Here is a 57,671-nt window from a genome sequence, read left to right on the forward strand (position 1 = left end):
TTGAAGGGAAGAACCCCCTTTCCCGGGGGGGGGTCCCCTCCCCCCCCCCCCACGACAAGTTATAAGCCTTAAGTGAACAGCGTCAGGAACAGCGTCCGGGTTTATTCACTGCCCTAGGTCAATCAATGCAGGATCTGGCTCAGGAACAGCTTGGTGCGATCGTTCTGCGGGTTGTCGAAGAAGTCGTTCGGCGCAGCCTGCTCGACGATTTCGCCCTTGTCCATGAAGATCACGCGGTTGGCCACGGTGCGAGCGAAGCCCATTTCGTGGGTCACGCACAACATGGTCATGCCGTCTTCGGCCAAGCCGATCATGGTGTCGAGCACTTCCTTTACCATTTCCGGGTCCAGTGCCGAGGTCGGTTCATCGAACAGCATGATCTTCGGCTTCATGCACAAGGCACGGGCGATGGCTACACGCTGCTGCTGACCGCCGGAGAGCTGGCCCGGGTACTTGTGCGCCTGCTCTGGAATGCGTACGCGCTCCAGGTAGTGCATGGCAATTTCCTCGGCCTTGCGCTTGGGCATCTTGCGTACCCACATTGGCGCCAGGGTGCAGTTCTGCAGGATGGTCAGGTGCGGGAACAGGTTGAAGTGCTGGAATACCATGCCGACTTCACGACGGATCGCTTCGATCTGCTTGAGGTCGTTGGTCAGCTCCACGCCATCGACCACGATACGGCCCTGCTGGTGCTCTTCCAGACGGTTGAGGCAGCGAATGGTGGTGGATTTGCCGGAACCTGACGGACCGCACAACACAATGCGCTCGCCCTGCTTGACGTTCAGGTTGATGTCTTTCAACACGTGGAACTGGCCGTACCACTTGTTGACGCCCTGCATCTGAATAATGCCTTCAGGGCTCACAGGCTTTTTGATTGCTTCACTCATGAGTCAACTCCTAACGCTTGTGGCCTGTGTCGAGCTTGCGTTCCAGATGCATGGAATAGCGCGACATACCAAAACAGAAAATCCAGAACACCAGGGCGGCGAACACATAGCCTTCGGTGGCCATGCCCAGCCATTTCGGGTCGGCGGCAGCTTGTTTCACGCTGTTGAGCAGGTCGAACAGGCCGATGATGATCACCAGGCTGGTGTCCTTGAACAAGGCGATGAAGGTGTTGACGATCCCCGGGATCACCAGCTTCAGGGCTTGCGGCAGGATCACCAGGCCCATGCTGCGCCAGTAGCCCAGGCCCATCGCCGCGGCCGCTTCGTACTGGCCCTTGGGAATGGCTTGCAGGCCGCCGCGCACCACTTCGGCCACGTAGGCCGACTGGAACAGGATCACCCCGATCAGCGCCCGCAGCAGCTTGTCGAAGTTCATGCCTTCGGGCAGGAACAGCGGCAGCATCACCGACGACATGAACAGCACCGTGATCAACGGCACGCCGCGCCAGAACTCGATGAACGTCACGCAGACCACACGGATCGCCGGCAGGTTGGAACGCCGACCCAGCGCCAGGACGATGCCCAGCGGCAATGCACCGGCAATACCGACGGTGGCGATCACCAGGGTCAGCATCAGGCCGCCCCATTGGCTGGTCGTCACGGTGTCCAGGCCGAACACGCCACCGTGCAGCAGGCACCAGGCGATGATCGGGTACAGCACCAAAAAGCTCAGGCCGTAGATCGCCTTGCGCGGGAAGCGCGAGATGAACAACGGCGCCACGCCGATCACTGCCAGCCACACGGTCAGGTCCACGCGCCAGCGCAGCTCTGTCGGGTAGTAGCCGTACATGAACTGCCCGAAACGCTGCTGGATGAACACCCAGCAAGCGCCTTCCTTGGTGCAGTCGGCGCGGGTAGTACCGACCCAGTTCGCATCCAGGATCGCCCAATGCAGCAGCGGCGGGATAATCAGGTAGATCAGGTAGAACGCAAACAGGGTCAGCAGCGTGTTGATCCAGCTGGAGAACATGTTGGCGCGCATCCATGCCACCACGCCGATGCTACTGCTCGGTGGGGGCATGTCAGGTTTGAAAGTATGGGATGTCATGCGCGTTTCCTCACCGCTCGATCAGCGCAATGCGCTTGTTGTACCAGTTCATCAGCAGGGAAATGCTGATACTGATCGCCAGGTACACGCTCATGGTGATTGCAATCACCTCGATCGCCTGGCCGGTCTGGTTCAACACCGTGCCGGCGAACAGCGACACCATCTCCGGATAACCGATACCGGCCGCCAGGGAGGAGTTTTTCGCCAGGTTCAGGTATTGGCTTGTCAGCGGTGGGATGATTACACGCAGGGCCTGCGGGATAATCACCTTGCGCAATGTCGGACCGTTGCGCAGCCCCAGGGAGCGGGCGGCTTCGGTCTGGCCGTGGCTCACCGACTTGATCCCCGAACGCACGATCTCGGCGATGAACGCCGCGGTGTACACAGTCAGCGCCAGGGTCAAGGCCAGCAGTTCAGGAATCAGCACCCAGCCGCCAACGAAGTTGAAGCCCTTGAGCTGCGGCATTTCCCAGTGCACCGGGGCGCCGAACAACAGGACACACACTGCCGGGATGACCAGGAACAGCGCCAGGCCCACCCAGAACTTGTGGAACGGCTCGCCAGTTGCCTCGAAGCGTTTGGTGGCCCAACGGCTCATCAGCACGATGGCGACGATCGCCAGCACGACACTGATCACGAATGGCCAGAACGCGTCGGTCATCAGCGCCGCGGGCATGTTCAGGCCCCGGCTGCTGACGAAGAAGGTGTCGCCGATATTGTGGGCGGCACGCGGTCCCGGCATGCTCAAAAATACCGCGAAATACCAGAACAGGATTTGCAGCAGCGGCGGGATGTTACGAAATACCTCCACATAGACGGTCGCCAGCTTGGAGATGATCCAGTTCTGCGACAAGCGCGCGACGCCGATGATGAACCCGAGGATGGTTGCCAGGATCACGCCGATGAAGGTCACCAGCAACGTGTTGAGCAACCCGATGACAAAGACGCGGGCATAGCTGTCCGCCTCGGTGTAATCGATCAGGTGTTGGGCAATGCCGAACCCGGCACTGCGTTCCAGAAAGCCGAAACCGGAAGTGATGCCCCGGTGCTGAAGGTTGGTTTGTGTGTTATCGAACAGATACCAGCCAAACGCGATAACCGCCACGACCGTGACGATCTGAAATACCCACGCACGCACTCGTGGATCGCTGAGGCTTAGCCTCTGCTTAGGTGCGCCGATTGAATTTTGCATGAAGTGCCCCGCAAGAAATGGAACAGAACATCACCCGGTGGTTGGCCCACCGGGTGATAGAACCATCAGCGCACTGGTGGTGCGTATTGGATGCCGCCGGCGTTCCACAGCGCGTTCAGGCCGCGGTCGATTTCCAGCGGAGTGCTCTTGCCGAGGTTGCGTTCGAACATTTCACCGTAGTTGCCGACTTGCTTGACGATCTGGACGACCCAGTCTTTCGGCAGTTTCAGGTCGTTACCGTATTCACCGTCGGCGCCCAGCATACGAGCGACGTCAGGGTTCTTGGTGGACTTGGCTTCAGCTTCGACGTTCTTCGAGGTCACGCCGGCTTCTTCAGCGTTGAGCAAGGCGTAGCCGGTCCAACGGACGATGGCCAGCCACTCGTCATCGCCATTACGCACGACCGGGCCCAGTGGCTCCTTGGAAATGGTTTCCGGCAGGACCACGTAGTCCTTCGGCGAAGCCAGCTTGCTGCGCTGGGCGAACAGCTGGGACTTGTCGGAGGTCAGCACGTCGCAACGACCCGATTCCAGCGACTTGGCGCTTTCGTCGGAGGTGTCGAAGGTGATCGGGGTGTACTTCAGGCCGTTGGCGCGGAAGTAGTCGGAAACGTTCAGCTCGGTGGTGGTACCGGCCTGGATGCAGATGGTTGCACCGTCCAGTTCCTTGGCGCTCTTGACGCCCAGCTTGTTGTTCGCCAGGAAACCGATGCCATCGTAGTAGGTGATGAAGCCCGGGAATTTCAAGCCCATGCCCGCGTCACGGGAACTGGTCATGGTGGAGTTGCGCGAGAGCACATCGATTTCGCCCGATTGCAGCGCGGTGAAGCGCTCCTTGGCGTTCAATTGGCTGAACTTGACCTTGTTTGCATCGCCGAATACGGCAGCGGCCACGGCACGGCAGAAGTCGGCGTCGATACCGACGATCTTGCCGGTCGAATCAGGCACCGAGAAACCCGGCAGGCCATCACTCACACCGCAGCGCACTTCGCCTCTCTTTTTCACGGCGTCCAGGGTCGCACCCGCGTGTGCAAACCCGCTCACACCGAGCACAGCCGCTGCGGTCATGACAGCCAGGGTGGATTTCAGTAACTTCATTCAAACCTCCAGTTTTGCTCTTGTTGTGTCGGAGCTTGAGCCCTGTCGCACCCTTTTGAGGCATTGCCGACCCTTGTTGGCTTTTTTTAGGGTCAACCGACGTCTGGACCTTCGCTATGAGTCTATTAATGAGAACGCGCCTTGGCGGCTGCCCTCACTTCTCACCAATCGGCCGAACGGGCTGTAGCCCTTCACGTTCGCGAAGCCCGTAGCGGCTATTGGCGAACATCCATCACCGGATTTCTGATATCCCATGCGTCGCGTCGAACTGATAGTGTTACCGCGCAGCGTAAGAATCATCACTCGGTTACCCCATAGCAAAGCCCGTACCAGAGCGCTGCGCTTGGCCGATGTAAAACACGTCAAGACAAAAACTTTCAACTTTGCGACATCTAATTAACTGAGGCACCGGGCATGCACCGCAATCACGCACTGATTGGGCGCACCCGCACAGATTTGGAGCACGACCATGACCGACCCCTTGATTCTCGAGCCCAGCAGCGCTGTCGACGCGTGCGTTATCTGGCTCCACGGCCTGGGTGCCGATCGTTATGATTTCCTGCCCGTAGCCGAAATCCTGCAGCAAACCCTGCTCACTACACGCTTCGTTCTACCCCAGGCGCCGACGCAACCAGTAACGATAAACGGCGGTTACGCCATGCCCAGCTGGTACGACATTCGTGCCCTGAGCCCCGCCCGAGCCATCGATGAACAGCAACTGGAGGCCTCGGCACAGCGGGTCATGGATCTGATCGAAACCCAGCGAGCCAGCGGAATAGACGCTTCGCGGATTTTCCTGGCGGGCTTCTCCCAGGGCGGCGCGGTGGTGTATCACACGGCCTTCGTGAAATGGCAGGGCCCGTTGGGAGGCGTGATTGCACTGTCCACCTACGCGCCGACTTTCAGTGATGAACTGCAATTGTCGGCCAGCCAGCAACGCATCCCGGTGCTGGCACTGCATGGGCAGTACGACGAAGTGGTGCTCAACCCCATGGGCCGGACCGCGAAGGAGTATCTGAAGCAGCATGGTGTCACCGTGACATGGCAGGAATACCCAATGGGCCACGAAGTGTTACCCGAGGAGATTGGCGACATCGGCACCTGGTTGACGGAACGTTTGCATTGAAAGGCGATTCGCCGCGTACCCGCTGTCGATGAACACACTACGCCGCGCCCGTTTCTTGCATTACACTGGCCGGCGTACATTCCTTAACCAATCGATGAGATGACCGTGCTCAAAGCACTCAAGAAGATGTTCGGTAAAAGCGAGGCCGAGCAGCTCGCGCCCGGCGCCAACGCTCCCGTCCCAGGTCCGAGCCACACCGAAGCGCCCCATCAGTCGCGCCGCCCTGCACCCGTTGCAGAAGCCAGGAAAGAGGCCACTGCCGAGCCAGTCGCGGCGCCAGCGCCGAAAAAGCCACGCAACGATGCCCCACGGCCACGCCGCGAACGCGCCGCGAAACCGCCGGTGGTCGCCTGGAAGCCGGAGGACTTCGTCGTCGAGCCCCAGGAGGGCAAGACCCGCTTCCACGATTTCAAACTCGCGCCTGAACTGATGCATGCCATCCACGACCTGGGCTTCCCGTACTGCACGCCGATCCAGGCGCAGGTGCTGGGCTACACCCTGGCCGGCAAGGACGCCATCGGCCGCGCACAAACCGGCACCGGCAAGACCGCCGCGTTCCTGATTTCCATCATCACCCAGTTGCTGCAGACCCCGCCGCCCAAGGAACGCTACATGGGCGAGCCGCGGGCGCTGATCATCGCGCCGACTCGCGAACTGGTGGTGCAGATCGCCAAGGATGCCGCCGACCTGACCAAGTACACCGGCCTGAACGTCATGACCTTCGTCGGCGGCATGGACTTCGACAAGCAGCTCAAACACCTCGAAGCGCGCCACTGCGACATTCTGGTGGCCACGCCGGGCCGCCTGCTGGACTTCAACCAGCGCGGCGACGTCCATCTGGACATGGTCGAAGTGATGGTGCTGGACGAAGCCGACCGCATGCTCGACATGGGCTTCATCCCCCAGGTGCGCCAGATCATTCGCCAGACCCCACCGAAAAGCGAACGCCAGACCCTGCTGTTTTCCGCGACCTTCACCGACGATGTGATGAACCTCGCAAAGCAGTGGACCACCGACCCGGCCATCGTCGAGATCGAAGCCGAGAACGTCGCCAGCGAAAACGTCGAACAGCACATCTACGCGGTGGCCAGCGCCGACAAGTACAAGCTGCTCTACAACCTGGTCAACGACAACGGCTGGGAGCGGGTGATGGTGTTCGCCAACCGCAAGGACGAAGTGCGGCGCATCGAAGAACGCCTGGTGCGCGATGGCGTCAATGCCGCGCAACTGTCCGGCGACGTGCCGCAGCACAAGCGCATCAAGACCCTGGAAGGCTTTCGCGAGGGCAAGATCCGCGTACTGGTGGCTACCGATGTGGCCGGGCGCGGCATTCACATCGACGGTATCAGCCATGTGATCAACTTCACCCTGCCGGAAGTCCCGGACGACTATGTGCACCGCATCGGCCGTACCGGTCGCGCCGGCGCCGAGGGCGTATCCATCAGCTTCGCTGGCGAGGATGATTCCTATCAGCTGCCCTCCATCGAGGCGCTGCTGGGGCGCAAGATCAGTTGCGAAATGCCGCCCACCCATCTGCTGCGGCCGGTCGAGCGCAAACGCTCCTGACGTTCGTCGCAAATCAGCAAGCGCAGCCCTGATGGCTGCGCTTTTTTTTGCCTGGGATATTGCTCGAATAAACAAAAAGTCCATAATGGACAAATAAGTTTATCCGCATCACCCGGAGTCCACGATGTCCAGCACGCCCTCTGTCATGACCCATGCCCAAGCCCGAGGACTCCTCGCACAAGTCGACGTGCCACAGATCCTGCGCAAGCTGTTTCGCGACCTCGCCGCCGGGCAAGCGGTGCAACCACCCCAGCAATGGGTGGTGTTCCCCCACGGCGCCGGGGACTTCATCAATTACCTGGGGGTGCTGGCTGAAGAACAGGTATACGGAGTCAAGACCTCGCCGTATATCGTCGCCGAGCGAGGCCCGCTGGTCACCGCCTGGACCTTGCTGATGTCGATGCAGACCGGCCAGCCGCTGCTGCTGTGCGACGCCGCCGAGCTGACGACCGCCCGCACCGCCGCAACCACCGCCGTTGCCGTCGATGCCCTTGCCCCGTCCAAGGCCCAGCGCCTGGCCGTCATCGGCAGTGGCGCAGTGGCGCGGGCCCACGTGCAATACGTCAAGGGCTTGCGGGACTGGCAATGCATCAGCCTCTACTCTCCCGGGCTGAAGGATAAATCTGCCGGGGAACTGGCATCACTCAACGACCTCGACCCACGCCTGCAATTGGCCGAAAGCCTGGAAGCTGCGGTAAGCGACGCCGATGTGGTCATGCTCTGCACCTCGTCCGCCAAAGCGGTGCTCGATCCTCTGGTCCTTGGCAAACCGGCACTGATCACTTCCATCAGCACCAACGCACCGCGCGCCCACGAAGTGCCGCCGCAGAGCCTGAACGACATGGACGTGTTCTGCGATTATCGTCAGACCACGCCGGGTTCGGCCGGAGAAATGCTGATTGCCGGCGAGCAGCATGGCTGGGATGCGTCGCACATCGTCGGCGACTTGCCGGAGCTGCTCAGCGAACAGGTCGCGCGTCCTGGCTATGAACGCCATGTGTTCTTCCGCTCCATCGGCCTGGGGCTGGAGGACGTTGCGCTGGCGAATGCGCTTTACCACCTCCGCGACTGATACACCACATTCCCCTGTGGGAGCGAGCCTGCTCGCGATGAGGCCGGCACATTCAAAACAATGTCGCCGGTCAGGCCGTCATCGCGAGCAGGCTCGCTCCCACAAGGAACCAGCGACATTCCCAGGATCGCGCTCCACAGGAGAGCTACATGAACTCAGCAGATTTCATCATCATCGGCGGTGGCATCGCCGGTGCTTCCACCGGTTACTGGCTGGCGTCCCATGGCCGGGTCATTGTGCTTGAGCGCGAATCCCATCCGGGCTATCACTCCACCGGGCGTTCGGCGGCGCTGTACACAGCCGCCTACGGCACTGCGCAGGTACGGGCGCTGACCCAGGCCAGCCGGGATTTTTTCGACGCGCCGCCAGCGGGTTTCTGCGAGCATCCATTGCTGACCCCTCGGGGCGAAATGACCGTCGATTTCACCGGCGACCCGGTGGAGCTGAACAATCAATACCTCAGCGCCAAGGCCACCGTGCCGCAAATGCAACTGCTCAGCGCCGAAGAGGCGTGTGTGCGACTGCCGATCCTGCGACGGGAAAAGGTCCACGGCGCCATTTACGATCCCACGGCTGCGGACATCGACACCGATGCACTGCATCAGGGTTACCTGCGAGGTATTCGCCGCAGCGGCGGTGAGGTGCATACCGACAGCGAGGTGCTAGACCTGTGTCGCGACGACCAGGGGATGTGGCAGGTACGGACCGCGAACCGGACCTTCACGACGCCTGTGCTGATCAACGCGGCCGGGGCCTGGGCCGATGAGATCGGGCAGATGGCCGGCGCGCCGAAACTGGGCCTGCAACCCAAGCGTCGCGCGGCCTTCATCTTCGCCGGCCCCGAGGGCGTGGACATTCATGATTGGCCGATGCTGGTAAGTCTGGATGAATCGTTCTACATGAAGCCCGACGCCGGCATGTTCCTCGGCTCGCCGGCGAACGCCGACCCGGTGGAACCTCATGACGTGCAACCGGAAGAACTGGACATCGCCATGGGCATCTACCAGATCGAAGAAGCCACCACGCTCACCATCCGCCGTCCGACCCGCACGTGGGCCGGGTTGCGCAGCTTCGTGCACGACGGGGACTTGATCAGCGGTTTCGATCCGCAGGTTCCCGGCCTTTTCTGGGTCGCGGCGCAGGGCGGCTACGGCATCCAGACCTCTCCCGCCATGGGCCAGGCCAGTGCGGCACTGGTGCGTGGCGAACCGCTGCCCGAGGCGCTGGCCCGTTTTGGCCTGAACAGCGCAATGCTCTCCCCCGAACGTCTGGGTTGACGCACCGGGTAAAAGCTACGTAGGTGACGCATCGCCACGATTGCGGCACACTCCCCCGCGCCCCTGTTCCACGGGGCGCTGACGCTGCCTGGAGCCCTGTCATGAACGCCCCGCAACCCGATCCGGCGCTGGAAAACTTCCACACCATCGCCGACGCCATCGCCACGCTGTTCTACCCCCACGCTGAGGTGGTGCTGCATGATCTGCGCACGCAGAAAGTCGACTACATCGCCAATAACCTCTCCAAACGTGAGATCGGCGACGACTCGTCCCTGGACGACATGCTCAGCGAAGACGTGAGTGAACGGAACATCGGGCCCTATGAAAAACTCAACTGGGACGGGCAGAAGATCCGCAGCCTCAGCAGCGTCCTGCGTGATGCCGACGGTCGCCCACTGGCGGTGTTGTGCATCAACCTGAACATTTCGCTGTTCGAGAATGCCAAGGCCGCCCTCGACCTGTTCCTGTCGCCGGGCAAATTGATTCCCCAGCCGGAGTCATTGTTTCGCGATGACTGGCAGGAACGGATCAACACCTTCCTGCACGCCTGGATGCGCGAACGTCAGCTGAGCCTGAATCTGTTGACCCGCGATCACAAACGCGAGCTGGTGCTGGCGTTGCACGCTGAAGGCGCCTTCAAAGGCAAGAGCGCCTCCAACTATGTGGCCAATGTACTGAACATGGGGCGGGCGACGGTCTACAAGCATTTGAAGGAGTTGAAGGGCTAGGCGTTGTGTTGCCTGGCTTGACGCCATCGCGAGCAGGCTCGCTCCCACAAGGGATCTGCGTCGAACACAGGCCTTATGTTCGACGCGTTCCACTGTGGGAGCGAGCCTGCTCGCGATAGCGGTCAGTCAGTCGCCATAGATATCGGATTTGAAATACTTGGCCTGGATCCGCTGATACTCCCCACTGGCCCGAATCCCATCGATGGCCTTGTTCAAGTCCGCCACCAATTGGGTATTGCCCTTGCGCACCGCAATGCCCGCGCCTTCACCGACGTATTTCGGGTCCTTGAGTTCCGGACCGACAAAGGCATAGCCCTTGCCGCGAGGCATCGAGAGGAAGTCTTCCAGTGGAATGGTGTCGGCGAAGATCGCGTCCAGGCGACCGGACGCCAGGTCCATGTAGATCTCTTCATTGTTGCTGTAGCGCTTGATGATCACGCCCTTGGGCTCGAGGACTTCCGTGGCGTAGCGATCGGTCGTGGTGGCCCGTTGCACACCCACGGTCTTGCCCTTGAGGCTGGCGTACTGATCATCGACCACCGCGCCCTCCTTCATCACCAGGCGCGACGAAGTGAAGTAATACTTGTGGGTGAAGTCCACCGACTTCTTGCGCTCTTCGGTGATGGTCATGGAGGACAATGCCAGGTCGATCTTCTTCACCTTCAGCGCCGGAATCAGCCCATCGAACTCACCCTCGACCCATTTGCACTCGACCTTCATCTGCGCACACAAGGCGTTGCCGATGTCGTAGTCGAACCCCACGATATTCCCTTCCGAATTCTTGGACGCAAACGGCGGATAAGCCGCCTCGATACCGATCCGCAGCGTCTTGTCGGCGGCGAACAGATGGCTGGAGGCCAACAGGCTCAAGGCCAGGCCGGTGATGAGGGGAAATTTGTTCATGACGTTCTCTCGCGGGTTGTTGTTGGTTTGGCAGAGAAAAAAGCGTGCAAGGGTGTGTTGTACTTATAAATCCATACTGGACTTTAATGTACAAATCGTCAATTGGTCAGGCAGGGAATTGGATGGGAGGCTGATGACCTCATCGCGAGCAGGCTCGCTCCCACAGGGGCCCGTGTATTAACTCAGCTTTATTGTGGGAGCGAGCCTGCTCGCGATAGGGGACTGACATCCGCCGAAGAAACAGCAGAAGGGTTACTTTTTCCAGCGATCCGCGGCCACATGATCACTGTCCCGCCCTTCCACCCAGCGCGGGCCGTCGGCGGTGTTTTCCTTTTTCCAGAACGGGGCGCGGGTCTTGAGGTAGTCCATGACAAAGGCGCAAGCATCGAATGCGGCCTGGCGATGGGCGCTGGCAGCGGCCACGAAGACAATCGGTTCGCCCGGTTCCAGGGCGCCGATGCGGTGCAGCACTTGCAGCTTGAGCAGCGGCCAGCGCTGCCCGGCCTCGGTGGCGATCTTGGCCAAGGCCTTTTCAGTCATGCCCGGGTAATGCTCCAGGAACATCCCGGACACATCGAGGCCATCGTTGAAGTCACGCACATAGCCGACAAAACTCACCACCGCCCCCACACCGACGTTGGCCGCCTGCATCGCGTTGACTTCAGCGCCCGGATCGAACGGCTCGGCCTGCACACGAATGGCCATGGCTCAGCCTCCGGTCACGGTGGGGAAGAACGCGACTTCGTCGCCGTCGACCAGAGGCTCATCGAGCTGGCACAAGTCTTCGTTGCGGGCACACATCAGGTTCTGCTCCCTGAGCACCTCGGCCCCCTCGCGCCTGGCAAGCAGTGCACGCACGTCATCGACGGTGGCGAAGTCGCCTTCGACCACCACCGAATCCACCCCCAGCGCTTCACGGTACCGGGCAAAGAATTTCACGGTAATTTTCATGGCTTTCATGACGCATCCGCCTGGAAATGGCCGCTCTTGCCGCCCAGTTTCTCCAACACCCGCACACCTTCGATGGTCATGCCCCGGTCGACGGCCTTGCACATGTCATAGATCGTCAGCGCCGCGACACTGGCGGCGGTCAATGCTTCCATCTCCACCCCGGTCTGCCCCGACAGTTTGCAACGAGCAACGATACGCACCAGGTCGTCGCCCTGGGCATCGAGTTCGACCTTGACGCTGGTGAGCATCAGCGGATGACAGAGTGGAATCAGGTCGCTGGTTTTCTTCGCCGCCTGGATACCGGCAATGCGTGCCACGGCGAACACATCACCCTTGGGATGACCGCCGCTGACGATCATCTGCAGGGTGTCGGGCAACATGCGCACGAAGGCTTCGGCCGTGGCTTCACGGAACGTCACGGCCTTGTCGGTCACGTCGACCATGTTGGCGCGACCTTGGGAATCGAGATGAGTCAGCACAGGGTTACTCCTGATCGGGAGTGTCGATTGTAAACCCGTGGGTCAGATTCAGGCACGCCTGATTGTCGCACCTGGGGTGCGCTGTAATGCCCCAGACACCGCACATCCCCTTTTGGGAGCGGGCTTGCTCGCGAATGCTGTGGGTCAATTGCTCAATAGGCGTCTGACACAGCGCTTTCGCGAGCAAGCCCGCTCCCACAGGTTTTTGTACAGCCGTAAAAAACCGGGCGGCCTGGAGGCCGTCCGGTCTGGTTGGGTTACAGGTGGGATTCGGCGTATTCGGCCAGTATCGAGCGCGGTACGCCTTGCAGGGTGATGTGGACCCCGTTGGGGAAGTCCTTGAAGCGTTCGGTCAGGTAGGTCAGCCCGGAGCTGGTCGCGGACAGGTAAGGGGTGTCGATCTGCGCCAGGTTACCCAGGCACACGACTTTGGAACCGGCACCTGCACGGGTGATGATGGTTTTCATCTGGTGCGGCGTAAGGTTCTGGCACTCGTCGATCAGGATCAGGCTCTGCTGGAAGCTACGGCCACGGATGTAGTTGAGGGATTTGAACTGCAACGGCACTTTGCTGAGGATGTAGTCGACGCTGCCATGGGTGCTTTCGTCATCCATGTGCAAGGCTTCGAGGTTGTCGGTGATGGCCCCCAGCCAAGGCTCCATTTTTTCCGCCTCGGTGCCGGGCAGGAAACCGATCTCCTGGTCCAGGCCCTGCACGCTGCGAGTGGCGATGATGCGCCGGTAGCGCTTGCTGACCATGGTCTGCTCGATGGCCGCGGCCAGGGCCAGGATGGTCTTGCCCGAGCCTGCGGCGCCGGAGAGGTTGACCAGGTGGATATCCGGATCGAGCAGGGCGAACAGCGCCAGGCTCTGATAGATGTCACGAGGCTTGAGACCCCAGGCTTCCTGGTGCAGCAGGGGTTCCTGGTGCAGGTCGAGGATCAGCAACTTGTCGTCCTGGATTTCCTTGATCCAGCCGACGAATCCTTGTTCGTCGATGATGAATTCGTTGATGTGCACGGCCGGCAGGTTGTCGATCAGTTGTACCTGATGCCAGGTGCGGCCATGGTCCTGGCGGGTTTCGACCTTGCTCACGCGGTCCCAGAACGAGCCGGTCATGGTGTGGTAGCCGTTGGGTAACAGCGAGACGTCGTCGACCAGCTGGTCGGTGCTGTAGTCTTCTGCCGCGATCCCGCAGGCGCGGGCCTTGAGGCGCATGTTGATGTCTTTGGTCACCAGCACCACGGCTTGATCCTTGTTGCGCGCGTGCAGGTCGATCAACTGGTTGATGATGATGTTGTCGTTCAGGTGTTCAGGCAGTACCAGGTTGGGTTCGGTGCGCTTGCTCATCAGGATCGAGAGCAGGCCCTTGGGACCGCTCTTGCCCCGCTGGATCGGTACCCCCAGCTCGACGTCCTCGGGGGAGGCATCGCCCAGGGTCTTGTCGATCAGGCGGATCGCCTGGCGGCATTCGGCCGCAACGCTATGGTGGCCGCTCTTGAGTTTGTCCAGCTCCTCAAGGACGGTCATCGGGATGGCAACGTGGTGTTCTTCGAAGTTCAGGAGCGCGTTTGGATCGTGGATCAATACGTTGGTATCGAGTACATAGAGGATTGGCTGGTTGGAGGAAGGGCTACGTCCGTGGTCATCCATACTCGGTCACCTATGTGGGGGCCATTCGACGCAATACCGTGACAGTGCTGCGCCTCGAAGTAGCCACCGAATTCACCTGCGGGGATGAGGTGAACTGCACACAATCTGGGTCTTGGAAGACGCCACCTGTGTTGCAGGTTTCGGCGGTCTGACCTCTTGATACTCCAAAAACCATGACAGGAAAAAGCACTTTGACGCTTTTTTGAAGTTTATTTTGCAGAGTGACGAATAACCCTTGGCGTACCGCCGTCGCGCCGTTAAAGTCGGAAGTCCGGTCGTCATGAATGTGCGCCGCAATTTTCCCCTTCCCCAATGTTTCCGGGCCCTTCGGGCGTTCAGCGAAACGCTTCCTGACAGTCTTCCCAACCGATCCCGCTTTGCGCCGTCTGTGTCATGAGCCAGGGCAATGCCGTTTTCACGCCATCCTGCCTGGCGTTGAAATTGATCACGCCATGGCGCCACAACAGCATCAGGGTCAGCGCACGCTGGGCGCTTTGCTCAGGCTTGAGCCGGCCGGTGCTGTCCAGAGGATCGATGTCCCACAGCGCCACTTGCAGGCCCTGGCTGCGGAAAAACCCTTCGGCATCGCCTCGGCGCTGGCCCTGGGGTGGCCGGAACAGCGGCACAAAATTTTCCGGCAGCTTGCCCTTGACCAACTCGACACTGCGCCGCACCGAATCCTGCCAGTCTTGCCAATAACTGTGGGAACGGAATTCCCAGCCCTGGACGCCCACGCACTGGCCTGAATACAACCCCTGGAGACTGTTGACCGAGCGCTGTGCCAGGCGCGCCTGGATGTCCTTGCCCAGCACGAAAAAAGTGCCATTCATATTCGACTTGCGCAGGTAATCGGCCAGCCACTGGGTATGGTCCGGTACGACGTTGGCGCCACTGTCGAAGGTCAGCAGGAACAGCCGGTCGTTCATTTCTTCGCCGTTGCGCTCGTAATCACCGAACCGGGCGATTTCGCTGCTCGATTGCGGAAACAGCGCGGCTTTGCGCAACAGTTCATCCCGGTATTGCGTGTGGAAGATCTGGCTCGGCCCGGCCCACTTGATGTAGTAGGAGTCGTCATCGAGATGGAATCGACGGGCTTCTTCACGCAGGGTGGCCATGTCCTCGACCAGGTAACAGAAAGACGCATCCTGGTCACAACTGCGCTGAGCGAAATTGTAGCTAGTCAGCAGCCGACGCCAAAGCCGTTCGCGAAGCGCGTCAATCGCGCCCATGTTGACCGTGCGCAGCCCCAAGTACTGTTTCAGCGCGGTCTCGTCCATGGCGTCGACGTCGAGCAGCACACGGGCGAACATTAGGATCTCGGCCCGCGAGGCCACGTCGAACAGGGTCGGGCTGGTGAGTTGTTCCGGCCAGGTGCTGCGATCCAGGGTGGCGACGTCGTTGGGCGCGGCAATGGCGCCCAGGCTCCACAGCCATGCCGATAACAGAAGAACGATACGCAAAAGGGATGTCTCCATAACGAAACCCGCGGCGGCATCATAGCCGATCCTGGAGCGAGAACTCGCCTGCGCCCCCCTTATCTGGCCCACCTGCTTTCGTGGCGAGGGAGCTTGCTCCCGCTGGGCTGCGAAGCAGTCCCAGGAGTGCCGTCGCGAAACAACCCCAAATGCCAGCGACCGCTTCGCGCTCGAGCGGGAACAAGCTCCCTCGCCACAAGAGCCTACGCATCCAGGTTACAGCTCGAATCGCACCACCCATCCCCTATCACCCCAATAGCTGGAGTCCACCCGGACAACCCCCTAGAATCGCCGCACCTTTAAAGGAGACGAACGCATGCTGATGGTGATTTCCCCCGCCAAGACCCTCGACTACGAAACACCGCCGGCCACCGAGCGTTTCACCCAACCGCAGTATCTGGACCACTCCCAGGAGCTGATCGAGCAGTTGCGCGAGTTGTCGCCGACGCAGATCAGCGAACTGATGCACGTGTCCGACAAGATCGGCGGCCTGAACGCTGCGCGCTTCGGCAGCTGGACCCCAGCGTTCACCCCGGCCAATGCCAGGCAGGCGCTGCTGGCCTTCAAGGGCGATGTCTATACCGGGTTGGATGCGCAAAGCCTGGGTGAAGCCGATTTCGACTACGCCCAGAAACACTTGCGCATGCTCTCGGGACTCTATGGCCTGCTGCGCCCCTTGGACCTGATGCAGCCCTACCGCCTGGAGATGGGAACGAAGCTGGCCAATGCCCGCGGCAAGGATCTCTATGCCTTCTGGGGCACGCGTATCAGCGAATGGCTCAACGAAGCCCTGGCTGATCAAGGCGACGATATCCTCTTGAACCTGGCTTCCAACGAATATTTTTCAGCGGTCAAGCGCAGTGCACTGAATGCGCGAGTCATTGATACCGAGTTCAGGGACCTGAAGAACGGCCAATACAAAATCATCAGTTTCTACGCCAAGAAAGCCCGAGGACTGATGAGTCGCTTTGTCATTGAGGAGCGGATCAACAATCCCCAGTCACTCAAGCAGTTCGACGCTCAGGGCTATCGGTTCGCCCCGGAGCAGTCGAGCCCGGACAAACTGGTTTTCCTGCGCGACCATGCACCTGAATAAGGCATAAACATATATGCCCCCTGATCGGGGGCTTCGATCACATCCGCACTTGTCATCTTACTTGCCCGCCTAGTTCGTCAGTTCCATGACGCCAATAAATCGTCCCACTCCATCGCTAACTTTTCTTTCACTCGACACTCGTCAGTTTTTTGCGTAGTGGCACCAAATTTTTTTACCAGTAGTGGCACAAAAATATCTACCCCGCCTAACTCCCCATCAATAAAGGGCAAAAGCGCAGGTGCCATCATATTGCGAGCAGTGCCATCTTCGAGAATATTTCGAAAAATTTCGAAAATCACGATGAGCGGATAGGAACTATGTCAATTTGCACGGCTCATACCACCCGTAACGATTCTCGCCGCGTCTGTAAGAGAAAACTTACATAGGGTATCGACCAGAGTAACCAAGTTGTCACGACAACTAAGTGAAACGGTCGTACAAATGGACCCAAGATGAAAGGACAGGAGATAACGCACCATTAGTATCCCCTACAAGGCCAAGGCTGCGCCCCTATAACGTGCTCACCCGAGCACACAAGCTTCTGATTTTGTGGGCTTTTTGCCAGAGATCGGAGGTAATGGATTTTTGCACGAACGCCCCCGATAACGGGGGTCTGGCTGCATAACAGGGCAGGTCATAACAACTAGGCCGCTTTGCGCACAACTTGAGTGCAATTATTTAGACACTCGGAACTTGTATGCCTGCACACGGCACTGTGGCGCCTGCATTCCACACTTCCGAGTGCGCGATGACCGCTGAACACTATTAACTCCGGCCATTTAATGGCGTGAAAAACAGAGGTAAATGCGATGCGCATTAGCATATTTGGTTTGGGTTACGTCGGTGCAGTATGTGCCGGTTGCCTGTCTGCACGGGGCCATGATGTAGTTGGCGTAGATGTCGCCAAAGACAAAATCGACATGATCAACGCCGGTAAATCGCCGATCGTTGAACCGGGTCTTGGCGAACTGCTGGCACAAGGTATTCAAACAGGTCGACTGCGCGGCACTACCAACTTCGCCGAAGCCATTCGTGATACCGACCTGTCGATGATTTGCGTTGGCACGCCGAGTAAAAAGAACGGTGACCTGGAACTCAACTACATCGAAGCGGTGTGCCGCGAGATCGGTTTTGTCCTGCGTGAAAAGACCACCCGCCACACCATCGTGGTTCGCAGCACCGTGTTACCGGGCACCGTCGCAAACGTTGTCATTCCGATCCTCGAAGACTGCTCCGGCAAGAAAGCCGGCGTTGATTTCGGCGTCGCGGTCAACCCCGAGTTCCTGCGCGAAAGCACCGCGATCAAGGACTACGATCAGCCACCAATGACCGTCATCGGCGAATTCGACAAAGCCTCCGGCGACGTCCTGCAATCGCTCTACGAAGAACTCGACGCGCCGATCATCCGCAAAGACATCGCCGTCGCGGAAATGATCAAGTACACCTGCAACGTCTGGCACGCCACCAAGGTGACCTTCGCCAACGAGATCGGCAACATCGCCAAGGCCGTCGGCGTCGATGGTCGTGAAGTGATGGACGTGGTCTGCCAGGACAAGGCCCTGAACCTGTCCCAGTACTACATGCGCCCTGGCTTCGCGTTCGGCGGCTCCTGCCTGCCCAAAGACGTTCGCGCCCTGACCTACCGCGCCAGTTCCCTGGACGTGGAGGCGCCACTGCTCAATTCGCTGATGCGCAGTAACGAGTCCCAGGTGCAGAACGCCTTCGACATCGTGTCCAGCCACGAGAAACGCAAAGTCGCCCTGCTGGGCCTGAGCTTCAAAGCCGGCACCGATGACCTGCGCGAGAGCCCGCTGGTTGAGCTGGCGGAAATGCTGATCGGCAAGGGCTATGACCTGCGCATCTACGACAGCAACGTCGAATACGCCCGCGTCCACGGTGCGAACAAGGACTACATCGAGTCGAAGATCCCTCACGTCTCGTCCTTGCTCAACTCCGACTTCGACTCCGTGATCGACAGCTCCGACATCATCATCCTGGGCAACCGCGACGAGAAGTTCCGCGCGCTGACCGAGAACGTACCGGAAGGCAAGCAGGTCATCGACCTGGTCGGCTTCATGTCCAAGACCACTCATGAGAGTGGCCGGGCCGAAGGCATCTGCTGGTAAGTCTGTTTGCCGGCCGGGGCTCGCCCCGGCCGGCCTTTCGCCTGCCTTAACCCATCGGGCCGCCCACAAGGCCCGCCCGAGATAGAGACGGATGCAGATTATGCACAGGCTAAAGCACGGCCTGCTTCAGGCCGCCGGTTGGCTGTTTTATTTGAGTTTATTGATGGGTATCGCCGCGGTGCTGCCCACGTCTACGTTCGACTCCGAATCCAAGGACTTCATCTTCCTGATCGGCGCCGTGGGCATCTGGCGTTACTCCATGGGCGCGACGCATTTCGTTCGCGGCATGATCTTTCTGTACATCGTCTACCCACACCTGCGTCGCAAGGTACGCAAGCTGGGCAAGGCAGCGGATCCGTCCCACGTGTTCCTGATGGTCACCAGCTTTCGAATCGATGCGCTGACCACCGCCCAGGTCTACGGTTCGGTGATTCGCGAGGCCATCGACTGCGGGCTGCCGACCACCGTGGTCTGCTCCATCGTCGAGATGTCCGATGAACTGCTGGTCAAGAGCCTCTGGGCCCGCATGAACCCGCCAGAGCGGGTCAAGCTGGACTTCGTGCGCATCCCCGGCACCGGCAAGCGTGACGGCCTGGCCTACGGTTTCCGCGCCATCTCCCGCCACCTGCCGGACGACCGTGCCGTGGTGGCGGTGATCGACGGCGACACCGTGCTCGCCGAAGGCGTCGTGCGCAAGACCGTGCCATGGTTCCAGCTGTTCGGCAATGTCGGCGGCCTGACCACCAACGAGTTCTGCGAAGTGCGCGGCGGCTACATCATGGCCGAGTGGCACAAGCTGCGTTTCGCCCAGCGTCACATCAACATGTGCTCCATGGCCCTGTCCAAGCGCGTGCTGACCATGACCGGGCGTATGTCGGTGTTCCGCGCCACCGTGGTGACCAACCCGGAATTCATCGCCGACGTGGAAAGCGACTCGCTGCAACACTGGCGCCTGGGCCGCTTCAAGTTCCTCACCGGTGACGACAAGTCGAGCTGGTTCAGCCTGATGCGCCTGGGCTACGACACCTTCTACGTGCCGGATGCGGCGATCAACACGGTCGAGCACCCACCCGAAAAGAGCTTCATCAAGGCCAGCCGCAAGCTGATGTTCCGCTGGTATGGCAACAACCTGCGGCAGAACTCCCGGGCGCTGGGCCTGGGTCTGCGGCGTCTGGGCCTGTTCACCTCGGTCGTGCTGCTCGACCAGCGCGTATCGATGTGGACTTCGTTGCTGGGCCTGACCGTGGCACTGATCGCCAGCTTCAAGTACGGCACCGCGTTCATCCTGGTGTACCTGCTGTGGATCGGCATCACCCGGTTGATCCTGACCTTGCTGCTGTCGTGCTCCGGGCACCGGATCGGTCCGGCCTACCCGATGATTCTCTATTACAACCAGATCGTCGGCGCGCTGGTGAAGATCTACGTGTTCTTCCGCCTCGACCAACAGTCCTGGACCCGCCAGCCCACTGCACTGACCCGTGATCTCGCCAGCTTTCAACGTTGGTTCAACACTTGGTCGTCTCGGACCATGACCTTCTCCGCCGGCAGCATTTTTGTCGCCGTGCTGCTGACGATGGTCTGACCGGACTTGAATGAATTAACCAGGAAATCGCCCCTATGAATACCGCCGTGAATGTCAACGTAGTGCATGAATCCGAAGCCCAGCGCCAACACGCCCGGGTGAAAATCCCGGCCAAGCTGCGCTTTTTCGGTCCCGACCGGACGCCAATGGAAGTCAAGGTCCTGGACCTGTCCGCTGGCGGCCTGTGCTTCAATGCCGGCCAGGCGCCGCTCAAGATTGGCGAAACCTACAAGGCGCGCCTGCAATTCGTGATCGACAACCTTGGCCTGGCCATGGACGTGGAACTGCAGATCCGTTCCCACGACCGCCAGACCGGCCGCACCGGTTGCCAGTTCCAGAACCTGGAACCGCGTGACATCGCGACGCTGCGCCACATCATTACCTCGCACCTGGCCGGCGACATCGTCGGTGTCGGCGACGTGCTGGCGACCTTGCAGCGCGACAACTTCACCAAGGCACGCAAGCAGAAAGACGAAAGCGGCGGCATGACGGCTTTCGGGCGCCTGCGCGCGGTGACCTTCAGCCTCGGGATCTTCATCGTCGGCCTGGCGGCGTTCGGCTTCATCTTCAAGTCGGTGTACGGCATGTACTTCGTCAGCCACGCCCAGGCGGGCCTGGTGAACGTACCGGGCATGGCGATCACCATGCCGCGCGACGGCACCGTGCAGAGCCTGGTCAAGGCCGATGGAGTGGCCGCCAAGGGCGCTCCTTTGGCGACTTTCAGCACCAGCATGCTCGACGTGCTCAAAGGCCACCTGGACGACAACCAGCTGCAGCCGGCCAAGGTCGAGGAACTGTTCGGCAAGCAAATGACCGGCACCCTGACCTCCCCTTGCGACTGCATCGTTTCCCAACAACTGGTTGCCAACGGTCAGTACGCCAGCAAAGGCGACGTGATTTTCCAACTGGTACCGCGCGGCACCGAGGCCAACGTCGAGGCACGCTTCTCCTATCGCCAGTTCGGCGACGTGCGCCCAGGCACCCCGGTCAACTTCCAGGTCGCCGGCGAAGACACCACCCGCACCGGCAAAATCGTCAGCAGCACCAGCCTGAAAAGCGAAGACCTGTCCTCCGATATCCGTGTCCTGATCAAGCCAGACGAGCCCCTGGACAGCGCGCTGGCCGGTCGCCCGGTCGAAGTCCACAGCGACCGAGGCCCAAGCCTGAACTGGCTGATCGACAAAGCCATGGCTGTTGGTAAGTAAGCAGAGGACATGCCCGTGACGACTCCACAAAACAACAATGCGCTGCACTCCCTGTGGGAGCGAGCATGCTCGCGATGGGATCAGCGAGGTGTGTCTGAAGGATCGCAGCGCCTGCTTGGCGAGCAGGGTCGCTCCCACAAAGGATTGCTTTCCCACGGCGGAACACTGTGTGCCGTTGCCCTGGCCGTCAGCCTTGCCGGTTGTGCCGGCCTGCCCGACCAGCGCCTGGCCAACGAAGCCCTCAAGCGCGGCGACACGGCGTTGGCGCAGCAGAACTATCAGCAACTGGCCGATCTGGGCTACAGCGAGGCCCAGGTGGGCCTGGCCGATATCCAGGTAGACAGTCGTGATCCGGAGCAGATGAGAAAAGCCGAGGCGACCTACCGCGCCGCGGCCGACATTTCGCCACGGGCCCAGGCACGCCTGGGTCGCCTGCTGGTAGCCAAGCCCGGCTCCACCGAGGCGGAAAAGCACGAGGCCGAAGGCCTGTTAAAAAAAGCCTTCGCCAATGGTGAAGGCAACACGCTGATCCCGCTGGCGATGCTGTACCTGCAATACCCGCACAGCTTCCCGAACGTCAACGCCCAGCAGCAGATCAGCCAATGGCGCAGCGCCGGCTACCCGGAAGCCGGCCTGGCGCAGATTCTGCTTTACCGCACCCAGGGCACCTACGACCAGCATCTGGACGAAGTGGAAAGAGTCTGCAAGGCCGCCCTCGCCGCCACCGATATCTGCTACGTCGAACTGGCCACGGTCTATCAGAAACGCGGCCAGGCGGAACAGCAGGCCGCGTTGATCCAGCAGATGCAGGCCGGTCACGCCCGTGGCGTGGTCTCGGCACAGCGCGTGGACAGCGTCGCCCGAGTCCTGGCCGACGCCAGCCTGGGCAAGACGGACGAAAAAACCGCCCAGTCGCTGCTCGAAGGCATCGCCCCCGGCTACCCTGCCGCCTGGGTCAGCCTGGCGCAGCTGCTCTACGATTTCCCCGAGCTGGGTGACGTCGACAAGATGATGCAGTACCTGGAAAACGGCCGCGCCGCCGACCAGCCGCGCGCCGAAGTGTTGCTGGGCAAGCTGTACTACGAAGGCAAGTGGGTGCCGGCCGACGCCAAGGTCGCCGAGGCGCATTTCCAGAAAGCCGTGGGCCGCGAAGTGTCTGCCGACTATTACCTGGGCCAGATCTATCGCCGTGGCTACCTGGGCCAGGTGTACCCGCAAAAAGCCCTGGACCACCTGCTCAAGGCCGCCCGCAGCGGCCAGAACAGCGCCGACTTCGCCATCGCCCAGTTGTTCTCCCAGGGCAAGGGCACCAAGCCCAACCCGGTCAACGCCTATGTGTTCAGCCAGTTGGCCAAGGCGCAGAACACCCCGCAAGCAATCGAGCTTGCCCAGACCCTCGAAGCACAGTTACCGCCGCAGCAGCTTGCACAAGCCCAACGCCTGCTACAACAAGAGCAGGCCATTCGTGGAGCGATGAGCCCCGATACGCTGGAACTGCAAGCCCTAAAAGAAGATGACGGCGAGGAAAAACCATGAAGCCATTGAAGCTCAATCCTTTTGTGCAGGCCGGCATTGGCCTGACCTGCGCCCTGCTGTGGTCCTGCCCGACCCTGGCGGCGCTGACTGAAACCAAGAACTTCGGCCTGGAAGTGAAGATCACCGGCCAATCCGAAGACGACCGCGACCTCGGCACCCAGAGCGGTGGCGACGTCAACGGTATCGGCTTGGACCTGCGTCCCTGGGTCTACGGCGAAAGCGGTAACTGGAGCGCCTATGCCATGGCCCAGGCCGTGACCTCCACCGATATCATCGAGACCGACACCCTGCAACAGTCCGATGGCGCGACCGAGCAGACCGACAGCGGCGACCGCGAAGCCAAGAAGAGCTACCTGGCGATGCGCGAATTCTGGATTGGCTACAGCGGACTGACCCCGTATCCGGGCGAGCAGTTGAAGTTCGGTCGCCAGCGCCTGCGCAACGACGACGGCCAATGGCGCGACACCAATATCGAAGCCTTGAACTGGACCTTCGACACCACGCTGCTGCGTGCCAACGTCGGTGTTGCCGAACGTTTCAGCGAATACCGCACCGACCTCAAGGAACTGTCTCCCAAGGACAAGGATCGCCTGCACGTCTACGGTGACGTGGCGTACCAGTGGATGCCAGGCCAATGGGCCGGTATCCGCGCCCACCACACCCACGACAACGGCAGCCTCGACTACCCGGTTCCGGGCGAACCCACCGACACCCTGGACAAGACCCAGAACGGCGACATTTCCTGGCTGGGCCTGGAAGCCAACAGCGACGCCTACAACTGGCGCAACACCAACACCGTCAATTACTGGGCCAGCCTCACCGGCATGAGCGGCGACCGCGACACCGTCAACCCACTCAATGCCGACGGCACGCGGCCGGCGCAAGCCAAGCGCAGCGAAGACCTCAATGGCTGGGCCACTGACCTGGGTATCCGCCTGCGTCTCGATCCACAGTGGCAAGTCGGTGCGGCCTATGCCCGCGCCAGCGACGAGTACCAACAGAACGGCCTGCAAAGCAACCGCTCGAACTTCACCGGTACCCGCTCACGCGTCCACCGTTTCGGCGAAGCGTTCCGTGGCGAAATGGCTAACACCCAAAGCGCCAGCCTGTTCGGTTCCTGGCAGTTGCGCGACGAATACGACGCCAGCCTGGTGTACCACAAGTTCTGGCGCGTGGACGGCAACAAGCCGGTGGGCAGCAACGGGATCAACGCTGTGGAAAACAACACCGACGACGTGACCGGCGCGATCCTGTCCACCTCGACCCTGCCGCTGCGTGACGGCGACAAGGACCTGGGCCAGGAAGTCGACCTGGTCGTCACCAAATACTTCAAGCAAGGCCTGTTGCCGGCCGCTTTGAGCCAGTCCATCGATGAGCCATCGGCGCTGGTGCGCTTTCGTGGTGGCGTGTTCAAGCCAGGCGACGCCTACGGCAAAGAGGTCGATTCGTACATGCACCGCGCCTTCGTCGACGTGATCTGGCGCTTCTGATGCGAATGACCATGGGAGTGCCCGAAATGAACCGCTACCTCAGGAACAGCCAGGCGATGAAAGGTTCGATCAGCCTGTTGGTCGCAGCCATGCTGCTGGCCGGCTCGCCGGCGTTCGCCAACGTTGAACCGGCGGTCAAGCCGGGCAGCGTGGTCAAGGAACTGCAAAGGGCCAAGACCTACACCGTCAGCAGCGCGCCGACCGCCCCGCTGGAACTGGCCACGCCGACCTTGCCCGACCTCAGGGGCTACACCGCCGAAGCGGTGGCAGCCAAGATCGTGCGGACCAAGGTCGGCAAGATCAGCGTGCGCCGGATGATGCAGGAAAACGCCTTGAAGGACTTCATCGGCGGGGACAACAAGATGGCCGAGTGGGTGGTGCGCCAGCACGGTATCCCACAGGCCATCTTCCTCGACGATGGCTACATGAACCTCAAGGACCTGGCCAAGAAGGTGCCCAAGTACGTGATCGAAACCTCGCCGGGTGTCTACCTGGCGAGGATTCCGATCGTGGTCGGCCAGAAGGGCATCCTGGAAATCGACAAACAGACCCAAGAACTGCGCCTGTCCCAGGAGGGCGGCTCATTCCTGGTCAACGACGGCACGATGTTCATCCGCGACACCAAGGTCACCGGCTGGCGCGAAAAGGATAATGGCCCTGCCACCTTCCGTTCGCCCAAGGAATTCCGTCCGTTCCTGCTGTCCTGGGGCGGCACCGAGACCTACATCGTCAACACCAAGATGGCGAGTTTCGGCTACTCCAACAGTAAGTCGTACGGGGTGAGTATTTCCCAGTACACGCCGAACATGGCCAAGGTCCTCAAGCGTCCGGAACCGACCGGCTGGATCATCGGTTCCGAGTTCTCGGACATGTGGTACGGCTTCTACTGCTACGAGACCCGCGACTTCGTGGTCAAGGGCAACACCTACAAAGACAACATCGTCTACGGCATCGACCCCCACGACCGTTCCCATCGGCTGATCATTGCCGACAACACCGTCTACGGGACCAAGAAGAAGCACGGGATCATCATTTCCCGTGAGGTCAACGACAGTTTCATCATCAACAACCGCAGCTACGACAACAAGCTCTCGGGCGTGGTGATCGACCGTAACAGTGTGAACAACCTGATCGCCTACAACGAGATCTACAAGAACCACACCGACGGCATCACCCTCTACGAGAGTGCCGACAACCTGTTGTGGGGCAACAAGGTGATCAGCAACCAGCGCCACGGCATCCGGATTCGTAACAGCGTGAACATCCGCCTGTACGAAAACCTGTCCATGGCCAACGGCCTGACCGGCCTCTATGGCCACATCAAGGACCTGTCCAACACCGACCGGGACATCAAGCTCGACCCGTTCGACGCCCAAGTGTCGCTGATCGTGGTTGGAGGCGAACTGGCCGGCAACGGCAGTGGCCCGTTGTCCATCGACTCGCCGTTGAGCGTCGAGCTGTACCGCGTGTCCATGCTCGCGCCGACCAAATCCAGCGGCATCAGCTTCACGGGAATCCTGGGCGAACGCCAGGATGAAATTCTCGATTTGCTGGTGCGCCAGCAGAAAGCCGTGCTGATCGACCCTGTCGAACGCCAGACCGAATTGCGGGACTGAGGATGACCTTTATGAACCCACAGATGATCAAACTCCTGGGCCTGTCCGCCCTGACTGCCGGCATTCTCGCGGCTGCAAGCGGCGCACGCGCCGACGAAATCAAGGCGCCGACCTTCACCGCCGAACCGTGCTGCAACCTGTGCCCGGAAGCCCACGATCCAAAGAACTACACCACCCGTTACCAGCAGAACTTCACCACGCTGGTACAGGCCCAGGGCGACTGGCTGTTCCGGACCCAGGAAGACCTGCGGACCGAATTCAACACCACCCCGGCCGGCTACCAGCGCCTGCAACAGTTGCATGATGCATTCAAGAAGAAAGGCGTCGAGCTGGTGCTCGTCTACCAGCCGACCCGTGGCCTGGTGAACCGCAACAAGCTCAACCCGCAGGAGAAGGCCAGCTTCGACTACGAAAAGGCCCTGGGCAACTACAAGACCATGCTCGGTCGCTTCGCCCAGATGGGCTACGTGGTACCTGACCTCTCGCCGCTGACCAACGAGAACCTGCCCGAGACCCTGCCGGCCCACGATTTCTACTTCCGTGGCGACCAGCACTGGACGCCCTACGGTGCCCAGCGCACAGCCAAGATCGTCGCCGAGAAGGTCAAGCAGCTCCCGGCCTTCGCCGACATTCCCAAGCGCGAGTTCGAGACCAAGAAATCAGGACGCATGGGCAAGACCGGCACCCTGCATAACATGGCCGGGCAGCTGTGCGGCACCAGCTACGCCATCCAGTACATGGACCAGTTCACCACCGAGCCCAAGGGCGAGGCCGGCGACGGCGACCTGTTCGGCGATTCCGGCAACCCGCAGATCACCCTCGTGGGCACCAGTCACAGCGGCAAGAACTACAACTTCGCCGGCTTCCTGCAAGAAGCCATCGGCGCCGACATCCTCAACGTGGCCTTCCCGGGCGGCGGCTTCGAGGGCGCGATGATCCAGTACCTGGGCAGCGAGGAGTTCCAGAAGAACCCGCCGAAGATTCTCATCTGGGAATTCTCGCCGCTGTATCGCCTGGACCAGGAAACCATCTATCGCCAGATGTTTGCCCTGCTGGACAACAACGGTTGCGAAGGCAAGCCGGCCCTGATGAGCAGCAAGACCGCGCTCAAACCGGGCAAGAACGAATTGATGGTCAACAGCAAGAACATGGACCTGCGCAACAGCAGTCACCAAGTCGACATCCGCTTCGCCGATACGTCGGTGAAAACCTTGCAAGCCACCCTCTGGTACATGAATGGGCGCCACGAGGATATCAAGATCGAAAAACCGGATACCTCCGAAACCGACGGGCGTTTCGCCTTCCAGTTGCGCACCGACGCGGACTGGGCTTCGCAAAATCTGCTGGCTGTCGAAGTCCAGGGGCCTGAAGCCGGTGCAGCGCCACAGCAGGTGGAAGCGAAAGTCTGCAAACGAAACGCATCTGTGCAAGCCGAACAAACGGCTCAGATCGGACAATGAGGTCTCGTCTCATGACCAGAACCACGCACACCCGAACGTTGAAACAGCTGCTGGCGCCGTCCCTGCTGACCCTGGCGATGTTCGCCGGGGCCACCCAGGCCGCCGCTCCGCTGCGCCCGCCACAGGGCTACTTTGCACCGATCGAGAAGGTCAAGGCCGGCGAGCGCGGCGAGGGCTGCGACGCCGTACCGACGCCCTATACCGGCTCGCTGCAGTTTCGCAGCAAATACGAGGGCTCCGACAAGGCCCGGGCGACCCTGAACGTGCAGTCGGAGAAAGCCTTTCGCGACAGCACCGCCGACATCACCCGGATCGAGCGTGGCGTCAGCAAGCAAGTGATGCAATTCATGCGTGACGGTCGCCCTGAACAACTGGAATGCACCCTGAACTGGCTGACCACCTGGGCCCAGGCCGATGCGCTGATGTCCAAGGACTTCAACCACACCGGCAAGTCGATGCGCAAATGGGCCCTGGGCAGCATGGCTTCGGCCTATGTGCGCCTGAAGTTCTCCGAGTCCCGCCCGTTGGCGAACCATCAGGAGCAGGCACAACTGATCGAAAACTGGTTCAGCCGCATGGCCGACCAGGTGGTCAGCGACTGGGACAACCTGCCGCTGGACAAGACCAACAACCACTCCTACTGGGCCGCCTGGTCGGTCATGGCCACCTCCGTGGCAACCAACCGGCGTGACCTGTTCGACTGGGCCGTCAAGGAATACAAGGTCGGCGTCAACCAGGTCGATGCCGACGGCTTCCTGCCCAACGAACTCAAGCGCAAGCAACGCGCGTTGTCCTACCACAACTACGCCCTGCCGCCGCTGGCGATGATCGCCAGTTTCGCCCAGGTCAACGGTGTGGACCTGCGCCAGGAAAACGACGGCGCCCTCAAGCGCCTGGGTGAACGCGTCCTGGCCGGGGTGAAAGATCCGGACATCTTCGAAGAGAAGAACGGCGAGGAACAGGACATGAAGGACCTCAAGGTCGACTCCAAGTTTGCCTGGCTCGAACCGTTCTGCAGCCTCTACACCTGCCCCGAGGATGTCCTCGAGCGCAAGCATGAGATGCAGCCGTTCAAGACGTTCCGTTTGGGCGGGGATTTGACCAAGGTGTATGACCCGGCCAACGAAAAAGGCAAAGGCTCTTAGACACACTCGTAACCCTGTGGGAGCGAGCCCTGCTCGCGATAGCGGTCTGACATTCAACATTGATGTCGACTGGCACTCCATCATCGCGAGCAGGCTCGCTCCCACAAGGTGGCTTGGTTTGAAGGTAATGAAGCCCCCCGGTTTTCATGGGGGGGTTTGGGGGGGCTCTGGCCCTTGACTGTTGATTCAACATGGAGAGATCGGGATGGTATTTTCATCCAACGTGTTCCTGTTCCTGTTCCTGCCGATCTTTCTCGGCTTGTACTACCTGAGCGGGCAACGCTATCGCAACCTGCTGTTGCTGGTCGCCAGCTATGTGTTCTATGCCTGGTGGCGGGTGGACTTCCTGGCGCTGTTCGCCGGCGTGACCCTGTGGAACTACTGGATCGGCCTGAAAGTCGGTGCCGCCGGCGTGCGTACCAAGCCGGCCCAGCGCTGGCTGCTGCTCGGCGTGGGCGTGGACTTGGCCATCCTGGGCTATTTCAAGTACGCCAACTTCGGCGTGGACAGCCTCAACGCCATCATCACCAGCTTCGGTCTCAACCCGTTCATCCTGACCCATGTGCTGTTGCCGATCGGGATCTCGTTCTACATCTTCGAGTCCATCAGCTACATCATCGACGTCTATCGCGGCGACACCCCGGCCACCCGCAACCTGATCGACTTCGCGGCATTCGTGGCGATTTTCCCGCACCTGATCGCCGGTCCCGTGCTGCGTTTCCGTGACCTGGCCGACCAGTTCAACAACCGCACCCACACCCTGGACAAATTCTCCGAAGGCTGCACGCGCTTCATGCAGGGCTTCATCAAGAAGGTGTTCATTGCCGACACCCTGGCGGTGGTGGCCGACCATTGCTTCGCCTTGCAGAACCCGACCACCGGCGATGCCTGGCTTGGCGCCCTGGCCTACACCGCGCAGCTGTACTTCGACTTCTCCGGCTACAGCGACATGGCCATCGGCCTGGGCCTGATGATGGGTTTCCGCTTCATGGAGAACTTCAAGCAGCCGTACATCAGCCAGTCGATCACCGAGTTCTGGCGCCGCTGGCACATCAGCCTGTCCACCTGGCTGCGTGACTACCTCTACATCACCCTGGGCGGGAACCGCAAAGGCACGTTGATGACCTACCGCAACCTGTTCCTGACCATGCTGCTCGGTGGTCTGTGGCACGGCGCGAACATCACCTACGTGATCTGGGGTGCGTGGCACGGGATCTGGCTGGCCATCGAAAAAGCCGTCGGTATCAACACCACGCCACGCAGCATCAACCCGATCCGCTGGGCGCTGACCTTCCTGCTGGTGGTGATGGGCTGGGTGATCTTCCGGGCCGAAAACCTGCACGTGGCCGGTCGCATGTACGGCGCCATGTTCAGCTTCGGTGACTGGTCGCTGTCGGAACTGACCCGCGCCAACCTCACCGGCCTGCAGATCGCCACGCTGGTGGTGGCCTACGTCACCCTCGCCTTCTTCGGCCTGCGGGACTTCTACACCAACCGTCCACCGGTCAAGACCAAGCCAGAAGTGAGCACCAAGGCCGACGGCCCGGCGACCGCCCAACCGGGAATGATCAAGGCCGTGCCGGGCGACAACCCGTCGACGATCCATGAACCTGGCTACACCGTGGGCGTCGAAGCCCAAGTGCAACCGGCCTACTGGACCGTGGACTGGTCGCGCTACGTGATGCGTGCCCTGGTGTTGCTGCTGTTCATCGCCTCGATTCTCAAACTCTCGGCGCAAAGCTTCTCGCCGTTCCTTTACTTCCAGTTCTGAGGGATCTGAACATGACCCGCTCATTACGCATCTTTTACATCGCACTGTTCCTGCTGATCCTGACAGCACTGGGCCTGTGGTCGATGCGCAGTTTCTTCGGCTTCAGTACCAACCCCGACGCGACCGTGCTCAACGGTCGCTGGGCCAAGGCCGTGGAAACCCACTACGACGACCAGTTCCCGATCAAGCGCCTGGGCACCAACATCTGGGCCGCGCTGGACTACAAGCTGTTCAACGAAGGCCGCAAAGGCGTGGTCCTGGGACGCGACCAGTGGCTGTTCAGCGACGAAGAGTTCAATCCGATCGTCAATGAAGAGGTGAACCTGCAGGACAACTACGCGCTGATCGAAGGCGTGCGCCAGAAACTCAAGGAACAAGGCATCACCCTGGTCATGGCCATCGTGCCGGCCAAGGCGCGGCTGTACCCGGAGCACTTGGATGAAGTGAAGCCATCGAGCATTCACACCAACCTGTACCAGGACTTCCACACTCGCGTAGCGGCTGACAAGATCCTCGCCCCGGACCTGCTGGGCCCGCTGCAACAGGCCAAGCAAAGCGGCCAGCAAGTGTTCCTGCGCACCGACACCCACTGGACGCCGGAAGGCGCCCAGGTCGCGGCAGACAACATTGCCAAGGCGATCGCCGAACGCACCCCGCTGGAAGGCGAACCACAACGCTTCGTCACCGAGCCCGGGGAAAAAATCACCCACAAGGGCGACCTGCGCCAGTTCCTGCCGCTGGACCCGCTGTTCGAAAACCTGATGCCGGCCCAGGAGCCGCTGGTCAAGCGCAACACCCGTGAAGCCGACGACCAGCCGGCCGAAGGCGATGCGCTGTTCGCCGATGCCCAGGTGCCCGTGGCCCTGATCGGCACCAGCTACAGCGCCAATCCCAACTGGAACTTCGTCGGCGCGCTCAAGCAAGCCCTGCACAGCGACGTCGTGAACTACGCCGAAGACGGCCATGGCCCGATTCTGCCAATGCTCAGCTACCTCAAGAGCGACGCCTTCAAGAACAGCCCGCCCCAGGTGCTGATCTGGGAGTTCCCTGAACGCTATCTGCCCGTGAACAACGAAATCGGCGACGCCGACCCGCAGTGGGTCGCAGAACTCAAACAAGCCGGTGCGCGCCAACAGAACGTTGCCGCCAACACTCAATCCGAGACGCCCGACCGGGCGCAAAACTGAAAGAGAGGTCCACCATGACTTTCAACACTACTCCTCGTCGTCTCGCTGCTCGCTCCTTCAAGGCCGTTGCCCTCGTCGCCAGCATGAGCGCCCTTTCCCTGTCCGCCTTTGCCGGTGATTCGGCTCTGTACGGTCCGGTCGCGCCAAAAGGTTCGAGCTTCGTGCGTATCTACAACGCCAGCAACGCCGAAGTCAGCGCCACCGTCGGCAGCACCAGCCTCAACGATGTTGCCCCCCTGGCCAGCAGCGACTTCAGCTTCATGCCTGGCGGTGACTACAGCGCCAAGGTCGGCAGCCAGACCGTTCCGGTCAAACTGGCCCCCGATCACTACTACACCCTGGTCAACAACGCCACCGGCCAGCCGCAGCTGATCGAAGAGCCGCCCTTCAAGAACAAGCAGAAGTCCCTGGTCCGCGTGCAGAACCTCACCGACAAGGCTCTGACCCTCAAGACCGCCGACGGCAAGACCGAAGTGGTGCCGAACGTCGCGGCCAAGGGCCGTGGCGAGCGTGAGATCAACCCGGTGAAAGTCAGCCTGGCGCTGTTCGAAGGCGACAAGAAAGTCGGCGACCTCAAGCCCGTGGCCCTGGAGCGCGGTGAAGCGGCCGTGCTGTACGTCACCGGTTCAGGCAGCAGCCTGTCGCCAGTGTGGGTGAAACGCCCCGTGTCGACCCGCTGATCAATTCACCTGATTGACGCTGTCCTGTGGGAGCGGGCTTGCTCGCGAATACGGTCTCACATTCAACATTGATGTTGGCTGAAACACCACTTTCGCGAGCAAGCCCGCTCCCACCCTGAATTGGGATGTCAGTCGGGTACGGAACAAAAACAAGAGAGTGAAACGACAGAACGCAGTAGCTCTAACAACCATTTCGCTTCAAAGGAGTAACAAACATGATTCCGGTGATCTTGTCAGGTGGTAGTGGCTCACGTCTTTGGCCGCTTTCGCGCAAGCAATTCCCTAAACAGTTCCTGGCCCTGACCGGCGAACACACCCTGTTCCAGCAGACCCTCGAACGCCTGGTGTTCGAAGGCATGGATACGCCGATCGTGGTCTGCAACAAAGACCACCGGTTCATCGTCAACGAGCAACTGAGCAACCGTAACCTGGAAGCCCAGCGCATCCTGATGGAACCGTTCGGGCGTAACACTGCGCCGGCCGTGGCCCTGACCGCGATGATGCTGGTCAATGAAGGTCGCGACGAGCTGATGCTGGTGCTGCCGGCCGACCACGTGATCGAAGACCAGAAAGCCCTGCAACGCGCATTGGCCCTGGCCACTGTGGCTGCCGAGCGTGGCGAGATGGTGCTGTTCGGCGTTCCGCCCACCAAGCCGGAAACCGGTTATGGCTACATCAAGTCGACCAACGATGCGCTGCTGCCAGAGGGCGTGAGCCGGGTCTCGCACTTCGTCGAAAAACCCGATGCCAAGCGCGCCACCGAGTTCCTCGAAGCCGGCGGTTACTTCTGGAACAGCGGCATGTTCCTGTTCCGCGCCAGCCGTTTCCTCGAAGAGCTGAAAAAGCACGATCCGGACATCTACGACACCTGCCTGCTGACGCTAGAGCGCAGCGAGCAGACCGCCGACACCGTAACCCTCGACGAAGCGACCTTCGCCTGCTGCCCGGACAACTCCATCGACTACGCCGTGATGGAAAAGACCCAGCGCGCCTGCGTGGTCCCACTGGCGGCCGGCTGGAGCGATGTCGGTTGCTGGGCATCGCTTTGGGAAGTCAATGAGAAAGACACCAATGGCAACGTCACCAAGGGCGACGTGGTGGTCCAGGACAGCCGCAACTGCATGATCCACGGCAACGGCAAGCTGGTGTCGGTGATCGGCCTGGAAAACATCGTCGTGGTCGAGACCAAGGACGCGATGATGATCGCTCACAAGGACAAGGTCCAAGGCGTGAAGCAGATGGTCAATACGCTCAATGCCCAAGGTCGCAACGAGACCCAGAACCACTGCGAGGTCTACCGTCCATGGGGCTCCTATGACTCGGTGGACATGGGCGGGCGCTTCCAGGTCAAGCACATCTCGGTCAAGCCGGGCGCGTGCCTGTCGCTGCAGATGCACCACCACCGCGCCGAGCACTGGATCGTGGTCAGCGGCACCGCCGAGGTGACCTGCGACGAAAACGTGTTCCTGCTCACCGAGAACCAGTCGACCTACATCCCGATCGCGTCGGTCCACCGCCTGCGCAACCCGGGCAAGATCCCGCTGGAAATCATCGAAGTGCAGTCCGGCAGCTACCTGGGCGAAGACGACATCGAGCGCTTCGAAGACATCTACGGTCGCTCCACCCCGATCGAACGCGGCGTGTCGGTGAAAACCATCGCACAGTAACGATCAGCAGAACAAGAAGCCCCCATCCAGCCCACTGCGCCCCCTATCCGCAGCGGGTTGGGTGGGGGCTTTTTTTACGACTTGCGCCAGCGAACATCAGTGCTTCAACACTGCCCGCCTCCTTCGGTAGGATGTGCCTTCGGTCCTGGAGGCTTCTACCATGCTTATCGGCGTCCTGCTGGTCATCACCTGGCTCATCCTCTTGTTGCGCTACCCGGCCAAGGCGTTGCCAGTGTCCCTGGCGGCATTCGTCGGGCTGGGCCTGGTGGCCGGCTGGGTGCTCTGGCAGGAAAACCGCGAGAACCGGCAGCTCGATCGCCTGGAACTGCGGGTGACCTACGCTCCCCAACACTGCCCCGCCGACCGTCCCCTGTCGTTGACCCTGAACAACGGCAACGACGTGCCGCTGACTGAGTTACGCTGGCGGATCGCGGCCTACGCCCCGGGGGACACCATCAATCTGGCTGACAACCCTTACGATGCACCGCGCTACCGTGGTCCCGGCGAACTGCAACCGGGCGCCAGCTGGCAGGACTGCCTGCCCCTGCCGCCACTGCGTCCGGGCTATCGTGCGCAGAGCCTGGAGTTTCGCGCCGAGCGATTGCACGGTAGTTTCTCCAACTGACTCCACTTCTCCACTCTCTTGCACAAGGAATGCACCATGCCTGTCGCGTTGATCACCGGATGTTCCAGCGGCATCGGCCGCGCCCTGGCCGACGCCTTCAAGGCCGCCGGGTACCAGGTCTGGGCCAGTGCGCGTAAAGCTGAGGATGTGGCGGCGCTGGACGCTGCCGGGTTTACGGCCGTTCAGTTGGACGTGAATGATGGTGCGGCGCTGGAGCAGTTGAGCGAGCGGATCAACCAGCAGCACGGCGGTCTGGACGTGCTGATCAACAATGCTGGCTACGGCGCCATGGGCCCGCTGCTGGACGGTGGCGTGCCGGCCATGCAGCGCCAGTTCGAAACCAACGTGTTCGCCATCGTCGGGGTGACTCGGGCGCTGTTCCCGGTGCTGCGTCGGGCCAAGGGCCTGGTGGTGAATATCGGCAGCGTGTCCGGGGTGCTGGTCACGCCGTTTGCCGGAGCGTATTGCGCCTCGAAAGCGGCGGTGCACGCCTTGAGCGATGCGCTGCGCATGGAGCTGGCGCCGTTCGGGATCCGGGTGATGGAGGTCCAGCCCGGCGCCATTGCTTCCAGCTTTGCCAAGAACGCCGGTCATGAAGCCGAACAGTTGATCAGCGAGCAGTCGCCCTGGTGGCCGTTGCGCGACGGCATCCGTGCCCGGGCCAAGGCGTCCCAGGACAACCCCACCCCGGCCAGCGAATTCGCCGCCGGGCTGCTCAAGGCCGTCCGACAACCCAAGCCTCCGCGCTTGCTGCGCCTGGGCAACGGCAGCCGGTCACTGCCGCTGATGGCCGGCTGGCTGCCCAAAGGGTTGCTGGAGAAGGGACTGATGAAACGGTTTGGGCTGGGGGGCTCGCTTTAACCCCGGGCACTGTTGGGGCGGCTCCGCCACCCAGCGGGAGCAAGCTCCCTCGCCACAGACGATCGGTGACTCCAAGCCCACCGCAGATCCCTGTGGGAGCGAGCCTGCTCGCGATGACGGCGGCACCTTCAACATCAATGCCAACTGCCCCACCGCTATCGCGAGCAGGCTCGCTCCCCCAGGGGATTGGCGGTGAAGCGTATGGTTATCCCTAAGTCAGCGCCCAGCCTGGTTTTCCACCACCACCGTACACGTCATCCCCGCCGCCAGCAGCACACCCTGCGGCACTTCATCCAGATGGATACGCACCGGTACGCGCTGGGCCAGGCGGACCCAGTTGAAGGTCGGGTTAACGTCGGCGATCAACTCACGGCTCTGCGGGTTGTCGCGGTCGTAGATGCCGCGGGAGATGCTTTCCACATGGCCCTTGAGCACTTCGCCGCTCATCAGCTGCAACTGCGCCGAATCGCCGACGCGCACCTTGGGTAGCTTGGTTTCTTCGAAGAAGCCGTAGACCCAGAACGAGTTCATATCCACCACGGCCATCTTCGCCTCGCCGATGCGCGCATAGTCGCCGCGATGCACATTGAGGTTGGTGACATAACCATCGACTGCCGCGCGGACTTCGGTGCGCGACAGGTTCAGTTCGGCCGCCTCCAGCTGCGCCTGGGCGTGCTGATAGTCGGCCAGCGCCGAGTCGGCGATATTGCTGGCGTCGTCGCGACTTTCCCGGGAGATCACCAGGCTGTCCAGGTCGGCGCGGCGATGGGCATTGACCTTGCGCATTTCCCAGGTGGCCTTGCGCGACGCCACCAGTGAGCGAGCCTGTTGCACCGCGATGCGGTAATGCTCGGGGTCGATGCGCATCAGCAGGTCGCCCTTTTTCACCAACTGGTTGTCGCGCACCGGCACGTCCACTACCTCACCGCTGACATCCGCCGCGACATTGATGATGTCGGCGCGCACCCGGCCATCGCGGGTCCATGGGGTGTTCATGTAGTGTTCCCACAGCGCGCGGCCAATCCACAGCGCCAGGGCCAGCACCAGCAGCGTCGCAAGCAGGCTGAAAAACTTTTTCATCGCATCGATCTCAACAGTAGACCGTCAGCGCCAGCGCGCCGAACAGGCAGGTAAACAGACTCAGGCGCAGCAGCGCCGGGTGCCAGAAATAGCGGTACAGGTCCAGTCCCGACAAAAAGCGATCCAACGCCCAGGCGAGGCCCGCGGCGATAAAAAACATCAGGGTCATGGTCGGCATGTACACGCCATGGAAGGCGATCTCACGGGGCATGTTCAGGTTCCTGGCGCAGCGGTGTGGCGTAGATCGCCAACGGTGATTGCGGGTCGAGCAACGAGGTGCGGATAAAGTGCAGGTAGCTTTTCACCCGACGCAGGGCCGAGGTGTCGAAGTGCGGTGCGAAGGGTTCGTCTGTGGCCTGCACCCGGCTGATGGCATGGTCCACCGCCACCAGGGCGCGCTGCAGATTGCTCGGGCCTGGCTGGCGGAACAGGCGCACCAGCGAGCGTCCCATCACGCGGATCGCCTGGCGCCACGGCTGGCTTTCGGCATACGCCGGATGCACGGGCAGGATGGCCTGTTCTTTGCGCAACTCAATGATCGCGTGACCGACCTCCAACACCACGAACATCCAGCGCAGCAGATCTCGCTGCACCTGGGGCTGCCCCGCCGCCAGCCCATAGGCCTGATGCAGCAGGTCCCGGGTACGACTTTCGAACCCCGACGCCAGGCCCTTGAGCTTGCAGCTGATGGCAAACACCACCTGTTCGCGCAGGTCCTGCTCGAGCCGGCGCCACAACCAGCGACTGTTGGGCGGCAGGATGATTGCCCCGGCGGCGGCGCAAACCAACATGCCGAGGATCATCGCGAGGTAATCGTTGATGAAGGCGTAGGGGTTGTAGACCGTCAGGTTGTCCGGCACCGAGCCGGTGCAGAAAAAAATCAGCAACCCCAGCCCGACCCCGGCGTACTGCGGTCGCGAACTGAGGAACGAGCCGAACATGATCACCGGCGCCAGCATCACGCAGAGCAAGGGGAAGCCGTCGATCAGCGGGAAGATGAAAAACATCTCGACGAAACCGACCAGCGCGCCGAACAAGGTGCCGCACGCCATCTGGAACGCCATGCGCTTGGGGTTCGGCGTGGCGGCTGACAGGCCTACCGTGGCGGCGGCGATCATGGTCATAGTCGCGCCGCTCGGCCAAGCGGTGGCGACCCAATAGCTGCCCAATACCAAGAGAATGAAAGCCGCACGAAAGCCTGAAGCAGCCGCCGCCAGCCAATTGGTCTGCGGCACGAATGGCTCGTCCCAACGCTCTCGTTCGTGGTGGTGCTCGGCCAGGGAAGCGTGGGTCAGCGCGTAGCCGTGCAGGTCGTCGACAAAGCGATAAAGCAGCTCATAGGCGGTGTGGAAATCCAGCTGTTGCGCGTCGCTGGGCTGCGTTTCCTGGAACGACACCCGCAGCCGCCGCACCTGGGCCGGCAGCTCGGCTTTGTACTGCGCCAGCGCCGACGCCAGGCGTGCCGCATCGGCATCGGTCAGGGCCCGGCCGCTGAAGCCGTCGAGCAATTCGGCCAGCGTATACAAACCGGGTTTGATGGCATCAACGACATGATCCGCCGCGCTGCTGCGCAGACGCTCAAGCAACTGGTGCAAGGCGTTAAAGCGCGTGGTGACGCCCATGAACTCGCTGTTCAAGCGACTGAGCCGACCGTTGCGCCGACGCATGTGCGGGTCCTCGAACACGGTCACGCTGCGCAGGCTTTCCAGCCCGACAGTCTCGGCAATGAAGCGTACGTTGCCGGCCTCGAACGCCTCGCGCCGGCTACGTCCGCGCAGCCCGTCGGTGACGAACAGGGCAAACACCCCGAAGCGCTGGTACAAGGCGTTGCGCATCGCGGCGCTGGCGGTCTGCGGCAGGATCGCGGCACTGACCAGGGTCGAACAGACGATCCCCAGGGAGATTTCCAGTACTCGCCAGACCGCCGCCATGAACGCCCCTTCCGGATGCGCCAGGGCCGGCAGACCGATCATCGCCGCGGTGTAGCCGGCCAGCACGAAACCGTAGGCCCGGAAGTTGCGATAACGCGCCGCCCCCGCCGTACAGATGCCGACCCAGATCGTCAGGCAACCGAGGAACAGCTCGGTGTTCTGGGCAAACAGCGCAATCAACGCCACCATCACCGCCGAGCCGGCCAGGGTGCCGAGAAAGCGATAGAAACTCTTGGCGAACACCTGGCCGCTCTGGGGCTGCATCACGATGAACACGGTGATCATGGCGGTGCGCGGTTGCGGCAGCTCCAGGCGCATCGCCAGCCACAACGTCAGGAACGCGGCGAACAGGACCTTGAAGATGTACACCCAGGTCACCCCGTCGCTGCGGGCCCAATCGTAAAAGCCACGGCGCCATTCGAGGCGGTACAGCCAGCGCATGAGACTCAGCATCGTGGCGAGGGAGCTTGCTCCCGCTTGGGTGCGCAGCACCCACTTGTAGGGACACCGGAGGGGACTGCTGCGCAGTCCAGCGGGAGCAAGCTCCCTCGCCACAGTGCCTGGCTCGACCGAGTGGGTTCGGGTGCGGTGTCATTGCCGGCATCGAGCCCACCACCCAGTGCCGTCACCAACTCGGCATGCACACTCAGCCGTGCGGCCTCTACCTGTTGTTGCACCTGCTGCTGCTTGAACAACAGACTCTGGGCATTGAGCACGTTGAGGTAATCGGTCAACCCCCGCTGGAAGGCAATCATGGCAATGTCGTAGGTACGCTGGGCGGCGGCCACCGATTCAGCGGCGAAGGCCTGTTGCTTATCCATGGATTGGCGGCGGATCAGCTGATCGGAAATGCTCTTGAGCGCATTGACCAGGGTCTGGTTGTAATGCGCGACCGCGACGTCGTAACCGGCCGCTGCCTCGCCCAACTGCGAACGCAGGCGCCCGCCGTCGAAGATCGGCAACGAAATGGCCGGCCCGACGCTGTAGGTGAGCTTCTTGCCGGTCAGAAACTCCAGCGCCCCGCCGCCGGTCGCCATGTAGCCGATGCTGCCCATCAGATCGACGTTGGGATAGAAACCGGCGCGAGCCACATGGATGCCACGGGCCTGGGCCGCGACTTGCCAGCGCCCGGCAACCACATCCGGACGCTGGCCGAGCAGTTCTGCGGGCAATGCCGAAGGCAGTTTCAACGGGGCGCCAAGAACCAGGGTTGGCCGTTTGAGCCCTGCCCCCTCACCCGGCCCCTTGCCTGCCAGCGCCGCCAGTTGATTGCGGCTCAAGGCGATGGCTTCATCCAGCGCGTCGAGTTGACGATGGGTCTCGGGCAGCGGCGCCTGGGCCTGGCTGACCTCGAAATGCGTGCCGATGCCGCCGTCCAGGCGCCTTTGCGCCAACTCCAGAATCTGCTCTTGCTGATGGAGCGTCGCGGCGACGATATCGCGTTGGGCGTAGTGCAACGAAAACCGGACGTAGGCCTGCACGATATTGTTCTGCAACTCCAGTTGCGCCTGGCGTCCTTCGGCGACGCTCATGTGCGCCAGGTCCACCGCCCGCTCGCTGGCGTTGCGTTCGCGGCCCCACAGGTCCAGTGCATAACTCAGGCCCAGACCCGCGTTATTGTCCCAGGTGGTGGTGTTGGCCAACTCGCCGGGGCCATAGAACTGATCGGTGGGCCAGTTGTGGCGCTTGAGGGTCGCATCAGCGTTGACCTGCAGCGACTCGGCCGCCTCGGCCACACCGGCCAGGGCCTTGGCCTGACGCACCCGGGCCGCCGCCATGGCGAGGCTCGGGCTGTCTTGCAGCGCCGTCTCGATCCATCGATCCAATTGCGGGTCGCCGTAGGCCGTCCACCACTGTCGGGTGGGCCAGTGGGCGTCGTGCGCGGCCTCGCGGATGGCGGCGTCGGTCGCCAGTTGATTGGCCGGCAACGCCTCGCCTTGCGGCGCAATCCCTCCTGTCCCGATGCAACCGCTGATGGCTGACGTCAAAACCCAAACACTGAGAGTCTTCAGCTCTCTGCTGATGCAACGCGGCACTGGCGAAAAATTCCTGAGGTGGGCATGGGGAGGCGATGAGTGTGCTGCCTGTTAACACAACCCTGTGGGAGCGAGCCTGCTCGCGATGGCGGCGTCACATTCAACATCTTGGCAAGCTGATACTCCGCTATCGCGAGCAAGCTCGCTCCCACACGAGGCCCGGGCTGGACCTCGGTGCAAGGCGCTCCAACAGTGGCGGCAATTCTAGGTACGCCACCCACCGGCGATAAGCCGACCTTTCTGCGAATCTTTGTTACCGTTAACGCGATAATCCATAAGTCGGGGTCGGTATCGCCGTAACTTCATGTCACAATTTGCCACCTCCCAAGAGAGCCCCCCATGGACACTTTGCAAAACATGCGCGCGTTCAGCTGTGTTGCCGAAGCCGGCAGCTTCACCGCCGCTGCCGTGCAACTGGACACCACCACAGCCAACGTCTCGCGTGCGGTTTCCAACCTGGAAGCCCATCTGCAAACCCGGTTGCTCAACCGCACCACCCGCCGCATCGCGCTGACCGAAGCCGGTAAACGCTATCTGCTGCGTTGCGAGCAGATCCTGGCGTACGTCGAGGAAGCCGAAGCCGAGGCCAGCGATGCCCATGCGCGCCCCGCCGGCCAGTTGAAAGTCCATACCATGACCGGTATCGGCCAGCATTTCGTGATCGACGCCATTGCCCGGTATCGCAAGACCCATCCGGACGTGAGCTTCGACCTGACCCTGGCCAACCGCGTGCCGGACATCCTCGACGAGGGCTACGACGTGTCCATCGTGCTCGCCAGCGAGCTGCCGGATTCAGGCTTCGTCTCCCAGCGCCTGGGCATCACCTACAGCATCGTCTGCGCGTCGCCGGCCTACGTGAAAGCCAGCGGCTGCCCACAAAAGCCCAGCGACCTGCTCAACCACGCGTGTCTGCGCCTGGTCAGTCCGGTCATTCCACTGGAGAAATGGGTGTTTGACGGCCCCGAGGGCCAGGAGATGGTGACCATCAACAGCTCACCGTTCCTGGTGAATTCCGCCGATGCCATGAAAACCGCGATCACCAGCGGTATGGGCGTGGGGGTATTGCCGGTGTACGCGGCCATCGAGGGGCTGCGCAACGGCACGCTGGTGCGGGTCATGCCGAACTACCGCTCCCAGGAACTGAACCTCTATGCGATCTACCCTTCGCGCCAATACCTGGACGCGAAGATCAAGACCTGGGTCGAATACCTGCGCGGCTCATTACCGGAAATTCTCGCGGCGCACCAGGCCGAGCTGACGGCCTATGAGTTGAGCGGAAGCCTGGCCGGCGCACGGGTCGCGAGCTGAAGCCGCGGGTGTACGCCGACAAACTCAGCGCTTGCCCATCGAGCGGCGCGTGCCGGGAGGCGCAGCGCCCGGAGTCTTGGTGTGACCATTCTTCGCGCCGTTCTTGTACCACGGCTGTTGCGCAGCACCTTTGGCCGCGGCCAGCTCGCCGGGCTTGAACGGGAATTTGAAGGCCGGGATCGAGGCTTTTTCAACTACGACGCTGGAAACATCGCTGGCGGGCAATTCGGCCTGTTCGTCGGTAGCCGACGGTGTCTGGGAAGTCATGTAAATAGTTTCACTTAAGGTGGGGACATCAATCCGTGGCGAGGGAGCCTGCTCCCGCTGGGACGGTCCGACGTCTCGGGCGCAGCAGCCCAAAATCAATGCCGTGCGGGCCGCGAAAGGCGGCAGTATACCCGCCCGCCATCGCAATGCATCGGCCAGATTGGCTCAGCGCCACCACCGTCCGACAGAACGCCAGGACAAAACTGACAAGCCTGACAGTTAGGCGTCACCTTCCTGACCGCCTCGCAACGCTATATAAGAACAATCACAATCCTATCGTCCCGAACCGGCGCTCCACATACATGCACACCCAGAAGAAAACCGTCCTGCTCGTTGCGCTCCTGATCGCCCTTGCGGCGCTGCTCCTCTGGTTTGTCACAAGACCCGTCGCCCACAAAACCGCAGCCCCCGCCGCCGTTCCGGTACGAGTCGTCAGCGTGGAGCAAAAGGATGTGCCGCGCTTCGCCAGTGGCATCGGCACGGTGCTGTCGCTGCACAGCGTGGTGATCCGTCCGCAGATCGACGGCATTCTCACCCGGGTGCTGGTCAAGGAAGGGCAACGGGTCAGCAAAGGTGATCTGCTGGCGACCATCGACGACCGCTCGATCCGCGCCAGCCTCGACCAGGCCCGCGCCCAGCTCGGCGAGAGCCAGGCACAGCTGGTGGTGGCCCAGGTCAATCTCAAGCGCTACAAATTGTTGAGCGTCGATGACGGCGTATCGAAGCAGACCTACGACCAGCAACAGGCGCTGGTGAACCAACTCAAGGCGACCGCCCAGGGCAACCAGGCGGCCATCGATGCGGCCCAGGTGCAACTGTCTTACACCCAGATCCGTTCGCCGGTGTCCGGCCGCGTCGGAATCCGCAACGTCGACCCAGGCAATTTCCTGCGCACCAGCGATGCCGACGGTCTGTTTACCGTGACCCAGATCGACCCGATCGCCGTTGAGTTCTCCCTGCCCCAGCAAATGCTGCCCACCCTGCAACGACTGATCGCGGCCCCCGACCAGGCCCTGGTCAAGGCCTACATCGGCGCCGAAGGCACTACCTCGGGGGAACTGCTTGGCGAGGGACGCCTGAGCCTCATCGACAACCAGATCAACGCCAGCACCGGCACCCTGCGGGCCAAGGCCGAGTTCGACAACGCCGCGCAACGCTTGTGGCCGGGACAACTGGTGACCCTGAAGATCCAGACCGCCGTCGACAAGGGCGCCCTGGTAGTTCCACCGACTGTCGTCCAGCGCGGGCTGGAGCAACACTTCGTGTACCGGGTCAAGGGCGACAAGGTCGAAAGCGTGCCGGTGAAGACGGTGTACCAGGACAGTGACATGCAGATCATCCAAGGCGTGAACGCCGGCGACCAGTTGGTGAGCGACGGCCAGTCGCGGCTCAAGCCGGGCTCCAGCGTCCAGGTCCTGAGCGACCCTGCGGCCCTGGCCAAGACCTCGGAGCCGCAGCCATGAAAGGCCGCGGCTCGATCTCGGCCTGGTGCATCGACCACCCCATCGCCACAGTCCTGCTGACCTTTGCCTTGGTGCTGTTGGGCTTTATCGCGTTTCCCAAGCTCCCGGTCGCGCCGCTGCCGGAGGCGGAATTCCCGACCATTCAGGTCAACGCCCAACTGCCCGGCGCCAGCCCGGAAACCATGGCCTCCTCGGTGGCAACCCCGTTGGAGGTGCAATTCAGCGCGATCCCCGGCATTACCCAGATGACCTCCAGCAGCGCCCTGGGCTCGACCAACCTGATCCTGCAATTCAGCCTCGACAAAAGCATCGATACCGCCGCCCAGGAAGTCCAGGCGGCCATCAACACCGCCGCCGGCAAACTGCCCAACGATATGCCGAACCTGCCGACCTGGCGCAAGGTCAACCCCGCCGACAGCCCCGTGCTGATCCTCAGCATCAGCTCCACCCTGATGCCCGGCACCGAACTGAGCGACTACGTCGAGACCCTGCTCTCGCGTCAGATCAGCCAGATCGATGGCGTAGGACAAGTCAACATCACCGGCCAACAACGCCCGGCGATCCGGGTCCAGGCTTCGGCCGACCGGCTCGCGGCCATCGGCCTGACCCTGGCGGACATCCGCGTGGCGCTGCAACAGGCCAGCCTCAACCTGGCCAAAGGCGCGCTGTATGGCGACTCGAGCATTTCCACCCTGTCCACCAACGACCAGCTGTTCCAGCCCGAGGAATACGGTGAGCTGATCGTCTCCTACAGGAATGGCGCGCCGGTTCACCTTCGGGACATCGCCAAGGTAGTCAACGGCTCGGAAAACGCCTACGTCCAGGCCTGGGCCGACGACGAGCCGGGAGTCAACCTGGTGATTTTCCGGCAACCGGGGGCGAACATCGTCGAGACGGTCGACCGCGTCCAGGCTGCGTTGCCCGCCCTGCAAGCCATGTTGCCTGCCGCGGTGCAGGTCAAGGTGCTGATCGACCGCACCCAGACCATCCGTGCCTCGTTGCACGAAGTGGAACTGACCCTGTTGATCGCGGTATTGCTGGTGGTGGCGGTGATGGCGTTGTTCCTGCGCCAGCTCTCGGCCACCTTGATCGTCTCGGCGGTGCTGGGGGTTTCGCTGACGGCCAGTTTCGCCCTGATGTACGTGATGGGGTTCAGCCTCAACAACCTGACCCTGGTGGCGATCGTCATCTCGGTGGGGTTCGTGGTGGACGATGCGATTGTGGTGGTAGAGAACATCCACCGGCACCTGGAGGCCGGCGACGGCATGCGCGAGGCGGCGATCAAGGGCGCCGGCGAAATCGGCTTCACCGTGGTGTCCATCAGCTTTTCGCTGATCGCCGCGTTCATTCCGTTGTTGTTCATGGGCGGCGTGGTCGGGCGGCTGTTCAAGGAGTTTGCCCTGACGGCCACCTCGACCATCCTGATTTCGGTGGTGGTCTCGCTCACCCTGGCGCCGACACTGGCCGCGCTGTTCATGCGTGCCCCGGTGCATCACGCCCACGCCCGACCGGGGCTCGGCGAGCGCCTGGTGGGCTGGTACGAACATGGCCTGCGCCGGGCCCTGGCCCATCAAAGGCTGATGCTCGGCGTGTTCGGCCTGACCCTGGCCCTGGCGGTGGTCGGCTACGTGTTCATTCCCAAGGGCTTCTTCCCGGTGCAGGACACTGGTCTGGTACTGGGCACCAGCGAAGCCGCCGCCGATGTGTCCTTCCCGGACATGGTCGCCAAGCATAAGGCCTTGGCCGAAATCGTCGCCGCCGACCCGGCCGTGCAGACGTTCTCGCACTCCGTCGGCGTCTCGGGCAGCAATCAGACCATCGCCAACGGCCGCTTCTGGATCGCCCTCAAGCCCCGGGACCAGCGTGACGTGTCGGCCAGCGGCTTCATCGACCGGATACGCCCGAAACTGCTGACTATCCCCGGCGTGGTGCTCTACCTGCGGGCCGGGCAGGACATCAACCTCAGCTCAGGCCCGAGCCGCGCCCAGTACCAGTATGTGCTCAAGAGCAACGACGGGCCGAGCCTCAACGCCTGGGCGCAAAAACTCACCGACCATCTGCGCGGCAATCCGGCGTTCCGCGACATCTCCAATGATTTGCAACTGGGCGGCAGTGTCACCCACATCAACATCGACCGCAGCGCGGCGGCGCGCTTCGGCCTGAGCGCCACGGATGTCGACCAGGCCCTGTACGACGCCTTCGGCCAGCGCCAGATCAATGAATTCCAGACCGAGACCAACCAGTACAACGTGATCCTGGAGCTCGATACCCACCAGCGCGGCAGGGCCGAAAGCCTGGCGTACTTCTACCTGCGTTCGCCCCTGAGCGGGGAAATGGTGCCGCTCTCGGCCCTGGCCCGCTTCGATGCACCGAGCAACGGCCCGCTGTCCATCGCCCACGACGGCATGTTCCCGGCCGCCAACCTCTCGTTCAACCTGGCGCCGGGCGTGGCGCTGGGCGACGCGGTGCGCATGCTCGACCAGGCCAAGAACGAGATCGGCATGCCGGCCGCCATCACCGGTAACTTCCAGGGCGCGGCCCAGGCCTTCCAGAGCTCCCTCGCCAGCCAGCCGTGGCTGATCCTCGCCGCACTGGTGGCGGTGTACATCATCCTCGGCGTGCTCTACGAGAGTTTCGTGCATCCGTTGACGATCATCTCCACCCTGCCCTCGGCCGGCCTCGGCGCGCTGATCATGCTCTGGCTGCTGGGCCAGGATTTTTCGATCATGGCGCTGATCGGGCTGGTGCTGTTGATCGGCATCGTCAAGAAGAACGGCATCCTGATGATCGACTTCGCCCTCGATGCCCAGCGCAACCGTGGGCTGGCGCCGCAAGAGGCAATTTTCCAGGCCTGCCTGACACGGTTCCGGCCGATCATGATGACCACCCTGGCGGCCCTGCTCGGCGCCCTGCCGCTGATGCTCGGCTATGGCCCCGGCGCGGAGCTGCGCCAGCCGTTGGGCATCGCGGTGGTAGGCGGCCTGCTGGTGAGCCAGGCGCTGACGCTGTTCACCACACCGGTCATATACTTAGGGCTCGAGCGGCTGTTCCATCGGCGCCCCCTTCCACCTGAGCCCGCGCCAGCCACGGCGCTGACGACCACAGACTGAGGCCGGGCCATGCGCGTTCTGATCATCGAAGACGAAGAAAAAACCGCGGACTACCTGCACCGGGGCCTGACCGAACAGGGCTACACCGTGGATGTGGCGCCGGACGGCATCGAGGGGCTGCACCTGGCCCTGGAGACTGACTACGCGGTGATCGTGCTCGACGTGATGCTGCCCGGCCTGGACGGCTTCGGCGTACTGCGGGCCCTGCGCGCACGCAAACAGACGCCGGTGATCATGCTCACTGCCCGCGAACGGGTCGAAGATCGCATCAAGGGCCTGCGCGACGGCGCCGACGACTACCTGGGCAAGCCGTTCTCATTCCTGGAGCTGGTGGCCCGCCTGCAAGCCCTGACCCGGCGCAGCGGCGGCCATGAACCCGTGCAGGTGAGCATCGCCGACCTGTGGATCGACCTGATCAGCCGCAAGGCCACCCGCGCCGGCCAACGCCTGGACCTGACCGCCAAGGAGTTCTCCCTGCTCAGTGTCCTGGCTCGCCGACAAGGGGAGATCCTCTCGAAAACCGCCATTGCCGAAATGGTCTGGGACATCAACTTCGACAGCGACGCCAACGTGGTGGAAGTGGCCATCAAGCGCCTGCGCGCCAAGCTCGATGGCCCCTTCGAGCACAAGCTGCTGCACACCATTCGTGGGATGGGCTATGTGCTCGAGAGCCGCCATGAGTAACAGCATCGCCCTGCGCCTGAGCGGCCTGTTCACGCTGGTCGCGGCACTGGTGTTCCTGTTGATCGGCGGCGCGCTGTATCAACAGGTGGAAAGAGGCCTGGGCCTGTTGCCCGAAGCCGAACTCGATGCTCGCTACAGCGTGCTCGAGTCCACGGTGGGCCGTTACGGCACGCCAGAGCACTGGGTCAAGATCCACAACAAACTGCGCTTGCTGGGCGAAGAGGACAAGCGCATCCATTTCTGGATCATCAGCGGTGACGCGAAGTATGAATACGGCGATCCCGATGAGCAGATCCGTGCCTTTGCCGCAGGCCCGCTGGGCAAACGCGACCTGAAGCTGCCTCACCGGCACTACCCGATGAAAGTGCTGGTGAGCCAGTTTCCCGCCAAGGACCAGCGTCCGCCGTTGCGTTTCATGATCGGCATCGACACCGAGACGTTCTACCAGACCCAGCATCATCTGTTGGTGGCGCTGGTGAGCCTGGCCATCATCGGGGTGATCCTGGCCTCGTTGCTGGGTTACTGGGTGGCGCGCATCGGCCTCAAGCCGTTGATCAAACTGTCCGATGAGGCCCGGCGCCTGGCGCCTCCACGCCTGTCCGGGCGCTTGCACCTGTCGCCGCTGCCGCCGGAGCTGAACCAGTTCGTCAGTTCCTTCAACGCCACCCTCGACCGGGTCGAACAGGCTTACTCGCGGCTGGAGTCCTTCAACGCCGATGTTGCCCATGAACTGCGCTCGCCCCTGACCAACCTGATCGGCCAGACCCAGGTGGCCCTGACCCGTGGGCGCTCGGCCGAACATTACTTCGAAGTGCTGCAATCCAATCTCGAAGAGCTGGAGCGACTGCGCTCGATCATCAATGACATGTTGTTCCTCGCCAGCGCCGACCAAGGCAGCAAGGCCACCAAGTTGACCAACGCCTCTCTGGCCGGCGAGGTGGCGACGACCCTCGATTACCTGGACTTCATCCTCGAAGATGCCCAGGTTCAGGTCCGCGTCAGCGGCGACGCCCAGGCCAACATCGAGATCGCTCACCTGCGCCGTGCGCTGATCAACCTGCTGAGCAACGCCGTGCAACACACCGCGCCCGGACAGGTCATCGACGTGCGCATCGAGGCCGCCGGCGACCAGATCACCCTCGCCGTCACCAACCCCGGTGAACCGATTGCCGGCGTACACCTGCCGCGCCTGTTCGAGCGCTTCTATCGGGTCGATGCCTCACGCAGCAACAGCGGCGCCAATCACGGGCTGGGCCTGGCCATTGTCAAGGCCATCGCATTGATGCATGGCGGGGATGTGTTCGTGCGCAGCGACCAGGGCGCCAACACGTTCGGGATCCGCTTGCCGGCCTGACACCTGCCAAGGCTCGGGCCACGCTCGCACGGTTTCCCAGCCGCTGAATGCTGGGCGAAAGCCAGCTGGAGCAGAATCTCCGGACATTCGCCTACACCTCTGAGTTATTGCGCGAACACCGATTGCCCGCCCTCGCCGATCCAAGCACAATTAAGCAAAAGGCCAGCATCTGGTTCATTGCCGGTGATGCGACCCTACGGGATGGATCCCGGCCACACACAATGCAGACACCCGAACCATGAGCGCGAGCAGTGCGACACCCGGCAACACCCCGCTTCCGATCCGTTCGGAGCGTGTACTCGTACTGGCCAGCTCCCTGGTGGTCGTAGCCATCCTGAGCATCGTGACCTTCCTGTTGATTCGCGAACAGGCCAGCGCCCAACAGGATGCAACGCGCGCGGCGACCAACATCGTGCAATTGATCGATGCCGATGTGCTGCGCAATGTCGAACTCTACGATCTGTCGCTGCAGGGCCTGATTGCCGCCGCCAAACGCGACGACCTGCAGGGCGTTTCGCCGGCGATCCGTCACCTTGCCCTGTTCGACCGCGCCACTGCCGCCCCCTATAAAGGCGACATTCTGCTGCTCGACAAGCGCGGCGACGTGATCGCCGACTCCGCCTCGGTCGAGCCGCGCAAGGGTAACTACGCTGATCGGGAGTATTTCCAGTCCCATGTCCAGGACCCGAGCCCGCGCATGATGATCAGTCGCCCGTTCCGGGCAAGAAGTGGCGAGCACGACTGGCGCATCAGCTTCAGCTATCGACTGAACGACGAACAGGGTGGTTTTCTAGGGGTAGCGGAGGCCGCGATGCGCCTGAGCTACTTCAGCCAATTATTCAAAAGCCTGAACATCGGTCATGGCGGCACGGTCAACCTGGTCAGCCGCGACGGCATCCTCCTGGCACAGGAACCGCCGCTGGCCGAAGACATGATTGGCCGGGACTTCAGCAAACGACCGAACTTCGTGCGCATCCTGCGTGAAGGCAACGGCAGTTTCACCGGCGTCTCCAGCGTCGATCAGACGCTACGCCTGTACACCTTTTCCCAGGTTGGCGACCTGCCGCTGATTGTCGTGGTGGCGCTGTCCTCCAAATCGGTGTTCGCCTCCTGGGAACGCACCGCGCTGCTGGTCAGCGGTGCTACGGGTGCTCTGTGCATCGGTTTGCTCTGGCTCACCTGGTTGCTGCGCCGCGAACTGAGACGCCGCCACAGAGCCGAGCGAGAACTGGCCCACCTGGCGTCCGTCGACGCATTGACCGGCCTGGCGAACCGCCGCGCCCTCGATGAAACCCTGCGACAGGAATGGTTGCGGGCCCAGCGCTCAGGCCAGCCGCTGTCGGTATTGATGATCGACGCGGACCACTTCAAAGCGTTCAACGACCGCTACGGTCACCCGCGCGGTGACGCGGCCCTGCGGGCCCTGGCCCAGGTCATCAACCAACACGTGCGCCGCCCCGCCGACCTGGCAGCGCGCTACGGTGGCGAAGAGTTCTCGGTGATCCTTCCAGAAACAACCACCGCCGGCGCCTTCACCATGGCTCAGAACATTCGCGAAGCGGTGCAGCAACTGCCCGCCACCCTGACCGGTGACGCGCCAATGACGGTCAGCGTTGGCATCGCGACCTGGGCACAAGGGCCCTATGGCGAAGTCCAACAACTGCTGCTCGCTGCGGACAAGGCGCTGTACCAGGCCAAGGCGAGTGGGCGCAATCGGGTGGTTTGTGCGATGTGATGTGCTGGTGACTGCGTTCATCCTGCGGGGGCAGGCGCACGCACGAGGGCGTCGTGTCTCCCAGTACATGGTTGACTGACAGGCCGCCATCGCGAGCAGGCTCGCTCCCACAATGGATAGGCTACAACTGCAGAGCCAGGTGGGCTGCAGGCCGCCTTCGCCGAATCGCCGCCCGGAGCAAACCCGCCCACATCAGATCTTCAGTGAACAAAAATCCCGTACCCGCCCCAGATCCCTGTGGGAGCGAGCCTGCTCGCGATAGCGGTGTATCGGCTGGCATCAATGCCAACTGTACCGCCCCATCGCGAGCAAGCTCGCTCCCACAATGGATCGGGGTACAACCGTAGGAGATTGGTCGGCTGTCAGGCCGCCTTCGCGAGCAAGCCCGCTCCCACAGTTGGATTGAGGTACAGCCGAAGAGACAGGCCCGCCGTTAGGCCGCCTCGCTTTGGCTTTGGCTTTGGCTTTTGATCTTAGGCGCCCCGTCAACCACAAGGGCCGAACGCAGGCATTGCGTAGTGGGCATCCCGGCACGGATGCCGGGATAGCCGCGCAGGGCCATGGATGGCCCATCGCGGCGGGCCCACGGAGCAATGCCGGAGTGAGGGAACACCGAGCCTTGGCGAGGTGCCCAGTGGTGGGGCAAGGCGCTTTTGGTTACTTTTGGCGCCCTTTCAAAAGTGACCCGCTGTAAGAGCGGAACCGTAAGTGGCCCTCACCGAAGAAACGGATATACACACCAAAAAAACCAGCCCATAAAAAAAGGCCACCCAAAGGCAGCCTTCAAAAAACTAGAGAGGTTTTTTACTTACACCGCCGCAACCGGACGCATGTAAGAAATCGGTGCAGTACTGGCATCTTCAAACGTCACGACTTCCCAAGCATCTTTCTGCTCAATCAACTTGCGCAGCAGCTGGTTGTTCAGCGCGTGGCCGGACTTGAAGCCCTTGAACTCACCAATCAGGCTGTTGCCCAGCAGGTAGAGGTCACCAATTGCATCGAGGATCTTGTGCTTGACGAATTCGTCTTCATAGCGAAGGCCGTCTTCGTTCAAGACACCATCGGAATCGACCACGATCGCGTTTTCCACACTGCCGCCGAGTGCGAGGTTGTGCTTGCGCAGGTACTCGATGTCACTCATGAAACCAAAGGTACGGGCGCGGCTGACTTCTTTTACGAACGAAGTGCTGGAAAAATCCACGCTTGCACTCTGGGTGCGGTCCCGGAAAACCGGGTGATCGAAATCGATCTCGAAGCTCACCTTGAAACCGTCGAAAGGGACGAAAGTGGCGCGCTTGTCGCCGTCTTCCACTGTCACTTCCCGCAGGATGCGGATGAACTTCTTGGCGGCGTCCTGCTCTTCCAGGCCAGCCGATTGAATCAGGAATACGAAGGGTCCGGCACTGCCATCCATGATCGGGACTTCGGACGCGGAGAGCTCGACGTAGGCGTTATCGATGCCCAGGCCAGCCATGGCCGAGAGCAAATGCTCCACCGTATCCACCTTGGTGTCACCGTTGACCAGCGTGGTCGACATAGTGGTTTCACCAACGTTTTCCGCGCGAGCAGGGATCTGCACCACAGGGTCGAGGTCGGCACGACAAAACACGATGCCGGTATCGACAGGCGCGGGCTTGAGGGTCAGGTAGACCTTCTCGCCGGAGTGCAGGCCGACACCTGTGGCACGGATAATATTCTTCAGGGTGCGTTGTTTAATCATGGCATGGGCCGCTTCAGCGCAAATTGCGAACTGGTATCAACAAAGGCTGGCGATGATAGCAGACCAGACCTTTGCTGAACACCAATCACCCGTATCCCCCTGATACATTTCATCAATCGGCCTGACGACGCAGGAAGGCCGGGATGTCCAGGTAATCCAGATCATCCTGCGGATTCATCTTCGCGGCAGTCGCAGCACCGGCCTGGGCCTGGTTGCGCATGACGGTCGGACGGTCCAGGTCACGGTAGTTCACCGCAGGCTGTTCCTGACGAACGGGAGCTTGCTGTTGTGGCTGCGATGCCAGGGCGGTCTGCACGGTATTGTCGATCACCTTCATCGGCTTCTCGATTTTCGCGCCCAGGCCAGTGGCAACCACGGTCACGTGCAGCTCGTCGCGCATATCCGGGTCGATCACGGTGCCGACCTTGACCATCGCGTGGTCGGAGGCGAAGGCTTCGATGATGCTACCCACGTCGGAGTACTCGCCCAGGGACAGGTCGGGACCGGCGGTGATGTTCACCAGGATGCCGCGAGCGCCTTGCAGGTTGACGTCTTCGAGCAACGGGTTGCGGATGGCCGCTTCGGTGGCTTCACGCGCACGGTTCGGACCGCTGGCGCAACCGGTGCCCATCATTGCCATGCCCATTTCGGACATCACGGTGCGCACGTCGGCGAAGTCAACGTTGATCATGCCCGGACGCTTGATGATGTCGGAGATACCGCGAACGGCACCGGCCAGTACGTCGTCAGCCTTGGCGAACGCCGACAAGAGGCTGGCGTCTTTACCGAGGATGGTCAGCAGCTTCTCGTTGGGAATGGTGATCAACGAGTCGACGCTGTCGCTCAGCGCGCGGATGCCTTCGTCGGCGATCTGCATGCGCTTGCGGCCTTCGAACGGGAACGGACGGGTCACCACCGCAACGGTGAGGATCCCCATTTCCTTGGCCACTTCGGCAATGATCGGTGCTGCACCGGTACCGGTACCGCCGCCCATGCCGGTGGTGATGAACACCATGTTGGTGCCGGCCAGGACTTCAGCGATGCGCTCACGGTCTTCCAGGGCAGCCTGACGGCCAACCTCGGGATTCGCGCCAGCACCCAGGCCCTTGGTCACGCCGGTACCCAGTTGGAGGATGGTCCGCGCGCCGATGTTTTTCAGCGCCTGAGCATCGGTGTTGGCGCAGATGAACTCGACGCCTTCGATGTTGCTCTTGACCATGTGGTTGACAGCGTTGCCGCCGCCACCGCCGACACCGATTACCTTGATAACCGGGCTAGCGGGGATGTTGTCTACGAGTTCGAACATTTTCCCTCTCCTTTCATTCTCTAGTTTTTTTCGCCTACTGCATCTTCAGCTACAAGCTGCAAGCCCTTGAGCTGCAAGCTTGCCGCTTGAAGCTTGAAGCTTGAAACTTGTCGCTAAAAGTTACCTTTGACCCACGCCTGGAGCCGCTCGAACAGCGGTGCCTTCGGCTCGTCGCTGCTGTAGCTGTCGCGGCTGCCTATCCCGGAGAACGAGATCCCGTCGGACTGCTTCTGCAAGCCGTACATCAACAGGCCGACGCCGGTGGAGTAGATCGGGTTGCGCACCACGTCATCCAGGCCCTTGACGCCATGGGGCACGCCCAGGCGTACCGGCATGTGGAAAATCTCTTCGGCCAGCTCGACCGCGCCTTCCATCTTCGACGTACCGCCGGTCAACACGATGCCGGCCGGGATCAGGTCTTCGTAGCCGCTGCGACGCAGCTCGGCCTGGATCAGGGTGAACAGCTCGTCGTAACGCGGCTCGACCACCTCGGCCAGCGCCTGGCGCGACAGCTCACGCGGCGGACGGTCGCCGACGCTAGGTACCTTGATGGTTTCACCGGCGCCGGCCAGTTTCGCCAGGGCGCAGGCGTAGCGGATCTTGATTTCCTCGGCGTACTGGGTCGGAGTGCGCAACGCCATGGCGATGTCGTTGGTCACCTGATCGCCGGCAATCGGGATCACCGCGGTGTGGCGAATGGCGCCTTCGGTGAAGATCGCGATGTCAGTGGTGCCGCCGCCGATGTCCACCAGGCACACGCCCAGCTCTTTCTCGTCGTCGGTCAGCACCGAGTAGGCCGAAGCCAGTTGCTCAAGGATGATGTCGTCGATTTCCAGGCCGCAACGGCGTACGCATTTCTCGATGTTCTGCGCGGCGTTCACGGCGCAGGTGACCACGTGGACCTTGGCTTCCAGGCGCACGCCGGACATGCCCAGCGGCTCGCGCACGCCTTCCTGGTTGTCGATCACGTAATCCTGCGGCAGGGTGTGCAGCACCCGCTGGTCGGCCGGGATCGCCACGGCCTGGGCCGCATCGAGCACGCGTTCAAGGTCCGCGGAGCTGACTTCGCGATCACGGATCGCCACGATGCCGTGGGAGTTCAGGCTGCGGATGTGATTGCCCGCCACGCCGACGAACGCGGAGTGGATCCGGCAACCGGCCATCAGCTGCGCTTCTTCGATGGCGCGCTGGATCGACTGCACGGTGGACTCGATGTTCACCACCACGCCTTTTTTCAAGCCACGGGACGGGTGCGTACCGATCCCGACGATGACCAGCGTGCCGTCGTCCGCGACCTCACCTACCAGCGCCACCACCTTGGAAGTGCCGATATCCAGACCGACGATCATTTTTCCGCTTTGCACGTTTGCCATGGGTCCTGCCTCTTCTTAATTCTTCGCGACGGCGGGTACGGCCGTCGTCGGCGCTACAGGTTCGCGCCAGCCAACAGCCAGGCCGTTGGCGTAGCGCAGATCGATGCGCGCAATGTTCGTAATCTGTTCTTTGAGCGTCTTGTCATAGATGGCAATGAAGCGGCGCATCTTTTCCACCAGGTTGCCGCGCCCGAGCAGCAGCTCGATGCCCGGTCCCGAGCTGCCCGCGCCAGTGGTCAGGAACCAGCTGCCGCGCTCACGCAACTCCAGGCGTGCGATGGAGAAGCCCAGCGGCCGCAACATCTGGCTCAACACCTGGTACTGCTGCATCACTTGCTGCTGGGCCCGCTGTGGACCGAACAGTTGAGGCAAATGTTCATAGTTGGCCAGTTCCCGTGGGGTGAACGCCTGGCCCTGGTTGTTCAACAGCGACTCGTCGCCCCAACGGGCCACCGGCAGTTGTTCTTCCAGGCGGATCGACACCTGGTCCGGCCAGACGCGCCGGACTTCGGCGTGGGCGATCCACGGCATCTGTTCCAGCTCGGTGCGCATGCCCGCCAGGTCGATGGTGAAGAAGCTCGACGCCACGTACGGGGCGATCCGCTGCTGCACCGCCTGCTGGCTGATGTAGCTCAGGTCGCCCTGGACGTTGATCCGGGCGATCGGCCGGTCGGCGTAAGGCAGCAGCCGCTGCGCGCCTTCATAGGTGCCGAACCCCAGCGCCACCAGCAGCACCGGCCAGAACAGGCTCTTGAGAAAACCAAAATTGGCTTTCGGCAGGCGCGCCGACATCGGCTCCTTGGCCACCATTCGGCTGGCACCCCGCGGCACCGGCTTGCGACCGGGTGCGGAGGGCTGATGACGAAGCGATGCGCCTTGCATGGCTTAACCTCTTGACTCTTGAGAGTCGACACTGGCCGCCAGGATCGACAGCACCAGTTGCTGGAAATCCAGGCCGGCGGCGCGGGCCGCCATCGGTACCAGACTGTGATCGGTCATGCCGGGAGCGGTGTTGACTTCCAGGAACCAGAACTGCCCATCGACGTCCTGCATCACGTCCGCCCGGCCCCAACCGGTAATACCGAGCGCCTCGCAGGCCTTGGCCGTGAGGTCCATCAGTTCTTGTTCCTTGGCACTGTCCAGCCCGCAAGGAATGCGGTACTGGGTATCGTTGGCGATGTACTTGGCGTCGTAGTCGTAGAACGTGTGCGGGGTGCCCAGCGCGATCGGGGGCAACACCTGGCCACGCAGGATGGCGATGGTGAACTCGGGACCGGTGATCCATTGCTCGACCAGCACTTGCGAATCGTAGGAACTGGCGTCTTTCCATGCCGCGGTCAACTCAGGCAGCGAATTCACTTTCGCCATGCCGATACTTGAACCTTCATGCGCCGGTTTGACGATCAAAGGAAAGCCCAGTTCCGTGGCCGCCGAAATACAATCGGCCTCGCTCGCCAGTACGGCGTGGCGCGGCGTCGGAATGCCGAGGCTGTGCCAGACTTGCTTGGTGCGCAGTTTGTCCATGGCCAGGGCCGACGCCAGGATGCCGCTGCCGGTGTAGGGAATGCCCAGGCATTCGAGCAGGCCTTGCATGCTGCCGTCTTCGCCACCGCGACCGTGAAGGATGATGAAGGCACGATCAATCTTTTCGCTCAGCAGGCGCTGCAGGAAATCATCGCCCACGTCGATGCCGAACGCGTCGACACCGGCACTTTGCAGGGCTTGCAGCACGGCATTGCCGGACTTGAGGGAGACCTCGCGCTCGGCGCTCTTGCCGCCGAACAGCACAGCCACGCGGCCGAAGGCTTTCGGGTCAAGGGTCGAGGCCAGGTTGGCGTAGGCAGCAGTCATTTCAGTTTCCCCTCGCTGGGCGCCACGATGGCTCCGGCGAATAACGGACTTTTCAACAGTTTCGGGGCCAGGCCTCCGATGTCACCGGCACCCTGGCACAGCAGGATGTCGCCGGCGCGCAGCAGCGGCTTGACCAGCGGCGCGAGGTCCACGCCGCGGTCGATGTAAATCGGATCGAGCTGGCCGCGCTGACGGATGCTGTGGCACAGCTGGCGACTGTCGGCCCCAGGGATCGGCTCTTCGCCGGCCGGATAGACGTCCATCAGCAGCAATACGTTGGCGTCGGCCAATACCTGGACGAAATCGTCGTACAGGTCACGGGTGCGGCTATAGCGGTGCGGCTGGTAGACCATCACCAGGCGCCGCTCCGGCCAGCCACCGCGCACGGCCTTGATCACCGCCGCGACTTCGGTCGGGTGGTGGCCGTAGTCGTCCACCAACATCACGTTGCCACCGTCCACCGGCAGTTCGCCGTAGACCTGGAAGCGCCGGCCCACGCCCTGGAACCCGGACAGGCCCTGGACGATGGCTTCGTCGCTGACGCCTTCGTCGGTAGCGATGCAGATGGTTGCCAGGGCATTGAGCACGTTGTGATTGCCCGGCATGTTGACCGACACGTCCAGCGGCTCGCGGTCGGGGCGCAGCACGGTAAAGAAGGTCTGCATGCCCTGCTGGCGCACGTTGATGGCGCGCACGTCGGCCTCTTCGCCAAAGCCGTAGGTCACCGTCGGACGCTTGACCAGTGGCAGGATCTCGCGCACCACCGGATCGTCCAGGCACACCACCGCCAGACCGTAGAACGGCAGGTTGTGCAGGAACTCGACGAAGGTTTTCTTCAGTTTGTTGAAGTCACCGTCGTAGGTCGCCATGTGGTCGGCGTCGATGTTGGTGAC

48 protein-coding genes (1 of these 48 running past the window's edge) are annotated in these 57,671 nt (G+C 61.9%); 26 read left to right on the plus strand and 22 right to left on the minus strand.

The window, feature by feature from the left end:
• Positions 1 to 122: 122 nt before the first annotated feature.
• The 4 genes from ACLEJQ_RS22905 to ACLEJQ_RS22920 all read right to left on the minus strand — a co-directional run bounded on the left by ACLEJQ_RS22905 (position 123) and on the right by ACLEJQ_RS22920 (position 4,284).
• Entirely contained in the window at positions 123 to 887 is a 765-nt protein-coding gene (locus tag ACLEJQ_RS22905) for an amino acid ABC transporter ATP-binding protein (protein WP_042730176.1), read from the minus strand.
• A gap of 10 nt (positions 888 to 897) precedes the next feature.
• A complete protein-coding gene (locus tag ACLEJQ_RS22910) occupies positions 898 to 1,995 on the minus strand; it encodes an amino acid ABC transporter permease (protein WP_440798733.1) in 1,098 nt (365 codons plus the stop codon).
• A gap of 10 nt (positions 1,996 to 2,005) precedes the next feature.
• A complete protein-coding gene (locus ACLEJQ_RS22915) occupies positions 2,006 to 3,187 on the minus strand; it encodes an amino acid ABC transporter permease (RefSeq protein ID WP_440798735.1) in 1,182 nt (393 codons plus the stop codon).
• Positions 3,188 to 3,252: 65 nt separating this feature from the next.
• Positions 3,253 to 4,284, minus strand: coding sequence for an amino acid ABC transporter substrate-binding protein (locus ACLEJQ_RS22920; RefSeq protein ID WP_440798737.1), 1,032 nt, complete (start codon positions 4,282 to 4,284; stop codon positions 3,253 to 3,255).
• 469 nt (positions 4,285 to 4,753) lie between these two features.
• Between ACLEJQ_RS22920 and ACLEJQ_RS22925 the strand changes: the two genes are divergently transcribed.
• The 5 genes from ACLEJQ_RS22925 to ACLEJQ_RS22945 all read left to right on the plus strand — a co-directional run bounded on the left by ACLEJQ_RS22925 (position 4,754) and on the right by ACLEJQ_RS22945 (position 10,053).
• On the plus strand, positions 4,754 to 5,410 hold the full coding sequence (locus ACLEJQ_RS22925; protein WP_440798739.1) for an alpha/beta hydrolase: 657 nt from the start codon (positions 4,754 to 4,756) through the stop codon (positions 5,408 to 5,410).
• Between the two features lie 99 nt (positions 5,411 to 5,509).
• On the plus strand, positions 5,510 to 6,976 hold the full coding sequence (gene rhlB / locus ACLEJQ_RS22930; RefSeq protein WP_440798741.1) for an ATP-dependent RNA helicase RhlB: 1,467 nt from the start codon (positions 5,510 to 5,512) through the stop codon (positions 6,974 to 6,976).
• Between the two features lie 124 nt (positions 6,977 to 7,100).
• Positions 7,101 to 8,048 (plus strand): ornithine cyclodeaminase family protein, encoded by a 948-nt coding sequence (locus ACLEJQ_RS22935; RefSeq protein ID WP_440798743.1) that lies wholly within the window; start codon positions 7,101 to 7,103, stop codon positions 8,046 to 8,048.
• Positions 8,049 to 8,197: 149 nt separating this feature from the next.
• On the plus strand, positions 8,198 to 9,325 hold the full coding sequence (locus ACLEJQ_RS22940; protein ID WP_440798745.1) for an NAD(P)/FAD-dependent oxidoreductase: 1,128 nt from the start codon (positions 8,198 to 8,200) through the stop codon (positions 9,323 to 9,325).
• 101 nt (positions 9,326 to 9,426) lie between these two features.
• The gene (locus tag ACLEJQ_RS22945; protein WP_440798747.1) at positions 9,427 to 10,053 is read left to right on the plus strand and encodes a helix-turn-helix transcriptional regulator; all 627 of its coding nucleotides are present in this window, start codon (positions 9,427 to 9,429) and stop codon (positions 10,051 to 10,053) included.
• A gap of 126 nt (positions 10,054 to 10,179) precedes the next feature.
• Here the strand turns inward: ACLEJQ_RS22945 and ACLEJQ_RS22950 are convergent, their stop codons facing one another.
• From ACLEJQ_RS22950 to ACLEJQ_RS22975, 6 genes are all read right to left on the minus strand, one after another.
• Positions 10,180 to 10,956 (minus strand): ABC transporter substrate-binding protein, encoded by a 777-nt coding sequence (locus ACLEJQ_RS22950; RefSeq protein WP_440798749.1) that lies wholly within the window; start codon positions 10,954 to 10,956, stop codon positions 10,180 to 10,182.
• A 252-nt stretch (positions 10,957 to 11,208) separates the two neighbouring features.
• Positions 11,209 to 11,661, minus strand: coding sequence for a molybdopterin synthase catalytic subunit MoaE (gene moaE, locus ACLEJQ_RS22955; RefSeq protein WP_440798751.1), 453 nt, complete (start codon positions 11,659 to 11,661; stop codon positions 11,209 to 11,211).
• Positions 11,662 to 11,664: 3 nt separating this feature from the next.
• Positions 11,665 to 11,907 (minus strand): MoaD/ThiS family protein, encoded by a 243-nt coding sequence (locus ACLEJQ_RS22960; RefSeq protein ID WP_440798836.1) that lies wholly within the window; start codon positions 11,905 to 11,907, stop codon positions 11,665 to 11,667.
• Between the two features lie 5 nt (positions 11,908 to 11,912).
• Entirely contained in the window at positions 11,913 to 12,386 is a 474-nt protein-coding gene (gene moaC, locus ACLEJQ_RS22965) for a cyclic pyranopterin monophosphate synthase MoaC (protein ID WP_440798753.1), read from the minus strand.
• A 257-nt stretch (positions 12,387 to 12,643) separates the two neighbouring features.
• Positions 12,644 to 14,038, minus strand: a complete 1,395-nt coding sequence (locus ACLEJQ_RS22970; RefSeq protein ID WP_042730167.1) for a PhoH family protein — start codon at positions 14,036 to 14,038, stop codon at positions 12,644 to 12,646.
• Between the two features lie 335 nt (positions 14,039 to 14,373).
• On the minus strand, positions 14,374 to 15,498 hold the full coding sequence (locus ACLEJQ_RS22975; RefSeq protein ID WP_440798755.1) for a polysaccharide deacetylase family protein: 1,125 nt from the start codon (positions 15,496 to 15,498) through the stop codon (positions 14,374 to 14,376).
• Positions 15,499 to 15,829: 331 nt separating this feature from the next.
• Between ACLEJQ_RS22975 and yaaA the strand changes: the two genes are divergently transcribed.
• Entirely contained in the window at positions 15,830 to 16,609 is a 780-nt protein-coding gene (yaaA, locus tag ACLEJQ_RS22980) for a peroxide stress protein YaaA (RefSeq protein WP_440798757.1), read from the plus strand.
• A 77-nt stretch (positions 16,610 to 16,686) separates the two neighbouring features.
• Here the strand turns inward: yaaA and ACLEJQ_RS22985 are convergent, their stop codons facing one another.
• A complete protein-coding gene (locus ACLEJQ_RS22985) occupies positions 16,687 to 16,908 on the minus strand; it encodes a hypothetical protein (protein ID WP_440798759.1) in 222 nt (73 codons plus the stop codon).
• Between the two features lie 510 nt (positions 16,909 to 17,418).
• Between ACLEJQ_RS22985 and ACLEJQ_RS22990 the strand changes: the two genes are divergently transcribed.
• The 14 genes from ACLEJQ_RS22990 (at position 17,419) to ACLEJQ_RS23055 (ending at position 35,560) form a co-directional block, all read left to right on the plus strand.
• Entirely contained in the window at positions 17,419 to 18,735 is a 1,317-nt protein-coding gene (locus tag ACLEJQ_RS22990; RefSeq protein ID WP_440798761.1) for a nucleotide sugar dehydrogenase, read from the plus strand.
• A gap of 100 nt (positions 18,736 to 18,835) precedes the next feature.
• Positions 18,836 to 20,317, plus strand: a complete 1,482-nt coding sequence (gene alg8, locus ACLEJQ_RS22995) for a mannuronan synthase (RefSeq protein ID WP_440798763.1) — start codon at positions 18,836 to 18,838, stop codon at positions 20,315 to 20,317.
• 35 nt (positions 20,318 to 20,352) lie between these two features.
• A complete protein-coding gene (locus tag ACLEJQ_RS23000; RefSeq protein ID WP_440798765.1) occupies positions 20,353 to 21,522 on the plus strand; it encodes an HlyD family efflux transporter periplasmic adaptor subunit in 1,170 nt (389 codons plus the stop codon).
• 9 nt (positions 21,523 to 21,531) lie between these two features.
• Positions 21,532 to 23,058 (plus strand): alginate biosynthesis TPR repeat lipoprotein AlgK, encoded by a 1,527-nt coding sequence (gene algK / locus ACLEJQ_RS23005; protein ID WP_440798766.1) that lies wholly within the window; start codon positions 21,532 to 21,534, stop codon positions 23,056 to 23,058.
• Positions 23,059 to 23,063: 5 nt separating this feature from the next.
• Positions 23,064 to 24,548, plus strand: coding sequence for an alginate export family protein (locus ACLEJQ_RS23010; RefSeq protein WP_440798838.1), 1,485 nt, complete (start codon positions 23,064 to 23,066; stop codon positions 24,546 to 24,548).
• A gap of 26 nt (positions 24,549 to 24,574) precedes the next feature.
• Positions 24,575 to 26,164 carry a mannuronan 5-epimerase AlgG gene (algG, locus tag ACLEJQ_RS23015; protein WP_440798768.1) on the plus strand — a complete coding sequence of 530 codons (1,590 nt, stop codon included), beginning with the start codon at positions 24,575 to 24,577 and terminating at the stop codon, positions 26,162 to 26,164.
• Positions 26,165 to 26,175: 11 nt separating this feature from the next.
• Entirely contained in the window at positions 26,176 to 27,624 is a 1,449-nt protein-coding gene (locus ACLEJQ_RS23020; protein ID WP_440798770.1) for an alginate O-acetyltransferase, read from the plus strand.
• An 11-nt stretch (positions 27,625 to 27,635) separates the two neighbouring features.
• Entirely contained in the window at positions 27,636 to 28,769 is a 1,134-nt protein-coding gene (locus tag ACLEJQ_RS23025) for a mannuronate-specific alginate lyase (RefSeq protein WP_440798772.1), read from the plus strand.
• A gap of 205 nt (positions 28,770 to 28,974) precedes the next feature.
• Positions 28,975 to 30,540, plus strand: coding sequence for an MBOAT family O-acyltransferase (locus ACLEJQ_RS23030; RefSeq protein WP_440798774.1), 1,566 nt, complete (start codon positions 28,975 to 28,977; stop codon positions 30,538 to 30,540).
• Positions 30,541 to 30,551: 11 nt separating this feature from the next.
• The gene (locus ACLEJQ_RS23035) at positions 30,552 to 31,727 is read left to right on the plus strand and encodes an alginate O-acetyltransferase (protein WP_440798776.1); all 1,176 of its coding nucleotides are present in this window, start codon (positions 30,552 to 30,554) and stop codon (positions 31,725 to 31,727) included.
• A gap of 14 nt (positions 31,728 to 31,741) precedes the next feature.
• Positions 31,742 to 32,407 carry an alginate O-acetyltransferase AlgF gene (locus ACLEJQ_RS23040; RefSeq protein WP_440798778.1) on the plus strand — a complete coding sequence of 222 codons (666 nt, stop codon included), beginning with the start codon at positions 31,742 to 31,744 and terminating at the stop codon, positions 32,405 to 32,407.
• Positions 32,408 to 32,622: 215 nt separating this feature from the next.
• Positions 32,623 to 34,074 (plus strand): mannose-1-phosphate guanylyltransferase/mannose-6-phosphate isomerase, encoded by a 1,452-nt coding sequence (locus tag ACLEJQ_RS23045; RefSeq protein ID WP_440798780.1) that lies wholly within the window; start codon positions 32,623 to 32,625, stop codon positions 34,072 to 34,074.
• A gap of 160 nt (positions 34,075 to 34,234) precedes the next feature.
• Positions 34,235 to 34,699 carry a multidrug transporter gene (locus ACLEJQ_RS23050; protein WP_440798782.1) on the plus strand — a complete coding sequence of 155 codons (465 nt, stop codon included), beginning with the start codon at positions 34,235 to 34,237 and terminating at the stop codon, positions 34,697 to 34,699.
• Between the two features lie 36 nt (positions 34,700 to 34,735).
• Entirely contained in the window at positions 34,736 to 35,560 is an 825-nt protein-coding gene (locus ACLEJQ_RS23055) for an SDR family oxidoreductase (RefSeq protein WP_440798784.1), read from the plus strand.
• Positions 35,561 to 35,776: 216 nt separating this feature from the next.
• Here the strand turns inward: ACLEJQ_RS23055 and ACLEJQ_RS23060 are convergent, their stop codons facing one another.
• From ACLEJQ_RS23060 to ACLEJQ_RS23075, 4 genes are read right to left on the minus strand one after another with little or no spacing between them, the layout of a single operon-like run.
• The gene (locus tag ACLEJQ_RS23060; protein WP_440798786.1) at positions 35,777 to 36,640 is read right to left on the minus strand and encodes an efflux RND transporter periplasmic adaptor subunit; all 864 of its coding nucleotides are present in this window, start codon (positions 36,638 to 36,640) and stop codon (positions 35,777 to 35,779) included.
• A gap of 10 nt (positions 36,641 to 36,650) precedes the next feature.
• A complete protein-coding gene (locus tag ACLEJQ_RS23065) occupies positions 36,651 to 36,851 on the minus strand; it encodes a DUF1656 domain-containing protein (RefSeq protein WP_440798788.1) in 201 nt (66 codons plus the stop codon).
• Entirely contained in the window at positions 36,841 to 39,012 is a 2,172-nt protein-coding gene (locus tag ACLEJQ_RS23070) for an FUSC family protein (protein ID WP_440798790.1), read from the minus strand. Before ACLEJQ_RS23070 ends, ACLEJQ_RS23065 begins: the two co-directional genes overlap by 11 nt.
• 5 nt (positions 39,013 to 39,017) lie before the next feature.
• A complete protein-coding gene (locus ACLEJQ_RS23075; RefSeq protein WP_440798792.1) occupies positions 39,018 to 40,607 on the minus strand; it encodes an efflux transporter outer membrane subunit in 1,590 nt (529 codons plus the stop codon).
• 339 nt (positions 40,608 to 40,946) lie between these two features.
• Between ACLEJQ_RS23075 and ACLEJQ_RS23080 the strand changes: the two genes are divergently transcribed.
• Entirely contained in the window at positions 40,947 to 41,915 is a 969-nt protein-coding gene (locus ACLEJQ_RS23080; RefSeq protein ID WP_440798794.1) for a LysR family transcriptional regulator, read from the plus strand.
• 24 nt (positions 41,916 to 41,939) lie between these two features.
• Here ACLEJQ_RS23080 and ACLEJQ_RS23085 read toward each other — a convergent pair whose 3' ends face one another.
• Positions 41,940 to 42,182: a hypothetical protein gene (locus ACLEJQ_RS23085; RefSeq protein ID WP_440798796.1), complete on the minus strand. Its 243-nt coding sequence runs from the start codon at positions 42,180 to 42,182 to the stop codon at positions 41,940 to 41,942.
• Positions 42,183 to 42,484: 302 nt separating this feature from the next.
• Here ACLEJQ_RS23085 and ACLEJQ_RS23090 point away from each other — a divergent pair, with 302 nt between their 5' ends.
• The 5 genes from ACLEJQ_RS23090 to ACLEJQ_RS23110 all read left to right on the plus strand — a co-directional run bounded on the left by ACLEJQ_RS23090 (position 42,485) and on the right by ACLEJQ_RS23110 (position 50,528).
• Entirely contained in the window at positions 42,485 to 43,645 is a 1,161-nt protein-coding gene (locus ACLEJQ_RS23090; RefSeq protein ID WP_440798797.1) for an efflux RND transporter periplasmic adaptor subunit, read from the plus strand.
• Positions 43,642 to 46,755, plus strand: coding sequence for a multidrug efflux RND transporter permease subunit (locus tag ACLEJQ_RS23095; RefSeq protein WP_440798799.1), 3,114 nt, complete (start codon positions 43,642 to 43,644; stop codon positions 46,753 to 46,755). Before ACLEJQ_RS23090 ends, ACLEJQ_RS23095 begins: the two co-directional genes overlap by 4 nt.
• A 9-nt stretch (positions 46,756 to 46,764) precedes the next feature.
• On the plus strand, positions 46,765 to 47,439 hold the full coding sequence (locus tag ACLEJQ_RS23100; RefSeq protein ID WP_440798800.1) for a heavy metal response regulator transcription factor: 675 nt from the start codon (positions 46,765 to 46,767) through the stop codon (positions 47,437 to 47,439).
• Positions 47,432 to 48,793, plus strand: coding sequence for a heavy metal sensor histidine kinase (locus ACLEJQ_RS23105; protein ID WP_440798802.1), 1,362 nt, complete (start codon positions 47,432 to 47,434; stop codon positions 48,791 to 48,793). Before ACLEJQ_RS23100 ends, ACLEJQ_RS23105 begins: the two co-directional genes overlap by 8 nt.
• A gap of 238 nt (positions 48,794 to 49,031) precedes the next feature.
• On the plus strand, positions 49,032 to 50,528 hold the full coding sequence (locus ACLEJQ_RS23110; RefSeq protein WP_440798804.1) for a GGDEF domain-containing protein: 1,497 nt from the start codon (positions 49,032 to 49,034) through the stop codon (positions 50,526 to 50,528).
• Positions 50,529 to 51,336: 808 nt separating this feature from the next.
• Here the strand turns inward: ACLEJQ_RS23110 and lpxC are convergent.
• The 6 genes from lpxC to murC form a co-directional block, all read right to left on the minus strand.
• On the minus strand, positions 51,337 to 52,248 hold the full coding sequence (gene lpxC, locus ACLEJQ_RS23115; RefSeq protein WP_010452622.1) for a UDP-3-O-acyl-N-acetylglucosamine deacetylase: 912 nt from the start codon (positions 52,246 to 52,248) through the stop codon (positions 51,337 to 51,339).
• A gap of 112 nt (positions 52,249 to 52,360) precedes the next feature.
• Positions 52,361 to 53,554, minus strand: a complete 1,194-nt coding sequence (gene ftsZ / locus ACLEJQ_RS23120) for a cell division protein FtsZ (RefSeq protein ID WP_440798806.1) — start codon at positions 53,552 to 53,554, stop codon at positions 52,361 to 52,363.
• A gap of 113 nt (positions 53,555 to 53,667) precedes the next feature.
• On the minus strand, positions 53,668 to 54,927 hold the full coding sequence (gene ftsA, locus ACLEJQ_RS23125; RefSeq protein WP_003205342.1) for a cell division protein FtsA: 1,260 nt from the start codon (positions 54,925 to 54,927) through the stop codon (positions 53,668 to 53,670).
• Between the two features lie 15 nt (positions 54,928 to 54,942).
• Complete coding sequence (locus tag ACLEJQ_RS23130; RefSeq protein ID WP_245144145.1) at positions 54,943 to 55,809, minus strand: cell division protein FtsQ/DivIB; 867 nt, start codon at positions 55,807 to 55,809, stop codon at positions 54,943 to 54,945.
• Positions 55,810 to 55,812: 3 nt separating this feature from the next.
• Entirely contained in the window at positions 55,813 to 56,778 is a 966-nt protein-coding gene (locus tag ACLEJQ_RS23135) for a D-alanine--D-alanine ligase (protein ID WP_440798808.1), read from the minus strand.
• Positions 56,775 to 57,671, minus strand: partial view of a UDP-N-acetylmuramate--L-alanine ligase gene (gene murC / locus ACLEJQ_RS23140; RefSeq protein WP_440798810.1) — the 3' portion only. Its footprint extends 564 nt past the window's final position; the window shows 897 of its 1,461 coding nt (coding positions 565-1,461); its start codon lies beyond the right edge, outside the window — the gene reads right to left on this strand; the stop codon is at positions 56,775 to 56,777. The genes ACLEJQ_RS23135 and murC overlap by 4 nt, the downstream gene beginning before the upstream one ends.

Source organism: Pseudomonas sp. SMV71, assembly GCF_052042015.1.
In the GTDB taxonomy this organism is placed as follows: Bacteria; Pseudomonadota; Gammaproteobacteria; order Pseudomonadales; family Pseudomonadaceae; genus Aquipseudomonas.

Excerpts from the sequence above, each read along its gene's own strand:
- ACLEJQ_RS23080 (WP_440798794.1), top strand. The coding sequence starts at position 40,947 with ATGGACACTTTGCAAAACATGCGCGCGTTCAGCTGTGTTGCCGAAGCC.
- algG (WP_440798768.1), top strand. The coding sequence starts at position 24,575 with ATGAACCGCTACCTCAGGAACAGCCAGGCGATGAAAGGTTCGATCAGC.
- moaE (WP_440798751.1), bottom strand. The coding sequence starts at position 11,661 with ATGGCCATTCGTGTGCAGGCCGAGCCGTTCGATCCGGGCGCTGAAGTC.
- ACLEJQ_RS23100 (WP_440798800.1), top strand. The coding sequence starts at position 46,765 with ATGCGCGTTCTGATCATCGAAGACGAAGAAAAAACCGCGGACTACCTG.
- ACLEJQ_RS23020 (WP_440798770.1), top strand. The coding sequence starts at position 26,176 with ATGAACCCACAGATGATCAAACTCCTGGGCCTGTCCGCCCTGACTGCC.
- ftsZ (WP_440798806.1), bottom strand. The coding sequence starts at position 53,554 with ATGTTCGAACTCGTAGACAACATCCCCGCTAGCCCGGTTATCAAGGTA.
- ACLEJQ_RS23025 (WP_440798772.1), top strand. The coding sequence starts at position 27,636 with ATGACCAGAACCACGCACACCCGAACGTTGAAACAGCTGCTGGCGCCG.
- ACLEJQ_RS22925 (WP_440798739.1), top strand. The coding sequence starts at position 4,754 with ATGACCGACCCCTTGATTCTCGAGCCCAGCAGCGCTGTCGACGCGTGC.
- ACLEJQ_RS22910 (WP_440798733.1), bottom strand. The coding sequence starts at position 1,995 with ATGACATCCCATACTTTCAAACCTGACATGCCCCCACCGAGCAGTAGC.
- ACLEJQ_RS23065 (WP_440798788.1), bottom strand. The coding sequence starts at position 36,851 with ATGCCCCGTGAGATCGCCTTCCATGGCGTGTACATGCCGACCATGACC.
- ACLEJQ_RS23055 (WP_440798784.1), top strand. The coding sequence starts at position 34,736 with ATGCCTGTCGCGTTGATCACCGGATGTTCCAGCGGCATCGGCCGCGCC.
- ACLEJQ_RS22920 (WP_440798737.1), bottom strand. The coding sequence starts at position 4,284 with ATGAAGTTACTGAAATCCACCCTGGCTGTCATGACCGCAGCGGCTGTG.
- ACLEJQ_RS22990 (WP_440798761.1), top strand. The coding sequence starts at position 17,419 with ATGCGCATTAGCATATTTGGTTTGGGTTACGTCGGTGCAGTATGTGCC.
- alg8 (WP_440798763.1), top strand. The coding sequence starts at position 18,836 with ATGCACAGGCTAAAGCACGGCCTGCTTCAGGCCGCCGGTTGGCTGTTT.
- ACLEJQ_RS22905 (WP_042730176.1), bottom strand. The coding sequence starts at position 887 with ATGAGTGAAGCAATCAAAAAGCCTGTGAGCCCTGAAGGCATTATTCAG.
- ACLEJQ_RS22935 (WP_440798743.1), top strand. The coding sequence starts at position 7,101 with ATGTCCAGCACGCCCTCTGTCATGACCCATGCCCAAGCCCGAGGACTC.
- ACLEJQ_RS22960 (WP_440798836.1), bottom strand. The coding sequence starts at position 11,907 with ATGAAAATTACCGTGAAATTCTTTGCCCGGTACCGTGAAGCGCTGGGG.
- ACLEJQ_RS22970 (WP_042730167.1), bottom strand. The coding sequence starts at position 14,038 with ATGGATGACCACGGACGTAGCCCTTCCTCCAACCAGCCAATCCTCTAT.
- ACLEJQ_RS22915 (WP_440798735.1), bottom strand. The coding sequence starts at position 3,187 with ATGCAAAATTCAATCGGCGCACCTAAGCAGAGGCTAAGCCTCAGCGAT.
- ACLEJQ_RS23035 (WP_440798776.1), top strand. The coding sequence starts at position 30,552 with ATGACCCGCTCATTACGCATCTTTTACATCGCACTGTTCCTGCTGATC.
- lpxC (WP_010452622.1), bottom strand. The coding sequence starts at position 52,248 with ATGATTAAACAACGCACCCTGAAGAATATTATCCGTGCCACAGGTGTC.
- ACLEJQ_RS22945 (WP_440798747.1), top strand. The coding sequence starts at position 9,427 with ATGAACGCCCCGCAACCCGATCCGGCGCTGGAAAACTTCCACACCATC.
- ACLEJQ_RS23105 (WP_440798802.1), top strand. The coding sequence starts at position 47,432 with ATGAGTAACAGCATCGCCCTGCGCCTGAGCGGCCTGTTCACGCTGGTC.
- ACLEJQ_RS23045 (WP_440798780.1), top strand. The coding sequence starts at position 32,623 with ATGATTCCGGTGATCTTGTCAGGTGGTAGTGGCTCACGTCTTTGGCCG.
- ACLEJQ_RS23030 (WP_440798774.1), top strand. The coding sequence starts at position 28,975 with ATGGTATTTTCATCCAACGTGTTCCTGTTCCTGTTCCTGCCGATCTTT.
- ACLEJQ_RS23040 (WP_440798778.1), top strand. The coding sequence starts at position 31,742 with ATGACTTTCAACACTACTCCTCGTCGTCTCGCTGCTCGCTCCTTCAAG.
- ACLEJQ_RS23070 (WP_440798790.1), bottom strand. The coding sequence starts at position 39,012 with ATGCGCTGGCTGTACCGCCTCGAATGGCGCCGTGGCTTTTACGATTGG.
- algK (WP_440798766.1), top strand. The coding sequence starts at position 21,532 with ATGCCCGTGACGACTCCACAAAACAACAATGCGCTGCACTCCCTGTGG.
- ACLEJQ_RS23085 (WP_440798796.1), bottom strand. The coding sequence starts at position 42,182 with ATGACTTCCCAGACACCGTCGGCTACCGACGAACAGGCCGAATTGCCC.
- ftsA (WP_003205342.1), bottom strand. The coding sequence starts at position 54,927 with ATGGCAAACGTGCAAAGCGGAAAAATGATCGTCGGTCTGGATATCGGC.
- ACLEJQ_RS23110 (WP_440798804.1), top strand. The coding sequence starts at position 49,032 with ATGAGCGCGAGCAGTGCGACACCCGGCAACACCCCGCTTCCGATCCGT.
- yaaA (WP_440798757.1), top strand. The coding sequence starts at position 15,830 with ATGCTGATGGTGATTTCCCCCGCCAAGACCCTCGACTACGAAACACCG.
- ACLEJQ_RS23000 (WP_440798765.1), top strand. The coding sequence starts at position 20,353 with ATGAATACCGCCGTGAATGTCAACGTAGTGCATGAATCCGAAGCCCAG.
- ACLEJQ_RS23130 (WP_245144145.1), bottom strand. The coding sequence starts at position 55,809 with ATGCAAGGCGCATCGCTTCGTCATCAGCCCTCCGCACCCGGTCGCAAG.
- ACLEJQ_RS22940 (WP_440798745.1), top strand. The coding sequence starts at position 8,198 with ATGAACTCAGCAGATTTCATCATCATCGGCGGTGGCATCGCCGGTGCT.
- ACLEJQ_RS23060 (WP_440798786.1), bottom strand. The coding sequence starts at position 36,640 with ATGAAAAAGTTTTTCAGCCTGCTTGCGACGCTGCTGGTGCTGGCCCTG.
- ACLEJQ_RS23050 (WP_440798782.1), top strand. The coding sequence starts at position 34,235 with ATGCTTATCGGCGTCCTGCTGGTCATCACCTGGCTCATCCTCTTGTTG.
- ACLEJQ_RS23135 (WP_440798808.1), bottom strand. The coding sequence starts at position 56,778 with ATGACTGCTGCCTACGCCAACCTGGCCTCGACCCTTGACCCGAAAGCC.
- ACLEJQ_RS23090 (WP_440798797.1), top strand. The coding sequence starts at position 42,485 with ATGCACACCCAGAAGAAAACCGTCCTGCTCGTTGCGCTCCTGATCGCC.
- ACLEJQ_RS23095 (WP_440798799.1), top strand. The coding sequence starts at position 43,642 with ATGAAAGGCCGCGGCTCGATCTCGGCCTGGTGCATCGACCACCCCATC.
- rhlB (WP_440798741.1), top strand. The coding sequence starts at position 5,510 with ATGACCGTGCTCAAAGCACTCAAGAAGATGTTCGGTAAAAGCGAGGCC.
- ACLEJQ_RS22950 (WP_440798749.1), bottom strand. The coding sequence starts at position 10,956 with ATGAACAAATTTCCCCTCATCACCGGCCTGGCCTTGAGCCTGTTGGCC.